The sequence below is a fragment of the uncultured Vibrio sp. genome (assembly GCF_947488985.1).
In the GTDB taxonomy this organism is placed as follows: Bacteria; Pseudomonadota; Gammaproteobacteria; order Enterobacterales; family Vibrionaceae; genus Vibrio.
In genome coordinates this window covers 1-57,671 of sequence record NZ_CANLBV010000020.1, presented here as the reverse complement: position 1 = coordinate 57,671, position 57,671 = coordinate 1, and the positions used below count along the sequence as shown (strand labels likewise).

The following is a 57,671-nucleotide window of genomic DNA, read 5'->3' as shown; positions in this document are numbered from 1 at the left end:
ACAATCAAGAGTTGGAAAAATGCCAATCGCGTTCCTAAGGTGGAAGTAGCGACCGCCGAAGAGCCAGCACTTGATCGCGTTAGCCAATTAGAAAAACAAATCCTTGCACTTACCGCTCGCGTCGCCACGCTAGAAGCCAAGTTAACTGAGTAATAAGCTATTGGACCAATAAGCTAACAGGTCAATAAGGCTACAGAAGCAATTAAGTTGACCGCTAAACAAGCTAACAGAGAAATAGAACACTATGAAGATATGGGTTGATGCGGACGCTTGTCCCAAGGTTATCCGAGAAACCATCGTACGTGCCGCTGAGCGAACCGGGGTTGAATGCACCTTTGTGGCAAACCACCTAGTGCCCGTTCCTAAGCGCAACAACATCCATTCTATTCAAGTCCCGAGCGGGTTTGATATTGCTGATGATGAAATTGTAAAGCGAACAGAGAAAGGCGATCTAGTGATTACCTCTGACATCCCATTGGCTGACGAAGTGATCACTAAAGGTGCACTGGCTCTTAGCTCTCGTGGTGAGCTTTACACTAAAGAGACCATCAAAGCACGCCTCAACATCCGTGACTTTATGGATACCATGCGTTCAAGCGGTATTCAAACCGGTGGACCAAGCTCACTGTCTCAAACCGATCGCCGAGAGTTCGCTAACCACCTCGATCGACTTTTAGCCAAACGCTAAGTCGAAAAAATAGCGAGACTGCATTCCCAGTTTGCTTATCGATTAAACGAAAAACTGCAATTGAACTGACCCCCAATAGTTGGACACCAATTATTGGGGGTCTTTTTGTGTCCAAGTACAGTCGAGCATTGAAGTGCTCTATTGCTAAACAATATCGACAAGGCGAGAGTTCATCCGAAGAGCTTTCTCGTCTTCATCCATACCATCACGTCAAATATGTTACTGGGCACAAGTGTTTGACATTCATGGGTTTCAGGCATAGAAAATATCAGAAAACTCTTGCAGACTGGGGGTTAACTCAAAGTATGTCGTGAAAGGAAACTGCTTAGATAATGCAGTAGCAGAGAGCTTCTTTGCCTTGCTGAAAACAGGAATGTACCATAATCAGTACTTTGAAGATGCGGATGACTTAATCGCACATATTGACGAATACATCGAGCCCGACCATACAAAACGCATCAAGGTGAAACAAAAAGGCCTGACTCCGATGGAATATCGAAATCAGGCCTTACAAGCTGCTTAACAGAAATGTCCAACTTTATGGGGTCACTTCAAATGCAGTTTTTATATCTATAAACAACAGCTTAAGCTTATTACTCTATAGCAGTTTGTTCTATAAATATTGGCTCTATAGCGATTATTTATAACTAAGGCGTGTAGTACGTTGCTGCACCTGGACCTACTGGTAGGCCAAATACGAATACCCAAACGTAGAACAATAAACTCCAACCAACCAAGAATACGATTGAGTATGGAAGCATAGTTGCAATCAGAGTACCGATACCTAAGTTCTTCATGTAACGCGTTGCTACAGCAAGGATAAGACCGAAGTAGCTCATCATTGGAGTAATGATGTTGGTTGTTGAGTCACCGATACGGTAAGCCGCTTGAATCGTTTCTGGTGCGTAGCCTACTAGCATTAGCATTGGAACGAAGATAGGTGCTGTTACTGCCCACTGAGCAGAAGCCGAGCCGATCATCAGGTTAATGACGCCACACATTAGGATGAATGCGAAGAACAACATTGGACCCGTTAGGCCGATATCCTGTAGGAACGTAGCACCTGCAACTGCGAATACTTGACCGAAGTTAGTCCAGCTGAAGAAAGCAACAAACTGAGCTGCAAAGAACACAAGAACGATGTACATGCCCATAGAAGACATAGACTTAGACATTGCATCAATAACGTCACGGTCAGTTTTTATTGTGCCGGTAACTTTACCGTAAACAAAACCTGGAACGGCGAAGAATACAAAGATAAAGGCTACGATACTTTTTAGGAACGGTGAGCCGGCAATAGTACCCGTTGCTGAGCGCAAAACACCATCTTCAGGAACAATCGTCCACGCAAGAAGTGCTGAAACAACCAGTACTGCGATACCTGCAAGCTTAAGGCCCTTCTTCTCAATGTCAGTAAGCTTACCCATTGAGTCATTAGATAAGTCTTCAGACGCTTCTTCGTCATTGTACTTACCTAGTTTTGGTTCAACAATCTTCTCAGTTACAAATGCACCTGCAATTGAGATAAAGAAAGTAGAAACAAACATGAAGTACCAATTTGATTCAGGGCCAACACTGTACGTAGGATCAAGCATTTGCGCAGCTGTTTCTGTAATACCAGAAAGCAGTGGATCAACCGTACCGATTAGAAGGTTTGCAGAGTAACCACCTGATACACCAGCAAAAGCTGCCGCTAGACCTGCTAAAGGGTGACGACCTAAAGAGTGGAACAGCATCGCGGCAAGAGGGATAAGTACCACATAACCAAGCTCAGATGCTGTATTAGAGATGATACCAGCAAAGACTACAGTTACCGTAACCAAGCGCTTAGATGCGCCCATTACTAGGCCACGCATTGCCGCAGACAGTAGACCTGAATGCTCAGCAATCGCTACACCTAGCAATGCAACAAGCACGGTACCAAGCGGAGCAAAGCCAACAAAGTTTTTAACGAGATTCGTTACGATAAGCTGTAAGCCTTCAGCATTAAGCAAGCTTACAACGTAGATCATGCCATCAGCGGAACGACCTGGCGATCCTTCTGGACGAGGATCCATAACTGATACTTCGAAATATCCAGCGATACCTGAAGTAACTATGATTGCAGCGCAGAAGATTGCGAACAAAGTGATTGGGTGGGGTAATAGGTTCCCCAAATACTCAACACCATCGAGAAAGCGGGTAAAAATAGGTTTCTTTGGTGCGTTATTTTTTATTGAAGCTGATGAACTCATCAGTTCCCTCCTTGTAGTTATTCCTGTGCAATTGTGACAAAAATGTTCACATCGCCAGCGCAGAGTACGCGACAAAACTATCAATTAGAAATTCAAAATGTTACAAAGTGTGTCCGCTTCGACACTTATTAACTTAAAAAGAACAAAACACAGCAAATAACACCACATATGAAATAAATGATAAAATTATAATTCAACATCACACATTCACCAACAACATAGACTTAAGGGTAAGCTACTGATTTAATGCACCATACAGAACAACATCTCCTATAATAAAATATAACTCGGAGATCAGCTTGCTTAGAGAAGTGACAAAATAAGACAAATAAATGAAGGCCAGCAGCGATCCGTTTTATTTACACTCAATTTACACAAATTGACTGTTTATTGGTGAACAGTGCTCGCAAGTGATTTGATAACAGTCCTCTTTATATAGACGACGCAGCTTTATATACATGCCGCAGCAGCCTCTGTATCAATCAGAAAAAAAAATGAATTTGTGGTACTTTCGCCTTAAACCAAAATTGAGATGAGCAATCATGTACTCGATAACTCCAGTAGGCCTTATTGAATCGCCTTATAAAGAGAAGTTCGCTGTGCCAAGGCAGCCTAGGTTGGTACCGACATCCACCTCAAGAATCAGGCTGGTGGGCACAGCAAACTGCCTAGAGTCCGTCCGCAATATCGAACAGTTTAGTCATGTGTGGTTGTTGTTCCTGTTCGACAAGAACCTTGCAGCAGGCTGGAAGCCAACCGTAAGACCGCCTCGCCTTGGCGGCAATGAGCGGATTGGTGTATTCGCGTCTCGAGCCACCTTCAGACCGAATGGGATTGGCATGTCTGCGGTTGAACTTAAAGGGGTCTCCCAAGAGAAGGGACAAACTTGGCTGGATCTCGGCAGCGTCGACTTAGTCGATGGCACACCGATCATCGACATCAAGCCTTATATCCCCTACTCAGATTCGATTCCCGATGCATTGGGAGGGTTTGCTGCCGATGAACCTGAAGTGCTCGACGTTAACTTTTCGCAGCAAGCGCAAAGTCAGCTCGCAAGCCATCCACAAGCGCGCCATATCATTCAGGTGATCAAAGAAGTATTAGGCCAAGATCCTCGCCCTGCCTATAAAAAAGGTAAGCCAGACAGTAAGGAGTATGCGGTAAATTTGTTCGATCTTAACGTGAAATTCGTGGTTGAAACGCTTTTCATCAATGTAACTGACATTGAACGCTTTTGAGATCCCAAATAGGCTGATATTATATGCGGCTATCAGATTTGCTGTGGTCACGAACGACAGCAAGTTTTCTTTTATCAATGATGAAACGGATACCATAGAATGCGTACCAGTAACTACCTTCTTTCTACTCTGAAAGAGACTCCAAACGACGCAGAAGTTATCAGCCACCAGCTGATGCTACGTGCAGGTATGATCCGTAAGCTAGCTTCAGGTTTATATACTTGGCTACCTACTGGTCTACGTGTACTGCGTAAAGTCGAAAATATCGTTCGCCAAGAGATCGATAATGCAGGTGCCGTTGAAATCTTGATGCCCGTAGTTCAACCGTTTGAGCTTTGGGAAGAGACTGGCCGCAGCGAAAAGATGGGCCCTGAGCTACTTCGTTTCACAGACCGTCACTCTCGTCCATTCGTTCTTAGCCCAACAGCGGAAGAAGTAGTGACGAGCCTAGTGCGTAACGAGATTAGCTCTTACAAACAGCTACCTCTAAACCTGTATCAAATCCAGACTAAATTCCGTGATGAGCGCCGCCCTCGTTTTGGCGTAATGCGTGCACGTGAATTCTCTATGATGGATGCATACAGCTTTGATATCGACAAAGAAGGCTTAGAAAAGTCTTACCAAGCGATGCACGATGCTTACTGTAAAGCATTCGACCGCATGGGCCTTGAATACCGTCCAGTATTAGCAGACTCTGGCGCAATCGGCGGCAGCGGCTCTCAAGAGTTCCACGTTCTCGCTGAAAGCGGCGAAGACCTAATCGCATTCTCTTCTGAATCTGATTACGCAGCAAACATCGAGAAAGCAGAAGCACTCGCTCCTACTGAAGAAGTTGCAGCGCCAACTCAAGAGATGGAACTGGTTGATACGCCAAACGCAAAAACAATTGCTGAGCTTGTAGAACAACACGGCCTAGCAATCGAGAAGACCGTTAAGACTCTATTCGTTAAAGCATCTGATGAAGTAGAAGCTGATATCATTGCTCTAATCATCCGTGGTGACCACGAGCTTAACGAAGTGAAAGCAGAAAACCTTCCACAGGTTGCTTCTCCACTAGAGATGGCTTCTGAAGAAGAAATCCGTGCACTTGTTGGTGCAGGTCCTGGTTCACTTGGCCCTGTTGGCCTAGAACTACCATTCATCGTTGACCGCTCTGTTGCTGTAATGAACGACTTCGGCGCTGGTGCAAACGTAGACGGCAAGCACTACTTTGGCATCAACTGGGGTCGTGACGTAGAGCTTGCTCAAGTTGAAGACCTACGTAACGTAGTTGAAGGTGACCTTAGCCCATGTGGTCAAGGTACTATCCAACTTAAGCGTGGCATCGAAGTTGGTCACATCTTCCAACTAGGTAATACTTACTCTAAAGCAATGAACTGTAACGTGCTTGGTCCTGATGGTAAGAGCGTAATCCTAGAAATGGGTTGTTACGGTATCGGTGTTTCACGTGTTGTTGCATCAGCTATCGAGCAAAATCACGATAAATTCGGTATCACTTGGCCAGACGCACTAGCGCCGTTCCAAGTTGCTATCGTACCAATGAACATGCACAAATCTGAGCGCGTTAAAGAAGCAGCTGAGAAGCTATATGCTGAATTAACCGCTATGGGTATCGAAGTACTATTTGATGATCGTAAAGAGCGCCCTGGTGTTATGTTTAAAGATATCGAGCTAGTGGGTATTCCTCACACTATCGTTATCGGTGATCGCAGCATGGACGAAGGTAACTTCGAATACAAAAACCGTCGTACTGGTGATAAAGAAGCTATCGCAATGGACACGGTTATCGAGCACCTTAAGGCTCAACTAGCTAATGTAGCTAAATAACTGAGTAACTGAGTAACTGAGTAACTGAGTAAGCCTATATTGACTCAATTTGTTACTTTATCTCATCTTAAAGATTAAAAGGCAGACATTCGCCTGTCTCTTATACACAAATCCCTAAGCCATGGCTTAGGTTTTTTTTTGAACTAATTTTAGTTTTCATGATCTGATCATCTAGACATAAAATATCCCCCCGTAGCACTGACCAGCTTGAATATAGTGCTGAACGGCATCGAATAAAATGAGATATTGAGCAAGGACAAACTAACCCTGATTCCACTTTGTTTTTACCTGTCGCTATCTGTATATTGAGATAAGTTATCATTTGGTTAGGTATAAAGATGAAAGTATACGATTGTTGTGATTTGGTACGTGAACTGTATTCTCAAATTGGCAGTGGCGATCAAGGCTATATCCCAAAAGCGATCACCTGTGCGGTTAAAACATTGAACGACCTTGCGGCTGATGAATCTCTTGCTAAAGAAACCCGCGAGCGTGCAGCATTTGCGGCGGCAAACCTACTGATCTCAGATTTCGAGGACTAATATGAATCTCGCGAACTTTGAAAAGATGGATCCGATCATGCTGATGAGTATCGTCAACATGAAGCTACGTGACGACTTCGGCGGGGATCTAGATCGTTTGGTTAATTTCTACGAGATCGACAAAGCGGCTTTAATGGCTAAACTCGCTTCTGCCGGTTTTGAGTATCTTGCCGAAGCTAAACAGTTTCGATAATGATTAAATACCGAGTTTGATACCCAAGGCCAACCCAGTGTTGGCCTTTTTTATGGCTGCAATCTAAGCAAAGCTACTCTCTAGCTATATACATTACCGGTCTGCGCTATACTTTTAGATCTTAGAATCAAATAATGCGGCTTGAATTAGAATGCGCTGATGTATAAGCTGAAGCCACAAAAAACACACAACACATTGCCTGACCTAATAAAAGTGAAAGGATTAACCATGAAAAAACTCGGATTTTTGGCTGTACTTACAGCCATACTCACTGCAGGTTGCACGACAAATTCTCAACAGGATCACTTTCGCGAAGCATCTTTTGAACTATGCAATACCGAAGTCGATGTTTACTCCGTCAGTCATGATGAAAGAATACGTATTGTCTGCTCTGATGGGTCTAAATTTGCCTTAGACAGCGAAGATACGCTAGAAATTATGCGTGATATCAATATCGACTACTGTGATGGTGAGGGCTTAGGTAAGTTTAATGAGAGCCGTAAATACTACTCGTTTAAGTGTAAATCCGGCACCCTGCTCAGTATCAAAAAATAGAATCAATATACACAAAACAACAAAGGGTTGATGTGCAAATATCAGCCCTTTTCGTACCCCGCCTTTCTGTATTCTCAGACAGCCCAACTCTCATACCTACAGATGTAAAAAAGGCCCCAAAAGGGACCTTTAAACTCTTTTCCAAGTAGATGAGCGAAGTTCAAAGAACTCCCACGGAGTTTGCGCTAGCAAATGAGTATGTGCGACACGAAAATTCGTTCACTCTACACTGAAAAAATTAAGCGTAAACCGGTAGACGCTTACAGATATTTAGTACTTTTGCTTTCGTCGCTTCGATAACAGACTCATCGCCTATGTTATCTAGGATGTCACACATCCAACCTGCTAGCTCTTTCGCGTCTGCTTCTGAGAAACCGCGACGAGTAATAGAAGGAGAACCAATACGAATACCAGAAGTCACGAACGGGCTGCGTGGATCGTTGGGTACTGAGTTCTTGTTCACAGTGATGTTCGCTGCACCGAGTGCTGCATCGGCTTCTTTACCTGTGATGTCTTTGTCGATTAGGTCAACGAGGAACAGGTGGTTCTCTGTTGAACCTGAAACGATGTTGTAGCCGCGTGCTAAGAATTCAGCCACCATTGCTTTTGCGTTAGCAACGACGCGAGCTTGGTATTCTTTGAACTCTGGCTCTAGAGCTTCTTTGAACGCTACTGCTTTACCAGCGATAACGTGCATTAGAGGACCACCTTGGCCGCCTGGGAACACTGCTGAGTTTAGCTTCTTGTACAGGTCTTCGCCTTCGTTAGACAAGATAAGACCACCACGAGGACCCGCAAGCGTTTTGTGCGTTGTTGTTGTTACCACGTGAGCGTGTGGCACTGGGTTCGGGTAAACGCCTGCAGCAATAAGACCCGCAACGTGAGCCATATCAACGAAGAAGTAAGCACCGACTTTGTCAGCGATTTCACGCATGCGCTTCCAATCACACACTTGAGAGTAAGCAGAGAAACCACCGATGATCATCTTAGGTTTGTGCTCGATAGCAAGTGCTTCCATCTCGTCGTAATCGATTTGACCGGCTTCATCGATACCGTAAGGAATGATGTTGTAAAGCTTACCAGAGAAGTTTACTGGAGAACCGTGAGTTAAGTGACCACCGTGCGCTAGGCTCATGCCTAAAACGGTATCGCCAGCATTCAGTAACGCCATGTAGACAGCGTTGTTTGCTTGAGAACCTGAGTGAGGTTGTACGTTTGCGTATTGAGCGCCAAACAGCTCACATGCACGTTCGATTGCTAACGTTTCAACTTTATCTACGTACTCACAGCCACCGTAGTAACGCTTACCAGGGTAGCCTTCAGCGTATTTGTTCGTAAGTTGAGAGCCTTGCGCTTCCATTACACGTGGGCTTGTGTAGTTTTCTGAAGCGATAAGTTCGATATGCTCTTCCTGACGAAGAGTTTCTTCTTGGATAGCTGCGAATAGATCCGCATCGTAATCAGCAATGTTCATGTCACGCTTTAGCATCTGTATCTCCTGACTCAGATTGTACTGAAAGTTTCAAAAAAACCACACAACGACCGAAAGCAAACGTTTCCGTCACCGCTTTGATGTGACGTATTCTACATAAATTGATCTAGGTCATAAAGCGCTATTTGCACTTTTATCATGCGGTTTTTTCATAATCACAAATAAGGTTTATCATGGTTATTGAGCTTATCCAACCAAAGATAATACTTACTGTCAATTTTACGCTTTACACCCTGTAAAACGCAGATTACATAGGTTTACCTTAATTTCGTTCCTCTAGCTACCGAAAAGTAAGGTTTTTCTCTACTATGCAAGCCTTTATTGGCTAGGTAATTATTAAAACGATGGAAAAACACTCACGGAAAGAGGATTGGATTGCAATCCTTACTGGCACGTTTTTAGTGGCGTTAGGCGTGTTCTTTTTACAGTCAGCGAATCTGCTAACTGGAGGTACGACTGGTTTAGCCCTGCTTTTAAATCAATTTTTGCCAGTAACCTTTGGTACTTTATACTTTATCGCTAATTGCCCCTTCTATTTATTGGCCTGGAAACGATTTGGGCGTAGCTTTGCCATTAGCAGTGCGATTTCTGGCGCTTTGGTGTCTGTGTTTGCCGATAACTTACACTTAGTGATTTCATTAGAAGTACATAATGAAATGTACAGTGCTGTGGCAGGAGGGTTATTGATGGGCTTAGGTATGCTCATTCTGTTCCGTCATCGCTCAAGCTTGGGTGGCTTCAACGTATTATGCTTGTTCATTCAAGATCGTTACGGTATCTCAGTAGGAAGAACCCAGATGGGTATCGATGCTTGTATTCTGTTTGCCTCCTTCTTCTTTGTATCACCTTGGATAATTGCCGTTTCGGTATTGGGCACTGCGGTATTGAACATCGTATTGGCAATGAACCATAAGCCAACTCGCTACTCAGTCAAGTACGCCTCTTAATATCAGCGAACGCATGGTGGACGTTAACGCTCCCTCAAAGGAGATGAGAACGAACATACTCTATTGAGAAATGACGGGGCTCCATAAGATACGTGCGCTGCTTGCAAGGGGAAAGGAGATAAGTGCAAAAGGATAAGAAAAGTGAGGGCGGCTCCCTCACTTAGCGACTTGTAAGCCTAATGGTCAACCAAGGCTTACTTGCGACAGTTTTTATAGATAACACGCCCAAGCTCAAGGCGTGCATTGTCACCTTTAGCATACAAAATCACACGGTTGATCAGTTCAGATGTGCCATCATCTAAAATGTACTTAATACCCGACCCCGCAGGGATCTGAGTCAAACGATACTCATGCTTAGGTAAACGTAGCACCGCCTTCTCATTCTCAAGATAAGCAACATCAAAGGAAGTATCAGACTCACATTGATAGGTCACAAATCCTTCATCTGAGATGGCATTATCCGGCGCTGCTGATTTTGAGCACCCAACTAACGCCAATGTACATAAAGATGCCATAAACATAGCTTTCATACTGCGTCCCTCGCCTTTACATAGTGAGCGGTGTCTATCTACTTTTATCTATGTCTATTATAGCCATCCATGCAAATAAGTACGCCCTAGATTATTCGCCTTTCAAGAATGCTGGTACATCTTTAATGCTATCAAGTACCACGCTCGCCAGTGCCTCACCTTTATCCGTAACTGGCTTGCCTGTTCTGACTAAGACTTTCGTGCCGATACCTGCCGCTTCTGCTGCCATCATGTCTTCCGCTTTATCACCAATCATCACAGAGTTAGCCATATCAATCTTCAGAAAGTCACGCGCAGAAATAAACATGCCAGGCTTAGGTTTACGACATTCACAATCTTGCTTGTAGTCACCAATACCATGTTCAGCATGGTGAGGACAGTAGTAGATACCATCAAGCTCTACGCCACTGTCAACAAAGTTCCAATCCATCCACTGCGTTAGAGAGAGAAAACGATCTTCACTAAACATACCACGAGCAATACCAGATTGGTTGGTGACGAGCACCAATAAGTAGCCCATATCTTTAAACGCTTTTGCCGCTTCAAACACACCATCGATGTATTCAAAGTCATGCTCATCATGGACGTAGCCATGATCAACGTTAATCACACCATCACGATCTAAAAAAACAGCAGGTTTAGACAAAATTTTATTCTCTATCAACTCTCTATTAATCATTAATTATTACACGCTTTATTTGCTTCATCACTATCTATTTGGTGCTGCGTTAATTCACGATTTATTCTGAGCAACCTATAGATTCGACGTTTAGACGTCTAGACGTAAAAATATCTATTGACTTAGATCATAGAACACCATAGCATCGTCTGTAAATCGAGCGAGCTATCGATATATTATTCTGTTCTACCTGCACGAGTTTCTCTATGATTAAAGTGAATCAAGTCAACAAGGTTTTTTATCAAGGCACTAAAGAAATCAATGCCTTAATTGATATCAACCTCCACATCCCTCAAGGCCAAATCTTTGGCGTCATCGGTTCTTCAGGTGCGGGTAAAAGTACCCTGATTCGTTGTGTGAATATGTTGGAAGCCCCAACCACTGGTGAAGTGATTGTTGACGGTATTGACCTCACCAAATTGAGCAAATCAGAGCTAAGTGAAGCTCGCCGTAACATCGGCATGATTTTTCAGCACTTCAATCTGTTGTCTTCTCGTACGGTATTTAACAACGTCGCACTGCCTTTAGAGCTTGCTGGTCAAGATAAAGCGCAAATAGAAAAGAAAGTGAGTGAGTTACTGAAACTGGTCGGTCTTGCAGATAAGCGGGATACCTACCCTGCAAACTTGAGCGGCGGTCAGAAGCAGCGTGTCGCAATTGCTCGCGCGCTAGCGTCAGATCCAAAAGTCCTGCTTTGTGATGAAGCGACCAGTGCCCTAGATCCGGCAACCACTCAATCAATCCTTGAGCTACTGCGTGAAATCAACCGCAAGCTGAATATTACTATCTTGTTGATCACGCACGAGATGGATGTGGTTAAAAGCATCTGCCATGAAGTTGCGATCATCGGCGGCGGCGAACTGGTAGAGAAAGGCACGGTGGGAGAGATCTTTGCCCACCCTAAAACAGAGCTTGCACATCAGTTCATTCGTTCAACGCTCGACCTTTCTATCCCTGAAGATTACCAAGCGCGTTTGCAAGAAACTCGCGTATACGGCAGCTACCCATTGGTGCGTCTTGAGTTTACCGGAGCAACGGTTGATGCTCCGCTGATGACGCAAATTGCTCGCAAGTTCAATATCGATGTCAGTATCTTAAGCTCTGACCTCGATTACGCAGGCGGTGTAAAATTCGGCATGATGGTGGCTGAGATATTCGGCAATGAATCCGATGATACTGCGGCGATTCAATTCCTACGTGACAACAATGTAAAAGTAGAGGTACTTGGCTATGTCCTTTAGTTTCAATGAGATCGCTGACTGGATCAGCCTTAACGGAAACCTTCTATTAGGCGCTACTGGCGAAACGCTTTACATGGTTGCGGTTGCCGGCATTGTTGGTTTTGCCGTCGGTATCCCATTAGGCGTGATTTTACACACCACCAAGAAAGGTGGGCTACTAGAAAACACTCAACTCAACAAGATTCTTGGTGCGGTTGTCAATGTCGGTCGTTCTGTGCCTTTCTTGGTATTGATGGTCGCAATCATCCCACTGACTAAGATGCTGATCGGGACCTTCATTGGTACGACCGCCGCGATTGTTCCACTGACCATCGGTGCGATCCCATTTGTTGCTCGACTGATTGAAAGCGCACTGCTTGAAGTGCCATCAGGTTTGGTCGAAGCCGCTCAATCTATGGGCGCAACACCTACTCAGATCATCAACAAGGTTCTGCTTCCTGAAGCCATGCCAACGATCATTAACTCCGTCACTATCACGCTAGTGACTCTGGTGAGCTACTCAGCCATGGCTGGAACCGTTGGTGGTGGTGGCTTAGGTGATGTGGCGATTCGCTACGGATTCCACCGCTACGATGTGACCATCATGGCCGTGACGGTAGTAATGCTGATTGTACTAGTACAAATTATTCAATCAATCGGTGATTCATTAGTGCGCCGTGTTGACCACAGATAAAGACTCACACATAAAGATTAGAGTCATCTGAAGCAAATTAAATAGATTTATTAAAAGGAGATTATTATGAAATTTAGCCTTAAAGGTTTACTTACTATCGCAGCTGCTGCTTCAGCGCTGGTTCTAGCCGGTTGTGGTGATAAAGAAGTCGATACTTCTAAAGTAAAAGTGGGCGTGATAGCTGGTGCTGAAGCACAAGTTGCAGAAGTTGCTGCTAAAGTCGCAAAAGAGCAGTACGGTTTGGATGTTGAACTGGTGACTTTTACCGATTACGTAACACCAAACGCAGCCCTAGATGATGGCTCTATCGATATCAACGCATTCCAACATGCACCGTATCTAGATCAACAAGTGGCTGACCGTGGCTACAAGCTAACTATCGCTGGTAACTCATTTATTTACCCAATTGCTGGCTACTCAAAAGAAATCAAGTCGATTGACGAGCTGCAAGATGGCGCGCGTATTGCGGTACCAAACGATCCAACTAACCTAGGTCGTTCGCTATTGCTTCTTGAGCAGCAAGGCCTGATTGAGCTTCGTGAAGGCGCAGGTCTGCTAGCGACGGTACGTGACATCGTGAGTAATCCAAAGAGTCTCACGATTGTTGAACTTGATGCAGCTCAACTACCACGCTCGCTTGATGATGTTGCTCTGTCTGTTATCAACACAACATACGCAAGCTCTATCAACCTAACTCCACAAAAAGATGGTGTATTCGTTGAAGATAAAGACTCTCCATATGTAAACCTTATTGTTTCTCGTGAAGATAACCTAAACGCAGAAAACGTACAGAACTTCGTTAAAGCTTACCAAACTGAAGAAGTGTACAACGCAGCTTATGAGATCTTCCAAGGTGGCTTAGTGAAAGGTTGGTAACTTCCCCTATTTGCACCCTATTGATACGCTAGTAACGAAATTAATGCGCAAATAACGAAAAAGCCGATATATGTCCATATCGGCTTTTTTATTGTCTTCGACCCGCTGAGCACTCGGATACGACTACTTGAGGTGATCCCAAGAGATGTTTGACACCAAGCGGCAGTCATCACACTTGAAATAGAAAATATCGTGGATTGGTGCATCAAGCAGCCATTCTCCCCCACATTGCGGGCATTTACGCTCTTTTTCATCTTTCAGGCTGATCCCACCAACACGGTATAGGTAGTAGTAGGTTGGCACCTTAGTCAGATATTCAATACGCCCTCTTAGACCCCAACCGCGTTTAAACAGCACACTCTTAGTATCACTGATCTCGGTTAGCGTTGCGTGTTCAGCGCGACACCCTCCCCCCATTTGTACTTCATCACAGGCTTGCCATTCTGTCTGCCATTTCAATACCGCTTTATGGTCGCCATTGAATGTCGGTGGATTACGATACAAAGGGATTGGTAGCAAGCTATCGCCACTGCGCAGCGGCGAACAGGTATGCACGAATGTGGTGTATAACACCTGCCAGCTTGGCGTTTCATCTTCTGCCACTTCTTCTGAGTTCAGATCTCTACCTAGCAAACGCATTTTAGGCGCAAGTAAACTCGCGTTAGATAAGCGATCAAAACACACTTTCACAAAGTCTGAGTGATTGCGCGGATGCAAACTGTCTTGCTCCGGGCACACAACGCGAACGAAGAACTCGCCTTCGCCCATCACGATTGGAAACTCACGACCTAACACTTGTCCGTTATAGCGCAGTGCGTCCATTAAGCCATTCACCGCCTTGTCGACAGCGCTGACCGTTGTATTATCAAAACACTCAAATTGCAGTTCTAGTACGTACATCTATTTATACCGCTGGTTGTAACTTTTCTAAGAACTCGGCCAATGTCTCAGCCAAGACATCACGATTTTTGGTGCCTAGGCGCTCCAAAATTACGTTACCCGTTAGGTTACAGATAGAGATAACATCCAACTCGGCATCGGTCGCGGCGATGAAAACCGTAGGCTTTAGCTTCAAACGGCGCTGAGTCACTAGGTGACCTAAGATGTTTTCTTGTAGGCATTCGAAGTCTTCATCACTCCAAATCTGTAACAGAGTCAGTTCATTACCGTCAAAGGTCGCATTCATATCGGCGCTGTATTGTGCGCCGTAGAAGATTTTAATGTCTTCATGCAGTGTCAGCTCAATACCGGTTTCAACATTGCTGAAATCCGCGTGCTGCTCACGTGGATAGTGTTTCCATAACACGGCATCACCGCTCTTTTCTTCTACACATGGCGATACGATGCCCACCAACTCCTCGTTGCGAGGTAAGCTTTGGTGGTGCTGTTGCCATGCGTCAACGTATCGCTGACTGAAAGAACCGAGTGCGTCTTGAGCACGTTGAGTCATGAAAATCTCCTAAACACAAAATAATAAATAGAATCCGAGCCCTTTCCGCACCGATTAAGCGATGACTTAATGACAGGATAATAGGGATTCAGTAAAATCGACCCTATTCTAATCGAATTTGAAACGAAAGTATGAGCAAATATTCTGACGCAAAAGAGCTAGCGGGTTTAACCCTTGGCCAAAAAACTGAGTACTCTAACCAATACGATGCAAGTTTATTGCAACCAGTACCTCGCAGCCTTAATCGTGATGATCTGGCACTAAATGGTGAGTTGCCTTTTGTTGGCCATGATATTTGGACCATGTACGAGCTTTCGTGGCTAAACACCAATGGCCTGCCACAAGTCGCTGTCGGTGAAGTTTTCATCCCAGCAACCAGCCCCAATTTAATCGAATCAAAATCTTTTAAGCTGTATCTGAACAGCTACAACCAGACTCAATTTGAAAACTGGGATCAAGTCACTGAGCGCCTGACCCAAGATTTGTCGGCATGTGCAGGCGAAACTGTGATGGTGAATGTAAACTCAGTCACCGACTACACTAACCAGCCTATCGTGACGATGGAAGGTGACTGTATCGACAACCAAAACATCCAAATCACTAGCTACGACTTTGAAGCATCACTGCTTGAAGGCGCAGCGGGCGAGCTCGAAGTTGAAGAAACTCTGCATAGCCACCTATTGAAATCGAACTGTTTGATCACTAACCAACCCGATTGGGGCAGCGTTGAGATCGCATATTCAGGTAAGCAGATAGACCGTGAAGCACTGCTACGCTATTTAGTGTCTTTCCGTGAGCACAACGAATTCCACGAACAATGTGTTGAGCGCATCTTCACTGACATCATGAAATACTGTGCGCCATCGAAGCTAACCGTGTTCGCTCGTTACACGCGTCGTGGTGGTCTGGATATCAACCCATATCGTTCAACAGAGCAAGATAGACCAAGTCACAATAAACGTATGGCGCGTCAATAATCAGGCACGATCCACCCACAATTATTTGAACCTACCTCATCTTTAAAGGGACATTAAAATGCGTTGGTTATACGTTGTCAGCCTATTTATTTTCAGCTTAAGCACCTCGGTCAATGCGTCGGTGTACTCATCGGCGCTACTTAACGAAGCCAATAATGTAGTTGAGATTGAGCCGGGACAAGCAAAAAAAATGGCAAACAGCTACCTAGCGCTGCGTGTCCTTTCAGATCAAAGCGATAAAACACCTTCAGCAATTTCTCGCGAAGAATCAGAGTCATTAATCCGAACACCCAATAGCAGCATTGATGCCTATAAGATCTTAGCCAGAGCGGAATACCGACTTGGCGATACTCTTGCGGCACTTCAGTACCTAGACCAAGCCTCTGAGTTAGCTGAAACTTATAATCTTGAGTATCTCAAGATCGACCTCAAAATCCTCAAAGTTCGATTACTTTGGCTAAGCGACGGGCAGTCATCAGCAGCCAAAACAGAGCTCAGCAGCATCGAAGAGAATTTAGAGTCGATAGATAAGACCTTACGCCTAGCAGAAGGCATCACCTATCGCCTTGTCATGTTAAAAGCAGAAATTGCCTCTTATGAGAATAATATTGATGAGGCCGAGCTGTACTATCAAGAAGCAAAGCGCTATCTAGAACAACGCAACTCTGAAAAAGTCACTATCGACTACCATATTGCTGTCGGTGAGTTCTATCTAACCCATCAGGAATACAACCATGCACTATCCGAGTTATTGTACGCTTATTGGAAATCAGTAGAAGGCAACTTGAGCTCACGACTGGCCAAGGTCAACCGTTTGATCGCGAGACTATTCCTAGAGCGACAAATATTAGATAAGGCCCTAGAGCATCTATCGCAAGCTGCCGATTTTTACGATAACTTTGAAAGCTCTCCTATCTTAGCGAGAGTGCTAAAAAAGATGGGGGATATCTATTATACCCAAGGGAAATACAACCTTGCTCTGGTGTATTTTTTCAACGTCCTCGATCATGAAAGCACCGACCGAGATATACACCAAGTCATTGATATCCGTCTAAGTTTATCAGCGACTTACTTACGCCTGTATAACTATCCACTGGCAGAACAATACCTAACACGCGCACTTAAGTTACTGAAAAAAAATAACATACCAAATCTTCAAGCGCGCGCTGAGCTGTTATCAGCTGGCCTAGCGTATCAAATGCAAGAAGGCGAACATGTGATTGAGCATGCGACACGAGCCCTAGAGATATCTCGTCAAGTCGATGATATACATTTGTCTCAGCTTTCATACCAATTACTTTCGTTCGGCTATGAACAAACCGGCCGCCCTCAGCAAGCTTTATCTAACCTCAAAAAATACAACAATTTAGTATCTTTGGAGCAGCAAAATCTCAACTTAATTGGCCAAGATGCATTCCGCCAACAGAAAGAATTTGCCGAGCAAACGTTGCACTATTCTGGTCAAGAGCAGGAGCTTGAGAAGTATAAATTGGAACATCGTAAATTCCAGAACATCGCGTTTTCGTTGTTCTTGTTCAGCGTTATATTGTTCTTCTTTGTGCTGCGCCGAGGTTACCTGATCCAAACCTTAGACAAAAAAGTCGATTCACTGAGTACCGACCTCTTTACGCACTCACGCTCAAAGCTTCCGAACTTGAGAATGCTCAATGCTAAACTCTCAAATTCTTTAGAGCAAACTAGCCAAACCTTCGAACAGTGGCAACTGGGGGAGTTAATTCACGAACCGCTCAACGACCGTTTACGCTTCGTGATGATTGATTTGCCGTTCCTACGCAACATGTACACCCAAAATGGTTACAAGGCTGGTTTAGAACTCGAAAGTGCCTTTGGTGAGTTCCTAAAATCAAAGCTTGAAGGACCGGCTCGTATATACCATTTTTCGGATGCGAATCTACTGTATATCGAACCCAATTCCGACCGAAATGCGTCACCTGAGGTCATGTTCAGAAAGATTCAATCTTGGATAGAGAGCTTCGAGACGCAACGCAATATCAACCGAACCATCCGTATGGGTATCGCAGACTACCCGTTCCTGCCGCGCGCTTATACGGCGATTAACGACCAAGAGTTGCTGGATGTGCTGTTGATGTCGACCAATCTTGCACGTGAAATCAGCATTAAAGAGCGCACCAGCCAATGGGTGTACTTAAAGGCTATCGACAATGCACCCGCAGCGAGTCTTGCGGCTGATAATATAAGAGAAGCATGTAAACATGCGATTAATCAAGGGTTAATAAAAGTACAATCTTCATATCAGAATGAGGACAATATCAAAAAAATGCTAAAAGATGGCTAGTTTAAGGGCGATTAACACTGGCAGTTGGTGACCTTATTTTCAGTTTTGTTATTATCGCTGTAATGACATTTCATCTCGATAATCGTAGTCGAACTACGCGGCGCTAATCTAATATCTATGGCCACTCTCGAAAAAGACATTCAAGCGCAGCTTCATCAACTAAAACTTCAGTTGGAACAAAGCCGCTTGACTCAGAGGGACACTTCGTTCAAGTTCATCAGAGAACAAAAAGTTCTAAAACGTATCGTGACGTCTTTAAGTGATGCCTGCGTTGGAACGAACAGCCATTTAGATAACAATCTGATCGCCCTTAAGGAAGAGCTAGAAAAACAGAAAGACATTAGCTCAATGATCCCCCAACTGGCTGTTTTAGAAAGGATGCTCAAGCAGAAAACATTGGCTATGGATAAACAGAATGAACATCTAGACGATAGCATTAAGCACAGCGGAGAAACGCTACAGCGCATCACTGGGCTTCCGGCGCAGTTAAAGCGCGATCTGAGAAACTTACTCAGTTTCTCAGAGTGTAATGGCAGCCAAAAAGTCGACCATGCGATGAAGTTGCTCAGTATTTATGAGCGAGCCATCAAGATCATGGCCAACAACTCGCGCACCCATTTTTCCGACATGGCTCAATCTCCTGAGCAAGAACTCCTTTCCGAGCTATCAACAGAATTACAACACCTGATCACCGAACTCGACTTCGAAGGTGAGTCTGGCGATCTACTGATCGATATTCGAGCAAAATTACTGCTGGGCACATCCTCGCAAAATCTACTTGAGTTGGCGCTGCACATCCTGAAACTGGTTATTGAAGGCACCAATTTAGAGCGTAAAAAGTCGGAACACTTTATTGTTCAGCTCAATGCCTCGTTATCTGCGAGTATAAAGACCGCAGACCAAAACGCCGATCAAAGCCAAAGCTACTTTGAACACCGCCAAGGGCTTAACTCTGAGCTCAGTAGCTTGGTAGTCAAGAGCCAAGAGTCGATCGATAAAGCGAAAGACATTGATACGCTTAAACGCTCGATTAACCCGCTGCTCAGTGAGATTGCTTCTCTATCTGAAAGGCTCAATCATGCTGAGCAAAAAGAGCAAGCTCTGATAGAGCGAATGAGTTACGGCAAGACTCAATTAGATTCACTTTATGAAGTGACCCAAGACTACCGTAAGCGCCTTGAAGATCAGGCTCAGCGGATGCTGCTCGACCCATTGACTAAGGTCTACAATCGTACCGCTTTCACTGATCGCCTGGAGCTTGAGTATCGCCGCTGGATCCGTGCCCAACACTCACTGCGAGTTGTACTGCTCGACATCGACAATTTCAAAGCGATTAACGATAGCTTTGGTTATACCGCCGGGGATAAAGCACTCAAAATCATCGCAAGAACCATTACCAAAGAAGCCGGTACCACCGATACCGTGGCACGCTTTTCTGGTGAAGAGTTTATTTTACTGCTGCCCGAGCAAACCGATGAATATTGTCATCAGGTGATTCAAAACATCCAGACTCAAGTGAGTCGCTTGCCCTTTAAATTCCGTGATCAACAAATTACGATCACCTTGTGTGCTGCCAGTACTCAGTTTAAAGAGTCAGATACACCAGAAGAAGTGTTAGAACGACTCAATAAAACACTCAACAAAGCAAAGCAACGCGGTAGTAACCAACGGGTTTGGCACTAAGTCACTTCTAGAATTAGTTTATTATATTTTTTTCGAACACTTATCACATACCATTTCCCTCAAGGTTTGCTAAGCTAATAGTTCACATTCGCTTAACAAGTATATGGTTAACTCTCTCGCCTTTAACCAAACTCTTTCAACGTTTGCTTGCCACTCTCGAGCCTGAGGGTCAACTTAACGTCCCCCTGCTCTTTTCAACAAGGAGGCACTATGATCACTCATATCAGCCCAGCCGGTAGCATGGATTTACTCTCTCAACTTGAAGTTGAGCGCCTTAAGAAAACCGCATCTAGTGATCTTTACCAACTGTACCGTAACTGCACACTCGCGGTGCTCAACTCGGGTAGTCACACCGACAACTCCAAAGAGTTGCTCGACAAATATCAGTCGTTTGATGTCGAAGTGGTGCGCCGTGAGCGCGGTATCAAGCTCGAACTGAGCAATCCACCAGAGCATGCCTTTGTAGATGGTGAAATCATTAAAGGTATCCAAGAACACCTATTTTCAGTGCTGCGTGACATTGTCTACGTCAATATGCACCTTGCAGACAACCAAAAACTGAATCTCACCAATGCCACCCACATTACCAACCTCGTGTTTGGTATTTTAAGAAATGCAGGCGCACTAACACCGGGCATCGAGCCTAACCTGATCGTATGCTGGGGGGGACACTCAATTAATGCCAACGAATACCAATACACTCGCGAAGTGGGTAATGAGCTTGGTCTACGTGAACTGAACATCTGTACAGGATGTGGACCGGGAGCAATGGAAGGGCCAATGAAAGGGGCAGCCATTGGTCACGCTAAGCAGCGCTATACCGATCATCGTTACTTGGGACTTACCGAGCCTTCAATCATTGCTGCAGAGCCACCCAACCCGATCGTGAACGAACTGGTAATCATGCCTGATATCGAAAAGCGCCTTGAAGCATTTGTTCGTATGGCACATGGCATTATCATCTTCCCTGGAGGCCCCGGTACGGCTGAAGAACTACTGTATATATTAGGGATCATGATGCACCCGAATAACGCCGACCAACCAATGCCGATTGTGTTAACCGGCTCAAAAGAGAGTGAGGATTATTTCCGATCTATCGATAAATTCATCGGTGAGACCTTAGGGGAAGAGGCTCAAAAGCACTATGAGATCGTGATTGATGATCCAGCACGCGCTGCGAAAATTATGAAGCAAGCGATGCCTGATGTGCGCTCTCACCGTAAAGAGATTGGCGATGCATACAGTTACAACTGGTCACTGCATATTGAGCCAGAGTTCCAACTGCCCTTCGACCCGACCCATGAATCTATGGCGGCGCTCGACCTACATATGGATCAAAAAACCGAAAGTCTCGCGGCTAATTTACGGAAAGCGTTTTCAGGCATTGTTGCAGGCAATGTCAAAGCTGAAGGGATTCTGGAGATAGAGCAACACGGCCCATTCCTAATTGATGGCGACACAGCCCTCATGAGCAAAATGGATCAACTGCTGAATGACTTTGTTGAGCAACATCGCATGAAACTACCAGGCAGTACGGACTACGTGCCTTGCTATAAAATTATGCCTCGCAGCGAATAACAACAAGTCATGACGTTTACGTCACCAACGTTTCAACTCACCAAGTGATACGTTACTATAAGGGGCTAGCTGCCCCTTATTTATTGCCTATTTAGTGGAAACTTATGTCTATCCATCTTGTTATTATCGATGCCTTGAATCTCATCCGACGCGTACACTCTGCTCAGCCGGACCCAACCGATATTGCAAGAACCATCACCACTACTGCTCGAACTCTTAATCGCATCTTAAAAGAATCAAAGCCAACCCATATCATTGCGGTGTTTGATCATCATTTACAAGATCGAGGCTGGCGCGCTGAAGTCCTTCCTGCCTACAAGCAAAACCGCAAGCCAATGCCCGAACCATTAATGAAAGGCCTTGATGCGATCCAACAAGCTTGGTGGGAGTTAGGCATTGATTCACTGCTGTCTGATGGTGATGAAGCGGATGATCTAGTGGCAACACTGGCAAAGAAAGTGGCTGACCACGGAGAAACCGTCACCATCATCTCGACAGATAAGGGCTATTGCCAACTGTTGTCACCAACGCTACAAATCCGTGACTACTTTCAGCACCGTTGGCTAGATAAACCTTTTATCGAAGCCGAATTTGGCGTAAAGCCTGAGCAGCTTGCTGATTATTGGGGCTTAACGGGCGTCAGCTCTAGCCAAGTGCCAGGCATTCCGGGAGTCGGACCTAAAGCTGCCAAAGAAATATTGACCACTTACCCAAATATTGAGGCCGCATTCCAAGCAGAAGACCTGCCGAAAAAGTATCGTAAGAAATTCGATGAACATATTGAGTCTGCCCGCCTATGCAAGCAAGTCTCAGCACTCAAAACAGACATTGATTTGGGCTTTAACCTGCAAGATATTCGCTACGAGTCTCAGTCTTAATTAACGTCATCAACCTCATTTATTTGTATTTATTTGTCTAAACCGCATTGACCCGTCTAAATAGCACTAACCTTCGTTATACGCCAAAGACAAAAAATGCTCCTTATAGGAGCATTTTCTTTATCACTGCCACTAACGTAAATGCTAGTAAGACGAGGGATTAGTACGGCGAGATATTCGATAGCGACTGAATATGAACCGTGATCTCTTCGCGGTCATGGTACAAGTGCTTAGCCTGCATCTTGAACTTCACTTTGTTATCAATCAGAAACTGTTTTAGATTCTCGATATCTTGCAGTACTTCATCGTAACGGCCTTTCATTGGCAGTTTAAGGTTGAATAGCGCTTCTTTCGCCCAACCTTTGATGATCCACTCACCCATCAGGTGTGCAACACGAGCTGGTTTCTCGACCATGTCACAAATAATCCAAGTCACGTTCTTACGGTCGGGTTCAAACTTAAAGCCATCCACCATGTGGTGCTTGATTTGACCCGTTTCCATTAGGCTGTCTGCCATCATGCCGTTGTCCACACAGTGAACGAACATCGAGCGCTTAACCAATTGGTAAGTCCAACCACCTGGACATGCACCTAAATCAACGCCCCACATACCCGGAGCCAGACGCTCATCCCACTCATCACGAGGGATAAAAACGTGGAAGGCTTCTTCTAGTTTCAATGTAGAACGGCTTGGTGCATCTGATGGGAATTTCAGACGAGGGATACCCATAAAGAACTGCGAGTTATTGGTTGGGTAAGAGTAACCAACAAAACAGTGACCCGGAGCGATGAAGCATAAATGAAGTACAGGCTTCTTCGCGTTATCTTTCGCTGTCATCAAGCCTTTACCGCGCATCGCTTGACGCATTGGTACGGTAAATTTACGGCAGAACTTCAAAAGCTCTTTTGCTTCGTTAGTATCTGGCGTTTCGATACGGATATCACCACAACGGGGGAAACCTTCTTTCTCAGAAAGCGCCTCAAGAATTGGAGAAATACGGTCGTCGGTTGGCAGATCTTTGATTTCAACGGCAACAGCCAGCATTTGACGAGCAAAGATCAGTGATTGGAAATCGATCTCTTTAATCAACTTGTCCGCTTCGCCAGCTTGGTAACATTCAAACAATACAAAGCCAGTATTGTTCTTTAGGCGAGGAAAACCAAACACTTCCAGTTGTGTTGCCTTGTCTTGAATTTCGCCAGCACATTCTTTTTCAAAACCAGAGCGACAATAAAGTAGTACGTGTTTCACTGAGTTACCTCTTTTATATTCAAAGCAGCGAAGGAGAAAACTCCCCAACCAATGATAAATAGTAGACCACCAAACGGAGTGATAGGGCCAAACCATTTTATTCCTGTCAGTGCCAAGCCATACAGGCTGCCACTAAAACAAAGGATGCCGATGATAAAGCAAATTGCCGCAATGAAAAAATATTTTTGTGATTTAGCGCCAAGTTTCATCTGTAGCAGTACGCCGCAGGCCAATATCACCAAGGTGTGGGTAAACTGATACTGAACACCTGTCTCAAACACGCCTAGCAAATATTCAGGCAAAATAGTTTTCAAGCCATGAGCAGCAAAGGCGCCAAGCATCACCGCAATCGCGCCTGAGATGCCGGCAAATGTGAGTAAATACTTACTTCTCATTGAGCACCTCTTTGATAAACGCCGACAGTTTCTCAACGATTAACGCAATATTCTGCTGCTCTGTGTAACCGGAGCTCTTTCGAGGCTTAAAGCTGTGGTCGCCGTCGGGGATAAACTCAACATGGATAGAATCAGACAGGTCGAAATCAGCAAACTCTTCACGCTTACCAAAGGTATCGCGTTCACCTTGTAAAATAAGACACGGCTTTTGCAGCTCAGCCAGATGCTCGCCTTTATATTTTTCAGGCTTGCCCGGAGGGTGGAAAGGAAAGCCTAAACACGCCATGGCTGCCACCTTATCAACTTCAGACAAATGGCTCGCCATACGCCCTCCCATCGACTTACCACCAATCACAAGCTTGTCGGCATCAACCTGCTCAATAACCTCTTGGTAAGCGTCAAGCAGCTTAGGGGCTCTGTCAGGCGGGCGACGCTTACCGTCTTCAGCTCGCTTGATCATGTAAGGGAAATTAAAGCGGATAACGCGTACCCCTTTCAATGCTAACCCAGTCGCCACCGATTGCATGAACTCATGATCCATACCTGCGCCAGCACCATGGGCAAAGATAAAGGTAATGGGATTGTTTTCCCCATCAATGATGACATTATTCATCAAGCAGATCCTCTTGCTCGCTTTGTGCTTTAGCCAGCATCCAGTCACGGAAAGTCGCGATACGCCCCATGTCGGCTTGTTTTTCATGGCACACCACATAGAAGGCATTCTTGCTGACTAACACCTCATCAAACGGCGCTATCAAGCGACCAGCCTCTATTTCTGGTCGAGCCAATACGTTATTACCCAGTGCGATACCTTGACCGTGCGCAGCGGCTTGCAACACCATGGTCGAATGGCTAAAAATCGGGCCATGGTTAACGTTAACCCCATCGATATCATTTTGTTTGGCGAACTGTTTCCAATCTTTGCGAGAGGTATCATGTAATAACGTATGGCATGCTAAATCACTTAGAGATTCTAATGGTTTATCCCCAAGCAACACAGAAGGAGAGCAGAGAGGGATCAGGTATTCTTGATAAAGTTTATCAGCCCTTAAGCCCGACCAATTACCTCGGCCATAATAGATGGCGACGTCTACGTCATCGGTCAGTGATCCTTCATCCATATCAACCGCCTTGATACGTACATCGATATCTGGCTCTTGTTGATTGAAATCAGCAAGCCTTGGTACTAACCACTGAATCGCAAAGCTTGGTGGCAAACTGATGGTCAACGCGCCCTTCTCGCTGCGCTCCAGCACTTTGTCCGTCGCCTCCGAAAGGGATGTGAAGATATCTTTAATATCTAAGAAGTAGCTTTGGCCTTCTTCAGTCAGTAATAAAGAGCGGTTTCTACGGCGAAACAGCTTCAAAGCTAAAAACTCTTCCAGTGCTTTTATCTGATGGCTCACCGCAGCTTGAGTAACAAACAACTCTTCCGCAGCACGGGTAAAGCTCAAATGTCGAGCTGCGGCTTCAAACACTCTTAACGAGTTTAATGGGGGTAATCGACGAGACATAGTTACTCTCTAAATAAGCATTAGTTTTTTTTGTCCGAAACATTATAATTTGTCGATTGCCTAGCGGCTAGATAAATTCTATATTTCGTTCCGCAGTAGTTATCCTGAACGGCTTGGCTCTCTCTAGAATCAATTGGTATAGTTTCTGCGATGTTGTGTTTGCAAACTCGTACTTTTCGAGTTGGGTAGAGTTCTACCAAATGTTTTGTTGCGGTTCGATACTGAAACGAAACATCTACTTCCTGTAGTTATTTTGACCTGTCTGTCAAATTTGTTTGCACCGCCTTATTGGGCGGTGTTTTTTTATGCCCAAAGAAAAACAGCCGCCGCTTTATCAATAGCTAGGCTAATTGATCTCCATTATTTTTCAGCCGCTATCGCCCTCTTACACAAGATCTAAAATCATCACTGCAACGGTATCTATAAGCAATAAAAAACCGCTTACTTTTCAGTAAACGGTTTTGCTAAATCTTCAACGATGGAGCTTCACACCACTATGGGCGGTAAACCTTAACGTTGTGGAAACCTTGCTCTTGCAGGTAAAGCGCTTGTAAGCGGCTCATGACACCACGGTCACAGTACAGCAAGTACTCTTTTGTTTGGTCTAGGTCACCAAACTGAGTCGAAAGCTTGAAGAATGGGATATGTTTAATTTCAACACCCTCTATCTCTAGCGGGCTTTCGTCTTCTTCATCTGGGCTGCGGATATCAAGAACGATAGCGTGCTCAGCAACAGCTTGAACTTGTTCAACTTCTGGTGCTTGCTCTTGGCTCTCTTTCTCAATGTCACGGATATCCATAACACGAGCGTTCTCAATCACTTGATCCAGCACTTCAAAGTTAAACTTCGCTTCTTCTGCTTCCAGTTTGCCTTTCTTCGCTTTTACTGTTGGCTTTTTAGAGATAACACCACAGTACTCAGGCATGACTTTAGCGAAGTCTTCCGTACCGATGATACGAGAAAGATCAATGATGTCTTCTTTGTCCCAGTTGATAAGTGGACGAAGAATCAAAGTATCTGTCACGTTATCAATATGGCGCAGGTTAGTTAGCGTTTGGCTAGAAACCTGACCCAGTGCTTCACCCGTTACTAGCGCTTCAATACCGAAACGCTCTGCAACCATACCACCAGCACGCATGAACATACGCTTTAGAACCACGCCCATTTGGCCGTCTTCTACATTCTCAAGGATTTCAGCAACCACGGGTTCAAAGTCTACAGAAATGAACTTCACCTTTGCCGATGAGCCGTATTTATTCCATAGGTAGTGAGCCACTTGCTTAACGCCAATCTCGTGCGCAGGACCACCAAGATTGAAGAAACAGTAGTGAACCTTAGAACCACGCTTGATGTGTAGGTAGCTTGAAACGCCAGAGTCAAAGCCGCCAGAGATCAAGCTGAGTAGGTCTTCTTGAGTACCAAGAGGGAAGCCACCTAGGCCTTTATGGCGAGCAAGAACTTGGTTAAGTTTGTCATTCGCCACTTCAACCTTAACGGTTACATCAGGGTTCTTAAGTCGAACTTTAGCTGACTCAACCGCTTGGTTTAGACCGCCGCCTACGTAGCGTTCAAGTTCAATAGACGTAAAGTCATGCTTACCACGACGCTTAGCACGAACAGAGAAAGTCTTACCTTCAATGTCAGCACGGCTACGTTCTAGTACTTGCTCGTAAATATCATGCAAGTCTTTGAATTCAGACTGCTGCACTTCTAGGGAGTGGTGAATACCAGGCGTATGAGTCAGAGCCTCTAACACTTCTGCGTGGTACTGATCACTCTCAGACGTCACTTCGATATGATCGCGACGGTTGAATACCGCAACACTTTCACAGCGACGTTGGATAACGTTACGAATGTTGCACTCTAGAATCCTTGTGAAGCGCTTACGCACCGATTCACTTTTTACAAAAATTTCCGGATGGGGCTTAACAATAAATTTCATAGTACTTTCACAACATTAATGTTCAAATTTTGAAAACGCTCTTCGCCAAGCAAATTAGAAAATTCACACAGCACTTTAAGCAAGAATAGATCATATCTAAATCTAAGGGCGCGAATTATACATGAGAAAGTGAAACAAGGAAAAGAGTGCTTGCTTTAACACCCTCATTAAACCGCTTGTCATTAAAAGTTGCAGGTTTCGCAACGACATAAATTCCGCAGAGAGCATGTTTAAAGAGCCGCAAACAAAAAGCCCAACCTCATCATAAGGTTGAGCTTTTTACGCTATCGATGTGCCAATGAATGGGGCGCTACATACTCATGTGTTATCTCTTGATGCAACTTGCCAGTTCTCAGCCTGCTATTGACCAATAACTGGCACTTCATCACTGTACATAGGTTGGCCCTGCATAATGCTAATTTCGACACGGCGATTGAGGCTACGTTGCCATTCAGTATCATTCGGCTCTACAGGCTCTGTGTCAGCCATACCACGTACTCTTAAACGTTGATGAGAGAATCCGCGCACCTTTTCCATCTCTTGAGCAACAGATACCGCTCGCTGTGATGACAAGTCCCAATTAGAGCGGTAAAGCTCTGAATCAAGGCGTTGATTATCGGTGTGCCCTGAGATTCGAACAATGCCCGGCACATCTTTGACTAACTCGGCGACCTGCCGTACCAATGGGCGGAACTTAGGCTGTAAGAAAGCAGAACCGGATGGGAATGCACCCTTCTCACGAATTCGAATCACAATCTGTTGGCCAAGATTTTCCACCTCAATAGCGCCTTGATCGATCTCTCGCTCCAGTGCCTTTTTTATACTCTCCATCAAGGTTTCCATCTCTTGCGATTGAGCTTCGGCTTGCTGTTGCTGTTGGTCTGACTCGGAGTTTTGATTATCGTGAGTCGACACCTCTGGCGACTTACCGCCCGTCATCTTACCTTGGTCACGCATCGTGCCGCTCGCTCGCTCAGATTCACCTTCATGAAACTCCAGTGTTTGCTGAGTAATATCAATAGTCTGCTGCATGATCACATCAATCGGTGTCGGCTCAGGACGACCCGGACGAAACTCTTGGGCAATGATGCTTGTCCCTTTCGGGATATCTTTTACTTCTAAGCGGTTTTGTACACCAAACGCAAATTTCATTGAACCCGCGATCTGTTTAAACTTCAATACGTCCATCTCAGAAAACGAGAGCAGCAATACAAAGAAACACATCAGCAGTGACATCAAATCAGCAAATGTTCCCATCCATTGTGGTAAACCCGGAGGGGGACATTTACATGGATTGTCTTCATCCATCGTTATTCCCCTTAAGCAGTTTCACCATCAATCGAACGCTTACCTTCGTTTAGGTAGCTCTTCAGGTAGCCGTCAATCACTCGTGGGTTTTGACCATCTTGAATGGCAAGCACACCATCCATCACCAAACGACGATTCAGCGTCTCTTGATCACGACGCAGTGCAAGTTTGTCTGCAATTGGGAAGAACACCATATTCGAAAGGATTGCGCCGTACAGGGTCGTCAAAAGTGCCACTGCCATAGCAGGGCCAATCGCTTTTGGATCATCCATGTTCGAAAGCATCGCAACCAAACCGACCAAGGTACCGATCATCCCCATTGCGGGAGAAACATCACCAAAGGCGGAGAACACTTTTGCCCCCTGCTCATGGCGTTCGGTGGTCAGTGCGATGTCTTTTTGCAATGCGGCACGCACCACATCACCATCGTGGCCATCCACCAATAGGTCGATACCCTTTTGCATAAAGCTGTTGCTAATTTCCATCTCTTCAAGTGCTAGGAAGCCACCTTTACGCGCTGCATCTGCCATCTCTACCACTTTAGCGATAAGGTCTTCAGGCTCATCGGCTTTGAACATAAAGGCTTTGCCGGCGATTTTCGCAGCGCCAAAGAACTGCCCCATGGTGAACTTCATCAGAACCACAAAGGTTGAACCACCAACTACGATCAAAATAGATGTCGTGTCATAAAACATCCCGAGGCTTCCACCTAGGATCATGGCCATGATTACAAAGGCAAATCCACCAATCAAACCTATTAGGGTTGCTAAATCCACTGAGCACTCCTCATGCTTTTTGTAGTCCTACGTCGACGATAACCTTCTTATCGGCAAGACGATAAGATCTTTTAGTAAATTCTTGGATTAAGTATCACACTTTTGGTTTTACAATCTCAACTATTCGCCGCTTTACCCTTATCAGTCCATCATAAACTCGATGGAGGTAGGGTTATTCGATGAAAATGACTTCAAGCTCCTTAAAAGCGCACTTTCTAGTAAAATTTCTTGGTTACATTTGACCATATCAGTAGCCTAGGGTAACGTTCGTTCATCTTTCCAAACGCAGATTTATTATGGCTACTAAGAAACCTGAAAATATGAGCTTTGAAGCAGCAATCGAAGAGCTTGATGGCTTGGTTGATCAACTTGAGAATGGTGATCTAGCCTTAGATGATGCGCTGAAAAAGTTCGAACGAGGCATCTCCCTCGCTCGTGCTGGTCAAAGCAAACTAAACGATGCTGAACAACGTGTTAGCATTCTACTGCACAATGATGAAAATGCAGAACTGAGTGACTTTAACCCACAACCAGAATAACGAATTGTATGAGATCCCCTATGATCGAGACTTTATTGTCTTATCAAGCACGTAATAACGAGCAACTGAACCTTTGGCTTGATCAGCTGCCACACCAAAATCAGAACCTGATCAACGCGATGCGTTATGGGTTGCTGTTAGGCGGCAAACGCGCACGCCCATTTCTTGTCTACATTACCGGGGAAATGCTTGGCTGCAGCGCAAAAGAGCTCGATACTCCGGCCTCTGCAATCGAATGTATTCATGCCTATTCTCTTATCCACGACGACCTTCCAGCAATGGATGATGACGAACTGCGTCGTGGTCATCAGACTTGCCACATAAAATTCGATGAAGCAACGGCTATTTTAACGGGCGATGCGCTACAAACTCTCGCGTTTACTATACTTGCGGAAGGCTCATTAAGTAGCGATGGCGAAAGCAACCGTGTGCGAATGATTCAACGCCTAGCCGAAGCCTCAGGGGCACAAGGTATGTGCATTGGTCAAGCGCTTGATATTGAAGCTGAAAATCGCTCTATCACGCTAGAAGAATTAGAGGAAGTACACCGCAATAAAACCGGTGCGCTAATGAAATGTGCGATTCGTTTAGGTGCTCTTTCTGCTGGCGAAAAAGCGTTTGAAGTGATGCCTCAATTAGACAAGTACGCCGATGCCATTGGATTAGCATTCCAGGTGCAAGATGATATTTTAGATATCACTAGCGATACTGAAACGTTGGGTAAACCACAGGGTTCTGACCAAGAATTAAACAAAAGCACCTACCCTTCTTTGTTAGGTTTAGAGGGCGCTCAACAAAAAGCGCACGCTCTACTACAGGAAGCGCTTCAAGCTTTGGCGGCGATCCCATACAATACCCAGTCACTCGAAGAGTTCGCCCGATACATCATCGAGCGCAAGAACTAAGACAATAAGCGCGCATTACCTATGACTCTTGATATATCAAAGTACCCAACTCTTGTTTTGGCTGATAAGCCAGAGGATTTGCGTCTTCTTCCCAAAGAGACGCTAACACAGCTTTGTGATGAATTACGCACCTATCTTCTTAACTCAGTGAGCCAGTCAAGTGGTCACTTAGCGTCAGGCTTAGGTACGGTAGAGCTAACAGTAGCTCTTCACTACGTGTACAACACGCCTTTTGACCAATTGGTTTGGGATGTTGGGCACCAAGCATACCCGCACAAGATTCTTACTGGTCGTCGCGACCGCTTGTCGACTATCCGTCAAAAAGACGGACTGCACCCATTCCCATGGCGTGAAGAGAGCGAATACGACACGCTTTCTGTTGGTCACTCTTCAACTTCGATCAGTGCTGCCCTCGGCATGGCAATCAGTGCTAAGAAAGAAGGCAAAAATCGTAAAGTCGTGAGTGTGATTGGTGATGGCGCAATTACTGCTGGTATGGCTTTCGAAGCTATGAACCACGCGGGCGATATTCACAATGACATGTTGGTTATCCTTAACGATAACGAGATGTCGATCTCTGAAAACGTAGGTGCTCTGAACAACCACCTAGCTCAAGTTCTTTCTGGCAGTCTTTACACGTCTATTCGTGAGGGCGGCAAGAAAGTGCTATCTGGCGTTCCGCCGATTAAAGAGCTCGTTCGCCGTACAGAAGAACACCTAAAAGGCATGGTTGTCCCTGGCACCATGTTTGAAGAGTTAGGCTTTAATTACATTGGTCCAGTTGACGGGCACGATGTGAATGAGCTGATTAAAACGCTGAAGAATATGAGAGACCTTAAAGGTCCTCAATTCCTGCATATCATGACTAAGAAAGGCAAAGGCTACGAGCCCGCTGAGAAAGATCCAATCGGTTACCACGGCGTACCGAAATTCGATCCAGCACACTCAAGTCTGCCTAAGAGCACCAGCTCTAAACCAAGTTTCTCTAAGATTTTTGGCGACTTCCTGTGTGATATGGCCGCGCAAGATCCTAAACTTATGGCGATAACGCCAGCAATGCGAGAAGGCTCTGGCATGGTGCGTTTCTCGAAAGAGTACCCAGAACAATACTTCGACGTAGCGATTGCTGAGCAGCATGCTGTGACGCTAGCAACGGGTATGGCGATTGCGGGTGATAAGCCGATTGTCGCTATCTACTCGACGTTCCTACAACGTGGCTACGATCAACTGATCCACGATGTGGCTATCATGGACTTGCCAGTTATGTTCGCTATTGACCGTGCAGGCCTTGTTGGGGCTGACGGTCAAACACACCAAGGTGCGTTCGACTTAAGCTTTATGCGTTGTATTCCAAACATGGTGATCATGGCGCCAAGCGACGAGAACGAATGTCGCCAAATGCTATACACAGGCCACCAGCATACAGGTCCAAGTGCCGTTCGTTACCCTCGCGGTAATGGTATGGGCACTGAAATTCAAAATGAATTTACTGCGCTTGAGATTGGTAAAGGTCGTATCGTTCGCGAAAGCGAAAAAGCAAAAGAGGGCTCGAAAGTCGCTATCCTAAGCTTCGGCACTTTCCTTGAGAGTGCACTTCAAGCCTCTGACTCCATTGATGCAACAGTTGTAGATATGCGCTTTGTGAAACCGCTCGATGAAGCTCTGATCAAACAACTTGCTGCTGACCACGATGTTCTGGTGACTATCGAAGAGAATGCGATTGCAGGTGGTGCAGGCGCAGGTGTGATTGAATTCTTGATGCAAGAGAAACTGCTGATGCCAGTATTGAACCTTGGCCTACCAGACAAGTTCATTGCTCAAGGTACGCAAGGCGAACTGCATGAAGAGCTTGGTTTGGACGCGAAAGGCATTGAGAAGTCTATCTCTGACTATCTTGCAAAGTAGCCTTAATACGTAAGCTCGTAAGCTCGTAAGCTCCGCAAACAAAAAAAGGTTGGCCCTAGGGTCAACCTTTTTAGTATCTGCTAATTAGTTTGGTGTATCGCCAACTAAACCTTAATCTTTCAGTTAGTTCACACTAACCAACCAGCGAAATGTGCCACGGCATACAACGAAATAGCCGCCATAATACCCGCCACAATATCGTCAATCATGATACCTAAGCCGCCGTGAATTCGTGCATCTAACCAACCAATCGGCCAGGGTTTTACCATGTCAAAGAAGCGGAAAAGTACAAAACCAGTCAGAAGCCATTTCCAGTCATCGGCAGGAATATTCAGCATAGGCACTAAGCTCATGGTGATCCAAAAGCCCGCAAACTCATCCCAAACGATAGAACCGTGATCATGCACACCCATATCATCAGACGTTATTTGGCAGATCTTAATACCAATAATGCAGCTTACCACCACCACGGCAACGTAAGCAGGAAACGGTAACTGAACCAACAATAGGTACAACGGAATTGACGCAAGCGTGCCCATTGTGCCGGGAATAATAGGCGATAAGCCACTGCCAAACCCCGTGGCTAACAAGTGCCAAGGGTTTTTAAGAGAAATAAGAGAGAGAGGGTTTGTCATCCGTTTACCTTAAAGTGATCATAACCAGTTAAGTCCCAATTTAGTGGCTTACCGTTATTATGTAATTCAAAGAATTCTACAGGTCTTATTTGACCAATGCAGGTAACTTTTGTTCCAGTATGTGACAAAGTACTTTCCAATGACCCTTTATTTTCTTCCGGCACAGTAAAGCACAGTTCGTACTCTTCACCACTGGTCAGTGCATACTGCTGAGCAGCGGTGATATTTGGTGCAAATTGGCGTAACTCTTGAGAGATTGGCAAGGTACTCACATCAATGCTTGCCCCGACCTGAGAGCGCTTAAGAATATGCTTTAAATCGGCAATCACGCCATCTGAGATATCTATCGCCGATGAAGCAAGGTTGACTAACGCCTGACCCGCCAAAACACGTGGCGTACTCAGGTAGTGCCTCTCTTCAAGCTCAAGCGCATAAGGTTTTGCTCTGTTCTGCTGTGGGTCGAGCAACACCTCGAGGCCAGCTTTACTGTCCCCTAGATTGCCCGTTACGTATATCCAGTCACCCACTTTAGCACCATCTCTGCGCAATGCACGTCCTTCAGGCACAAAACCTTGTACAGTCAGCGTTAAACTTAGCGGACCTTGGGTTGTGTCCCCCCCAATTAACTGAATGCCAAAGTAGTCAGCAAGCTTGAAAAAAGAATCACAAAATGGAGCCAGCCATGTCTCATCCACTTCAGGCATGGTTAAAGCAAATGAAACCCAAGCCGGAGTAGCTCCCATCGCAGCAAGATCACTAATGTTGGATGCTAAAGCCTTATGTGCCACCCATGCCGGGTTTGCCCCTGCTAAGAAGTGGGTGCCTGCAACTAAGGTATCCGTGCTGATCGCGATCTCAACATTACTGGGCGCTTTAACTAAAGCGCAATCATCGCCAGCGGCCAGATGTACGTCTTTACGTTGTGGTTGTCGATTTACAAAATATTTTTCAATCAGGTTAAATTCGCCAGACATCACATGCCCTATCTTTAGTCTTCATACAAATCGCCGTAATTATACCAAGCACAGTAAGTAAGTGATCAAAATTAGCGTAGAGAAAAGGCTTGAGAACAAGGCAGCTCTTTTCGACAAGAAGTTTCGATAAGTAGTTATTCTACAATCAAAAATTGTAGCGCAGTTATCGAGCGTTTTAGCAAGCTAGGGTGACCAATTATTTACTACAATTGGTATTATTGATATTACAGAAATTGAGTTACAAAAAAGGCCAGCATAAAAGCTGACCTTTAGATTCAATATACGAACGTCTTATTTCTTACGAACGTGTGGCGCTGCTTTATCAAGCACACCATTCACAAACTTATGGCTGTCTTCTGCTGCGAATACTTTCGCCAGCTCGATAGCTTCGTTGATAACCACTTTGTATGGTACATCTTCGCGACGAGTCATCTCGTACATAGCTAAACGTAGAAGCGCGAGTTCCATCAGATCCAGATCTTGCATAGGGCGAGATACGAATGGACGAAGCTTGCTATCAAGTTCCATGTGGCTAAGAGCAACACCAGTCAGTAGGTCGCGGAAATATGCAACGTCTGTTTCTGGCATAGCAAGTGCAGGCTCTGCAGCATGATGCTCTTCTTCATCATACTTACCACCAGATAAGAACTGTTCTTCAACGGTAGCAATATTTTCTTTAGTAATTTGCCAAGAATAAATTGCTTGTAGAGCAAATTGACGTGCGTTACGACGTGCGGCTGGTTTCACACTGGCCCCCATTAGGAATCGATTTCAGAAAGAACGTTGATCATCTCAAGTGCGCTAAGTGCAGCTTCTGCACCTTTATTACCAGCCTTGGTTCCTGCGCGTTCAATAGCTTGATCGATCGTATCAACAGTAAGGACACCAAACGCAACTGGAAGAGAATATTCCAGAGACACTTGTGCCAAACCTTTATTACATTCACTACAAACATAGTCAAAGTGAGGAGTACCGCCACGGATCACTGTACCAAGAGATACAATCGCATCGAACTTACCTGTTTTTGCAACGCGCTGCGCGACAAGTGGAAGTTCTACTGCTCCAGGGCAACGAACAACAGTGATGTTGTCTTCGCTTACTTGTCCATGACGCTTTAAAGTATCGATTGCACCAGAAAGTAAACTTTCGTTAATAAAACTGTTGAAACGAGCAATAACGATAGCAATTTTTGCATTTGGCGCTGGGAAGCCACCCTCGATCACTTTCATAAGCCTTCCTTTAACTATTTTCATCAAGTGAGAATCGCCGGATTCTAGCATAAAACTGTGAGCAATATCTAATGGTAATTTAGAAGAACAGACACCGGCAATGTAAAGATGATAATGCAGCGCTGATCCCAAGCATATAGGAACAGTGAGTAACCAAGTTTATGTATTGAACACGTTTTGAGTCGAACTTGGCTACTTTGCTCTTTTGCCAAGATTTATCACCAAAAGAGCCACTGAAATCATCGGTAAATTATGTCGCTACAAACGGAGAAACGTCTGCTCGCTGACACAGGATTTATTCGCAAACGTACTCAACAACGTTAAGACCAAAACCACCCAATGCGTGGTAACGCTTAGTGCTTGAAGAAAGCAGACGCATATCGTGCACACCGAGATCTTGTAGGATCTGAGAACCGACACCCACACGACGCGAGGTACCCTGCTTCTTCGCCATAGTTGGCTGTTCGTTCTTGTCTTGCGCTTCGAATGTCTTCACTTTGTGAATCAATAAATCTGAAGACTCTTCGTTGCCCAGAATAACCAGTACACCACCTTCATCGCCAATGCGCTTCATCGCTTTATCTAGCGACCAGCTACGCTCAGTACCACGGTCTGAATGAAGCAGATCAGTGAACGTGTCATGCAGGTGAACACGTACCAAAGGAGCACCTTCAGATAGGTCGCCTCTTTGCATCGCGTAGTGGATCTGGTTGTCAATGGTGTCACGGTAGGTCACAAGCTCAAAGTCACCAAATTCCGTAGGTAAGTGACATTGCGCCACACGCTCAATCGTCGTTTCTGTGTTGTTACGGTATTCAATTAAGTCCGCAATGGTGCCTAGCTTGATATCGTGCTTTTCTGCAAACACTTCAAGGTCAGGACGACGAGCCATGGTGCCGTCATCATTTAAGATCTCAACGATAACCGAAGCTGGCTCACAACCCGCTAGACGTGCTAAATCACAACCCGCTTCCGTATGACCCGCGCGAGTCAGAACACCGCCATCTTGTGCTGTCAGCGGGAAAATATGACCAGGTTGAACAAGATCAGCCGCTTTCGCATCTTTCGCCACTGCCGCTTGAACCGTCACAGCGCGATCTGATGCAGAGATACCCGTAGTGACCCCCTCTGCCGCTTCAATCGAAACCGTAAAGTTCGTGGTGTACTGTGCATTGTTGTCTTGAACCATAGGCGCTAGCCCCATACGGCTTGAACGCTCTTTGGTTAGCGTCAGACAGATTAAGCCACGGCCATACATCGCCATGAAGTTAATCGCTTCTGGCGTCACATGTTCTGCTGCCATGATCAGATCGCCTTCATTCTCGCGATCTTCATCATCCATCAGGATAACCATTTTTCCTAGGCGAATGTCTTCAATAATTTCTTGAGGAGTACTAATTGGCATTGTTCTATATCCTTTGAAATGGTTCTGCTTCCAAGAACCGACACTGTTTAAACCTGATAATATTGCTTCGCTTTACAAAGTCTCGCTTAACGCACTTTGTATCAACGGTTAGGCAAAACCATTCTGCTGTAAGAATTCCATCGTTAATCGAGATTCAGGCTCAGACTCTTGTTGCTGACCTTGCAGTAAACGCTCCATGTAGCGTGCTAACACATCGACTTCTAGATTCACTTTACGACCGACATTGAATTGGTCAATGGTGGTTTCTGACGAAGTGTGAGGAACGATCGTCAGCTTAAATGCATTCTTACGTAAATCGTTCACGGTAAGACTAATACCATCCACCGTCACCGAACCTTTTTGAGCTACATACTTTGAGATTTCAGCCGGCATTTCTACCCAGAATTCAATCGCACGGCCAACTTGGTTACGCTCAACAATCTCGCCCACGCCATCCACGTGACCTGATACGATGTGACCACCGAAACGCGTGGTTGGTAACATTGCTTTCTCAAGGTTAACTTTATCGCCTGCTTGGTAATCGACAAAACCCGTTTTTTTCAGGGTTTCAAGCGAAAGGTCTGCACTGTAGCTGTGATCGTTAAATTCCACGACCGTCAAACAAACACCATTGGTAGCGATACTATCGCCTAACTGAACGTCAGCCATATCAAGCTTACCCACGTTAACCGTTACGGTGATGTCTTCTCCGCGGGGAGTGATTGCACTCAATGTACCTACGGCTTCTACAATTCCTGTAAACATTTTAAAACTCTTTTTGTTGTCAACGACATGTATGTAGTGAGCGGATTTATTCCCACTATAGTTTCGTTATTATCGGTTTCGAAATACGGGTTTCGCTACGATGCGAATATCCACACCAACCTGCCGAACATCTTTAATTTCTAGGTCAATCACATCAGACATTGAGGTGAGCCCTAATGCGCCCATCAAACCTCGTCCGTCACTGCCCATAAGTTTAGGAGCTAAATAGAGGATTAGCTCATCCACCAGCTGCGCTTCAATCAAGCTTTGTGCCAACGTGGCACCCGCTTCGACCCAAATATGGTCAATATGATTCGCAGGTAGCTGACGCATCAAATCGTGTAAGTCCAGCTGACCTGCATCCGTTGTTCCGACTGTAATATCGGCAGAGGCTTCAGCGACTCTCAATACCGATGTTGGTGTCTGGTATAACTTGAGCTCAGGGCGAAGTTGATTTTGGCGATCAAGAATTACGCGAATCGGCTGACGTAGCTCGTCTTCAGCGTAATGAGATTGAGCGCTGCTTGGTAATTCAGCCCAACGAACATTCAGCGATGCGTTGTCTTCAATCACCGTTTGGCTAGTTGATAGCACCGCACCGGATTTTGCTCGATAATTCTGAACATCACGACGTGCTTCTGGCGATGTTATCCACTGGCTCTGGCCATTTGCTAGCGCCGTTTGCCCATCAAGGCTGGCTGCCATCTTAAGCTGAACAAAAGGCATGCCTGTTTGCATACGCTTGATAAATGCAGGATTCAAATCGAGAGCATCTTGCTCAAGCAAACCGATTTCAACCTCAATACCCGCGTCGCGTAGCATGTTGATGCCACGCCCTGCGACTTTAGGGTTTGGGTCCTGCATGGCGCAAATCACTTTCGAAACTTGAGCCTTAATCAAACCTTCAGCACAAGGCGGCGTTCGCCCGTAATGAGAGCAAGGCTCTAGCGTGACGTAAGCCGTCGCACCTTTTGCCTTATCACCGGCCATTCGCATGGCATGCACTTCAGCATGAGGTTCACCGGCTTTGGCATGAAAACCTTCACCAACGATCTGGCCATCGGTTTGTACGATGACACAGCCCACATTCGGGTTCGGTGCTGTGGTGTAAATGCCGTGCTTAGCTAAGTGAATAGCGCGCGACATCATTTGATAATCTAGAGGAGTAAAGTTTGACATGATTGAGGGTTAATCCTCTAATCTAGCGATTTCTTCGCCAAACTCTCGGATGTCTTCAAAGCTGCGATAAACCGATGCGAAACGGATGTACGCTACTTTATCCAATTCTTTCAATTGGCCCATCACAAGATTACCGATCATCTCGCTTGGTACTTCACGCTCACCAGTTGCACGGAGTTGTGACTTAATCGTACTGATCGCAAGTTCAATTGCATCAGCACTCACTGGGCGTTTTTCTAGGGCGCGCTGAACACCACCGACCATTTTATCTTCATTGAATGGTTCGCGGTTTCCATTTGACTTAATTACTTTAGGCATCACAAGTTCCGCCGATTCGAACGTAGTAAAACGTTCACTACATGCAAGGCATTGACGACGACGACGAACCTGATGGCCATCGGCGACCAGTCTTGAATCGATTACTTTCGTGTCGTTCTCTGAACAAAAAGGACAATGCATATCACCTCCAAATAATTAGTATTAGTGTAACGGAATTGCCAAACGTAAGGAAAGAAAAAGGGCCAATTCAGGCCCTTTTGTGTGGTGATTCATTGATTATTGCTACTCGAAAGCCATTTCAAAAATGAGCCAAGGAGTTAAATTAACCGCGAGCATTAACCACGAACTAAATAGTTCGCTTTACCCACCCATTTATAACTTGTCAGCTCTTCTAAGCCCATAGGGCCGCGAGCGTGCAGCTTCTGAGTAGAAACCGCCACTTCGGCACCTAAACCAAACTGTGCACCATCAGTAAAGCGAGTAGATGCATTCACGTAAACCGCTGCAGAACCGACCGAGTTAATAAAGCGCTCAGAGCTGTCTAAGCTGTTGGTCATGATCGCATCTGAGTGGCTCGCATTATGTACGCGCATATGGTCAATCGCTTCTGCAACGTCAGCAACCACTTTCACGCCTAGCGTGTAGCTTAGCCATTCGGTGTCAAAGTCACCTTCAACTGCATCACGTTGGTCTTCAAAACCAGTAAGCAATGATTTTGCACTCGCGTCCGCAACCAAGGTTACCTTGCCTGCTAAACGCTGCTTCAACTTAGTGAAGAAAGCATCAGCCACCGCTTCATGCACCAACAAAGTATCTAACGAGTTACACGCTGATGGGCGCTGAACTTTTGAGTTTTCAACCACATCTACCGACTTTTCAAGGTTCGCACTTTCATCAACGAAGATATGGCTGATGCCAAAGCCGCCAATGATCACCGGGATGGTGCTGTTCTCTTTACACATTTTGTGCAAGCCAGCACCACCACGAGGAATAATCATATCCACGTAGTCATCCAGTTTCAGTAGTTGAGAAACTAATTCACGATCAGGCTTCTCGATGTACTGAACAGAAGCCGCAGGAAGTTCCGCTTTTTCTAGTGCAGACTGGATTACTTTAACCAGTTCCATGTTCGAGAAGAACGTCTCTTTACCACCACGTAGGATGCTTGCGTTACCTGTTTTCAAGCACAGCGCTGCAATATCTATGGTTACGTTCGGACGTGCTTCATAGATGACACCAACCACACCAAGTGGTACGCGACGGCGAGACAGTGACATACCGTTTTCCAGTACTTTGCTGTCAATCTCGCTGCCGACGGGATCATTCAGGCTAATCACGTTACGTACATCGTTAGCAATACCCGCCAAACGCTCTTCATTGAGCAATAGACGGTCAAGTAGTGCATCCGTTAGACCCGCTGCACGGCCCAGTTCAATATCTTTCGCGTTCGCTTCTAGAATATCCGCCGCGTTAGCTTCTAGCTCATCTGCGATGATCGCCAATGCTTGGTTTTTTTGCGCCGTTGATGCGGTCGCGAGGTGGAAAGCAGCGTCTTTTGCTGCAATACCCATGTTAGTTAAATCCACGTTTAACTCTCCCTAAATTCTGTCTGTCTTTGGATGTAACAAGGCGATTCGCACGAGCTACTCTTGAATCACAACTAGGTCATCTCGGTGAATCACCTCAGCCCCATAATCGTAACCAAGAATCTCACCAATATCTTTACTGTGCTTGCCCGCTATTTTGACTAGGTCTTGACTTGAGTAACTGGAGATACCACGCGCAATGACCTTACCTTTCGTGTCCATCACTTGGGTTGCAGCACCACGAGAAAACTCTCCGCGAACTCGAATGACCCCTTTTGCTAATAAGCTGCTGCCTTTGGTGTTCACAGCACTCACCGCACCATCGTCAACCACGATGTCACCAGCAGACGCTGGGCCTGCGAGAATCCAACGCTTACGGTTTTCTAGCGCTTCCTCTAAAGGCAAGAAGCGAGTGCCTTGCGGGTTATCACTCAATGAGTCAAATACCACATTCTCAGCACTGCCTGCTGCAATAATCACTTCAATACCTGCTCGACGCGCAATATCTGCCGCCTGCAGTTTCGTTGCCATACCGCCCGTACCTAATGCAGTACCGCTGCCGCCTGCGATCTTACGCAGTGTGTCATCAATGGTTTTCACTTCTTTGATGAGTTCGGCATTTGGATCTTTACGAGGATCGGCGGTAAATAGACCTTTTTGGTCTGTGAGCAACAAAAGCTTATCTGCACCGCACAAAATACCCACCAGCGCCGACAAGTTATCGTTGTCACCCACTTTAATTTCGTTAGTCGCTACGGCGTCGTTTTCGTTAACGACAGGAATAATATTGTGTTCAATCAACGCATTGATTGTGTTTCTGGCATTAAGAAAACGCTCACGATCATCAAGATCGGCACGCGTTAGTAGCATCTGACCAATCTTAAGGCCATAAATAGCAAACAAAGACTCCCAAGCTTGAATCAACTGACTTTGCCCAACTGCCGCCAGCAACTGCTTGCTCGCCATTGAGTTGGGAAGTGCGGGGTAACCAAGGTGCTCACGCCCTGCTGCAATTGCACCAGACGAAACCATAACCACAGAGTGGCCTTGTTTTTTTAATTCAGCACATTGACGAACCAGCTCAACCATGTGAGCGCGGTCTAATGCCAATGTTCCACCAGTTAAGACACTGGTACCCAGTTTAACAACCACAGTTTTACGCTGTGCTGTTGTCCCGCTTTGATGATTTGTTGTCATGAAGTCTTTTACGGATAAACAAATAAGAGGTGATGTTTTAGCAATCAACTGGGGAATTCACAAGCAGAAAAGGTGCGAAATCGCACCTTTTTACTTTATATCGCACCTTTTTACCTGATAAAGAAGAGTCGTCTTTAAAATCAGACGAATTCGACAGACTCTTCGTCCAGTTGGACGCTGATTTCAAACTTACTTTGCAGTTCATCAACCAGTTTTTTATGAAAGGCTTCTTGAGTGCGAGACACTTCCGCGACCGCCTTTTTAGGTAGTGGTAAACAATCCCAGTTACCATCCATGTTGTATTTACCGATATTGTATTTCGCTGAATAGCCCTCTTCCGACTTATTCAACTCAAGCCACCACCCCCAAAACTCGCGCTCTTCTGGTGACTTTTTATCGTTTACGCACACCGACAAGCAATCAAAAAGATAGTGGCCCTCTTCAGATTGCGGCTCTCTCAAATAAGGGCCAATTGCTTTTAAAACGTTCAACAAACGATAATGAGTAGGTTGTTGTGTCACTTTTGACATATTGAATCTCCATTTTCAATGTTAAGAATGACGTTACTCAGATTTAAAGTAGAAGACTTAAAACAGCCTCCCACCCTATTAATCACCACTGAGTATTAGTTACTTAGGTTGCATACCTTTCCATACTCAACTAATTTCAGAGAGATGTCATCTAAATAATTCATCCTCAAGCCACTTTATCGCGAATTCGAGGGATTGCTCATAGCCTTGTGTAATGGATTTCGATTTGATTTCTCTCGCTCTACCATAATCACTGTAAATCGCGACCAGTTTGTTATCCGTCGGAGGTGACACTGGGTCTCCCTCCAAAGCCAATGCTAATATCGGTACTCTGGTCTTACTGTTTGACAACAGCCCTTGAACCTTGAGTGACCATGCCATCAGCTGACCGGAAAGACTGTTGATATCAACCGCACCTTTGCCAAGACGTGAAGCCAGCACGTCTAAATGCATCTTAGGCATCTGCTTTAACTTATCAGGATGAACAAAGATATCGTGGATCGGTGCTCCTAAAGCAATACACGCCTTGATCTTATGTTGCTCAAGGAAAGATAACCTCACCATGGCATTACCACCAAAACGGAAGCCAAATAATCCAACCTTATGGTGATCGACCCACGGAATCTTAGGCAACTCATTGAGCACCGCTTGGTGAAGGCAAGACGAATCTTCCGTTAGAGGCCAATGTGCGCTGTGTCCTATTGACGGCATATCAACCGTTAACATGGCAATGTTCTTTGGTGCCAAATAATCCCTGAATAAACACCACATATCGGTTTGCAAGCTATCGAGGCCTGCACTAACGATCACAACCGGTTGTGGCTTATCTGTTTTCGCTAGGTGTAAGTTGGCTTTGATCTTCTTATTTTTGTACGGCACCTCAATCTGTTTAACGATCAGCTTGGTGTGTTTAATCGCTTCAGAATACGCCGCATTTGCCAGTACTTGCGCCTGCGCGGCTAGGTTATCGTTTTTAAGATGCGGGTAACCGGCAATACTGAAACACAGAGAGGCCGAGAACAGCTCTTCAGCGACGTCTTCTCCGCTCTTACTATTAGAACGATTTTGGTGCTGCATACCCAGCTTGGTCCACTCATATGCCCAGTTACCACTGTGATAGCCCATCACGGTATCCAACCACTCATCGGTGGTGCGAGAATGGCTTGATGACGCAATTCGCGCCAAAACCGCCTCTTGCTCAATAGGATTCACGCCTTGCCACACCCACTGAAGACGCCTTAAGTTTCGGTACCATGATAAGTTTTGCTGTTCACGCTTTTCATCGAGTAACGTTTCAGAGCTTGGCATATAACGCGTTAACATCGACGTCTCTTTGGCCTGTTTATGCTTTACAAACAAGGTTTCCGACAGGTTCGAGCTCGTTTCTTCTGATTCAGACATGAGGGTACTTAATAGGAAATGGATATCGTTAATAATATAAAAAAAAATGACCCTATAAAGGGTCATTTTTCAAAAAACTTAGCTTACGCTTATTTTACCTTGCGATTTACTGGCTCAACGTAGCTTAGCGTCGTATCCCAAGGTTGCTCAATCCATGTGTCCTGAGCGATATCAACAACGTACTCGTCAAGTAGATCAGCACCAGATGGTTTTGCACATACTGCGATAAGTTTCGCTTTAGGGTACATTTCGCGAAGCTTACGCGCTGTGTCACCACTATCGACAAGGTCTTCAACAATCAGGAAGCCTTCACCATCACCTTCAGGTGCTTTAACTACTGTCATATCACGTTGGTGATCGTGGTCGTAGCTAGAGATACAAATCGTATCTACGTGACGGATACCTAGCTCACGAGCCAAGATTGCACCAGGAACCAAACCACCACGGCTTACAGCCCAGATGCCTTTCCACTGCTCTGCTGGCATTTGCAGTTCTGCAAGTTGACGGCAGTAAGTTTGCATGTTGTCCCAAGTGATAATGAATTTGTTGCTCATAGTATAAAACCTAATAATTTTTCATGTTATTAGAGACTATGCTAGGCATAGCCTCTTCTGCGCTCAACCAAAAATCTAGACGATTAAGCAAAAATGTATTTCAGAATAAAGATAGCTGACATTATCCACACAGCAGGTGAAACGTCACGACCTTTACCACTTAGCAGCTTAATAGCCGCATAAGCGATGAAACCGAGAGAAATACCCTCAGCAATAGAGTACGTCAGCGGCATCAGCAGACATGTTACCACGACTGGTGCTGCTTCCGTAAGATCACGCCAATCAATGCCAACTAGGCCAGACATCATTAGAATTGCTACATAGAACAATGCACCTGATGTTGCGTAGGCTGGAATCATACCTGCTAGTGGCGAGAAGAAAAGCGCTAACAGGAATAAGATACCCACAACGACGGCCGTTAGACCCGTGCGACCACCTTCCGCGACACCCGCAACACTCTCAACGTATGAAGTTGTATTTGATGTACCCAGTAGCGCACCAATAGACGTTGCCGTTGAGTCAGCAAGCAGTGCTTTGTTAAGACGCGGCAGTTTGCCGTCTTCTTTAATAAGGTTGGCTTTCGTTGCAACGCCTACCAAAGTACCCGCAGTATCGAACAAATCGACGAATAAGAAGGCGAAGACCACTGAAATCATACCGATTTCAAATACCGCTGAGAAATCAAGCTGCATGAATGTCGGAGCTAGGCTTGGTGGCGTCGACATGATGCCGCCGTATTGAACATCACCAATCGCAATGCCAATCGCGGTGATAGCAAGAATCGCAATCATCACTGCGCCTTTCACGCCACGGTGAACAAGGGCAATCGTCAGGAAGAAACCCAACGCGCCAAGCATTGGCGCAATCGCAGTAATATCACCCAGTGACACTTTAGTCGCAGGGTTAGAAACAACGATGCCTGCATTGCTCAGTGCAATAAATGCTAGGAAAAGACCGATACCTGCAGAGATACCAACACGTAGAGACATAGGGATCGAGTTAATGATCCATTCACGGACTTTAAAAATGCTTAAGAAAATGAAGATAATGCCCGAGACGAATACCGCAGCCAAAGCCACTTGCCATGTATAGCCCATACCCATCACAACTGCGTAGGTAAAGAACGCATTCAAACCCATACCTGGAGCTTGAGCAATTGGGTAGTTCGCAACAAAACCCATAATGAAACAGCCAAGAGCAGCCGCTAAACAGGTTGCTACAAATACAGCGCCATGGTCCATACCTGCATCAGCTAAAATCATTGGGTTTACAAAAATGATGTAAGCCATGGTTAGGAAGGTGGTTAAGCCAGCGATGATTTCAGTGCGCACATTGGTGCCATTTTCACTGAGTTTGAATAGCTTTTCGAACATTATCGAATCCTATAAGTGTCAAAAGTAAACGTTTGCGTAATCGATTGGCTGTGGATTATAAAGTTATCAAATAACAAATTCCAGATAGAATTAAGACTCTAAATGATATTTTCTTCAATGACATATGAAATATCGCTAACTACAACAATAAAAACAAAATAAAATACCATTAAAAACAATATCTTAAATTAAAAACATTGAACTAAACTCTTTGGTTGTTTTTTCAACTATCTGTTATTTCCATTGAGAATTCAGCGCTATTTCTTCAGATAAAACCCAGTAATAATAGCCTGCCTTTCAACAGAATCGGTAATGACGTTCAAACTGAGATTGTAATATTCAAAAAACAACCGAGATAAATGGCAGAAATTGGCAGGAAAGCTGAGCGAGAAATAGAGGATAAAGTAGCTAGCAAAAAAAACGCCACTCAAAAATGAGTGGCGGTAGAATCTGTCGACCAAAAGGTCGTAAAAAAATTCCAATTATAGGGGGTGAACAAAATGTTCAAGTCACAAGCTTACGGTATTAGTAACCAAAGCTCGTAGGGTATGCAAAGTTACTAGTATAGACAGAGCTATTAATCCAGAACATTGCAGATGGTAAACCTTTCATAACTATCACCTTAATCAATCAATAATACGAATTTGATTTCTCGGTTCCTTGGAGGCGATAAACGGACTCATCCTTTGAGCATTTACTCTTCATCTCAGAAGTTGGTTATTAATATACACCAAAGAAAAAATATTACAAGATATTATTGCGCGGAGTCACGCTTATCGGCAAATCTGGTTAATAAGACAACCAATTACGTAATTAAATTACAAAATAGAGAGACAAACGTTCGCTATCACATCTAATTAACACTTAGATAACGATTAATAAGCAAACGAACCCTACCACTTGCAAAAATTGAAACAATTGAGCTTTATAAGCACTACTCGTCAAATTGCTCTAGTGGTATGCTGTCACGATAAAATAGCCCCATATTTCAGTTTTTTGTGCTAAGTTTCTACCTAACAAAGATCTAAATATATGGTCACCAAATAAAAAAGGAGTCATCCATGTCTGAATTCCGCTCTGAGATTAGTAATTTATCTCCAGCCCCTATCTGGCAGTTCTTTGAGAAAATTTGCTCAATCCCACACCCATCAAAGCATGAAGAAGCGCTTGCTCAATACATCATTGCTTGGGCAACGGAGCAAGGCCTAGATGTGCGTTGTGACCCAACGGGCAACGTATTCATTAAAAAGCCAGCAACACCGGGTATGGAAAACAAAAAAGGTGTGGTGCTGCAAGCTCACATCGACATGGTGCCGCAAAAGAACGAAGACACAGCGCACGACTTTACCAAAGATCCAATCCAACCTTATATCGACGGTGAGTGGGTAACAGCAAAAGGTACAACGCTTGGCGCTGATAACGGCATTGGTATGGCATCTTGCCTAGCGGTTCTTGCATCAAACGAAATCAAGCACGGCCCTATCGAAGTTCTCCTTACGGTCGATGAAGAAGCAGGCATGACGGGAGCTTTTGGTCTTGAAGCGGGTTGGCTAGAAGGTGACATTCTTCTGAACACCGATTCAGAGCAGGAAGGCGAAGTTTACATGGGTTGTGCTGGCGGTAGCGACGGTACCATGACATTTGAGATCGCACGTCAAGCGATTCCAGCAGATTTTGTAACACGCAAGCTCACACTAAAAGGCCTAAAAGGCGGTCACTCTGGTTGTGACATCCATACTGGTCGTGCAAACGCAAACAAACTGCTTGCTCGCTTCCTAGCGGGTCACGCAAAAGAGTTAGACCTTCGCATTGTCGAATTCACAGGCGGCAGTCTTCGTAACGCGATTCCTCGTGAAGGCTTTGTAACGGTCGCGGTACCTGCTGCAAACGAAGAAAAACTAGCGTCACTATACAACGACTACACAGAGCTACTTTCTACAGAGCTTGGTAAAGTAGAAGACAGCATTGTAACTTTCAACGAACAAGCTTCTGTAGAAATGGGCATGCTAGAATTAGCAGACCAAGCTCGTTTTATCGCGGCACTGAATGCATGTCCAAATGGCGTGATTCGTATGAGTGACGAGATAGAAGGCGTAGTCGAAACTTCGCTAAACGTTGGTGTTATCACAACACAAGAGAACTCAATCACGGTGCTTTGCCTGATCCGCTCTCTTATCGACTCAGGTCGCAGCCAAGTAGAAAACATGCTTCGCTCTGTTGCAGAGTTAGCCGTTGCTAATATTGAATTTGGTGGTGCTTACCCAGGTTGGAAACCAGACGCCGATTCAGAAATCATGCATATCTTCCGAGATATGTACCAAGGCATCTACGGCCATAAGCCAAACATCATGGTTATCCATGCAGGCCTTGAGTGTGGTCTATTTAAAGAACCTTACCCGAACATGGATATGGTTTCTTTTGGTCCAACCATCAAATTCCCGCACTCTCCAGATGAGAAAGTGAAGATTGATACGGTTGAACTATTCTGGAACCAAATGGTTGCACTGCTTGAAGTGATCCCAGAAAAGGCATAATTCGATTAGCGGTCGATATAACTACCGCTTGCCGATACAAAATAAAACAGGTACTCATTAAGGTACCTGTTTTTGTTTGTATATAAGGTTAAGCGTGGGCTGCTGCGTAAGCAGAAAGTTCATCGATAGAGGTCTCTGCCACCACTTCACCGTCAATAAAGTACGTCACAACATCACCGTCACGAACACCAACCAGCGTGGCCGTTTCACCCGTTTGGTAAGTGATTTCCATCTGTACAGTGTTCTCATCAACTTGGAACATATCACCGCGTTCGATAATGCGGTTTTGAGTGAGAGGCCCTACAGGCGCTTCAGTCAGAGATTCATCAAGCTTATGGTTGATATCAAAGTACGTGTCAGCATCGGTATCAAAAATATGCGGAGCACCCGTTAGTGGATTGCTACCCGTCCAGAACTCCAGCGAATTAAATACCACATAATCCACAGCAATCGTGATGCCGTACGCAGGTGCTAAAAGCATATTCAAGCCACCACGAGCATAACGGTTGTCAACGGCCTTAATATTCGCCTCCATGAGCTTACCCGTCACTGCGTTGCTACCAACACAGCCAGATAGCGCCGCAGAAACTACTGTCAACGCTACGATGTTTTTCATTGTTTTTTTCATTTAGATCTCAATTTCGTTTATTCACCCTCAAAAAAAGGCGCTGGATGATAGCAACCATTGGCCTAAGGAGCATCAAAATAAAATTATAAATCGTCAAAAAAACGACAATTCACAGCCCATAAGCGATAGAAAATAGAACGAAATCAATAAAAAAGCCCCAATAAACTTTTAACTAGAAAGAGAAAAGTTATATTGGGGCTTTTATTATAGGTCCCTTATCTTAAAATTAAGGGACCTATAAGTTAATCGTGCACTGAATTACTCAGCGTCTTCTTGCTCTTCTGAACGAGCTTTAGCGCGCGCTTCACGTGCTTGCTCAGCTTTAAGCTCTTTCGTGTGACGCAATTCGTCACGCTCTTTACGCTGCTCTGATTTACGCTCGTTACGTTCAGCTTGGTTTGCGATGAAAGATGCTAACTCTTTCTCTGCCCACTCTTGTGCTAGAGCTTCAGTTTCGAAACCAGACTCACGCTTAGATACCGTTGTGCTACGAGACGTTACTTGACGAGTAATCTCTGCGCACCAACCATTGCGTTTTTCTGTAAGGCGGATATCAAATTTTTTGTTCTTAGACATGTTCTATTTTTTCCTAAGGGAGATCATTAAGGGATCGGTCAACTTTGATAACTCCATCTAAGTGAGCATCTTTAACACCATCCCTTGGTAAGCGCGGTATTAGAGCACAAATCCATAAATATTGCTGCAAATATTTGCAGCGGATCACACTCTAATACTGCAAAACGTTTGCGCTTGATTTCAATGGGTTCATCAGCCTAGGTTCACCATCAACTTGAGCTCTATTTTATCGAACACAATCAAATGAACTATGCTCAAACAGAGAGAAAAGAAAGAGATAGCCAGCTTAGTCACTTAGTCACTTAGTCACTTAGTCACTTAGTCACTTAGTCAAGCATACAACCTCTACTGCCTCACCTACTCCGCCGATAATTAAAATAGCTAAGGAGTTGCTATGGATAGTTTCATCACACATTTACCTAAGGTCGAGCTGCACGTACACATAGAAGGCACATTAGAACCAGAACTGATGTTCGATCTCGCCAAGCGCAATAACGTGTCGATTCCCTTTGAAACCCCTAACCAAGTGCGAGACGCGTACCAATTCCACAACCTTCAGTCCTTTCTCGGCATCTATTACCAAGGTGCAAACGTGCTGATTCATGAACAGGATTTCTACGACCTGACGTGGGCTTACCTAGTAAAATGCGAGCAAGATAACGTGGTTCATACCGAAATATTCTTTGACCCTCAAACCCACACTGAGCGTGGTATAGCCTTTGAAACTATCGTTAGTGGAATTACCCAAGCTTTAGAACAAGCGGAGCAAGAGCTTGGCATCAGCAGCCAGCTGATCCTGTGCTTTCTACGCCACCTTGATGAAGAGAGCGCTTTTGAAACACTCAAGCAAGCCCTGCCCTATAAAGATAAGATCATTGCTGTCGGACTCGATTCATCAGAGCAAGACCACCCGCCAGAGAAGTTCAAGCATGTCTTTCAAGAGGCGATCAACCACGGATTCTTAACCGTCGCCCACGCTGGCGAAGAAGGCCCAGCGCAAAATATTATCGATGCATTGAGCTTGCTAAGTATCGCCCGAATTGATCATGGTGTTCGCTGTGTTGAAGATGACAACCTGATGGAACAGCTAATCGCCAAACGTATACCGCTGACGGTCTGCCCGCTATCGAATATTAAGCTCAAGGTATTTGATACCATGCAACAGCACAACATCGTCGAGTTACTGAGAAAAGGGCTGTGCGTCACCATCAATTCCGATGATCCGGCTTACTTCGGCGGCTATATGAATGATAACTTCCTCGCCGTTGCCAATGCTCACCCAGTGACAAAAAGCGAATTAGCACAATTCAGTGTTAATGCTATCGAAGCCAGTTTCATCTCGCCTCATGCCAAACAAGATCTCATCACTCAGGTACGCCAATACCTTGCTGCGAATACTTAATGAGTTATCAAGATAAGAAAGGGAAGCTCTGAGCTTTCCCTTTCTGTATGAGGTGATAATCCATTGGCTTAGCCCGGATGGCCATCTACTCTTGGCGTTAACAGCAGCATCCCAAATTTCCAGATAAACAGCCCAAATGCTAACGTCCATAATCCCGCGCTGATGTTGACCATCTCAAATAAATACGCAGGGAAGAAAGTCACACCTAAACTACGAACCAGCGCGGCAATAAATATCGCTGAAAACGCTAGCGCCATGCTTGGTCCTTTGTAAATCGCACGACCAGTGTGTCCCATTGTCACTCGCGTAATCATCGCCAGAATCAAACCGCTCAAGCCACCAATCGCAAACAGGTGCAACATGTTATGACTCGCAAATGGGTTATCTAACAAACCACGTAACAACAAGCTTAAAGGGATACACAAGTAAGCCGCGTGCAGTGACCACACCAAAGGTTCAGACAAGGTTGTCCAAGGCTTCCAGCGGATAAATCGCACCAACTGAGTCACGCCAGCAAACACCATTAGCTCATTACCTACTTGAGCAAAGGTGAGTGGGAAAAAGCTCAAAACAAACAGCCCTACCAAAGGCAAGTTTGCCAACCATTCCAACCACACCAATGGCTGCGCTTTTTCAAAATCAAAACGACGCGCTGTGAAGAAAGGGATCACTCGCCCTCCCATCACTGAAAGTAGCAAGGTAAACCACCACAACATCGCCTGCCATACCGCAGACGATGGGAATGGAGGCATACCCTTAATGGTCGCGTAGCTAGCAAAGTTCGCCACGATAGCCAATATAAACAGCGGCACGAAGAACAGGTTCTTCCAACCTTTCGCTTGAACGACTCGAAAACCAATTTCGTAAGCGGCAAAGATCAAAAATAGCGCTTCAATCGAAGAGATCAGCCATAGCGGAGCAGGAGTCCAAAACAGAACGCGTGGGGCGAGCCACAAACCAACCAAGGCTGCTAATCGATAGTGTTTGGTTCCATTGATCCCCGTCCAAGTTTGTACCGCCGTTAACACAAAGCCGACCACAATCGCCATCGCAAAGCCGAATAACATCTCATGGACATGCCACCACAGTGCTGGCACGTTTAGTATTTCTGGCTGACCGTTTTGGAACATGATGACCCAAACCACAATCGCGATCACAGCATAGAGACTGCCTAAAAAGAAGAAAGGTCTAAAACCTAAGCGAAGATAAGCAGGAATCGCATCTTCGACACTTTTATCGGTGATATTTAACAAACTCGTTCCTTATTTCAGATAACAAGCCAAGCGTGGCTTCTAGGAATGGCTATAGAATAGTCCATTAATGGTGCAGTAATTTCTACTGTCATAGTTCATTCAACGTTGCACGAAACGCGCCAAATAAGGAAATCATTTAAAAACAGCACAGTACGAATATTCCAAGCCTCAGGTTGAGTCAATTAGACATCATAAAACAAGTCATATTGACACTTAAGTGTATGTACAGAAAACGGCTGACTTTTGGTTTAGCTGCACATATAGTAAGGCTAGACTTAACTGGAACCACTCTGACGAGGAATGCGATGTATATTTTTGGTTATGGCAGCTTGATCAACTCATCTTCACGTCAACTTACCGGTCAAACTGGACAAGCGATCCCTGCTATTGTCCATGGCCTAGTTCGTCACTGGAGCAAGATCGATGACAGCTATGTTTTATCACCTTTGATCGTCAATCTTGGTGAAGGTCAAGTGAATGGTGTTTTGCTTGAGGTGGATGATGTGGCATTGGCTGAATTTGATCGTCGTGAACGTGGATATCACCGAATCGAACTCAAAGCCTCTCAGATAGAAAGCCAAATCGAGTTCAAGCAGGATCAATCGATCTGGGTATACATCAAAGATGAAATTCAAGCGCCTTGTGAGAACAGCCCTATCGTTCAAACCTATGTCGATACGGTATTGGCAGGATGCCTAGAGGTGTCCGAAAGCTTTGCGGCGCACTTTGTTAAACACACGCAAGGCTGGCATCACCCATTAGAAAATGATCGTCACCAGCCAAAATACGGTAATCTTGCTGGGGTGTCGGATCACCACCACAGTGTGATTGATGGTTTGATACTGAGTGTACGCAGCGAGTGATTACACCGATTTCAAATCGCCCAGTGAAATTAAACGCCTTCTACTGCCAGTCATCAATACCTCGACATTGAGGTAACGGCTTTAGTATTTGGCCTACTATGATCTTTTTACTCTATTCGCTGGACTCCTCTAGCACAGCCAAGATTTTGTTCACATAAAACAAAGAGTGCTCTCGATATGAAACCTCTCTAAAAATTTCATGAGCCACACCTAAACATTGTGCCTAGAGCGCTTATTTGAATTTAGTTTCCCCTAACCTGTGATCCGAACATTAATTTGATAGTCGTTTACTCAATAACGACTAAACTATAGTGTCGCCTACCTTTTTTGAGAAAACCTAAATGCCGAATGCTGATTCCACCCTAAATAAACGCATGGGAATCGTTGCGCTCACCTGGCCAATTTTTGTCGAAGTTCTACTGAGAACTGCCCTTAACACCAGTGATGTATTCATGCTATCGGGGTACTCAGACAAAGCCGTGTCTGCGGTGGGTGTTATCTCTCAAATTTCCTTTTTTCTGATCATCGTCTCTACCATGGTCAGTAGCGGTACGGGGATTTTAATCGCGCAATATAACGGTTCATCTCGTACTCAAGAGAGCGCTCACGTAGGCGTTGCTAGCATCATACTGGCCATGATTACCGGTGTGTTACTCAGTATTATTGCGATACTTGCCGCTGAGCATTTTATCCCGCTCTATCAACTGGAACCTCAAGTTGAACAATACGCTCAAGAGTATCTGTTCATCAGTGGTGCCCTCACCTTCAACGTCACCATCGGCGTAGTACTAACCACCATTTTACGCAGCCATGGCTACTCAAAATCACCAATGGTGATCAACATGATTTCAGGTGTCATCAATGTCTTTGGTAACTACTGCGCCTTATATCAACCTTTTGGGCTGCCAGTCCTTGGTGTACAAGGGGTGGCAACCGCAACCGTGATTAGCCAAGTGATAGGAATGGTGATCTTGATTGTTGTCGTCAGAAATAAAGGGATTGATCTACCTCTCACACAGTTTCGATCGGTACCAAAATCCATCTATCAGAAAATCATTAAGATCGGTTCAATGAACGCGGGAGAAGTGCTCTCTTACAACATGGCGCAGATCACCATAATGTTCTTTGTGGTGCAGATGGGGACAGCTTCATTAGCAGCATTCACCTACGCACAAAACATCTCCCGACTCTCTTTCGCCTTTGCGTTGGCAATTGGTCAAGGCAGCCAGATCCAAACGGGTTATTACATTGGTAAGGGGTGGATTGATGAAATTACCAGCCGCGTGCAGCGCTATTTTGTGGTGGGCTTTATCGCCTCGACCACGATTACCTGCCTGGTTTATCTGTTCCGCTTTGAAATTATCGATCTGTTTACTCAAGATCCAGAGATCATAGCCCTCGCCATCGCACTGCTCACCGGCTCAATAGTTCTTGAAGCGGGACGAGTTTTTAACCTGATCTTCATCTCATGTTTGAAAGCGACAGGCGACATTAAGTTCCCCGTAAAAATGGGGATACTCAGCATGTGGGGGATTGGGGTTGCCATGAGCTATTTGCTTGGCGTGCACTGGGGCTATGGGGTATTCGGAGCTTGGATGGCAATCGCGATGGACGAGTGGTTTCGTGGCATCGTCATGGCGCATCGCTGGAGAGCTCAGAAGTGGACTCGATTCTCTTTCTAACTGATTGATAGCCTTAAATTTGCTTCACGCAAAAGAAAAAGCGCTAGGGGGATCTAGCGCTTTAAGACCAACCAAGTCCATTTAGTCTGGCAGAGCTTTTAGCTACATTAGTCAGGTGCAGCCATTTTTTCACTTAGGTAAATCAAAAATTCTATTCTTTACGGCTATTTCACACCGTAATTTAAGTATAGTCAGGTTCTAATAATAAACCGGATTTTTCTAAAAATAGTTAGTGGCGACGAACCATCGCTGCAAATTACTCCGTAATCACCATTGAGACAGCATGCGTAATCAGTTCTCTAAGTCGCTTATTTTTATCATCTAACTGCTTGGTCTTTCGATACACAAGCTGGATATCAAAATCCGGTACTTCAATCGGTGGCTTCACTGCCAGTAAGGTTTCTTCGCTATCAATGTCTTTACGGGCAACAAGTTTGGGAACAATACAGAGCAACGCTCGGCCTCGAATCAGTCGTTTTACCGTTAGAAAATTGCTGGAAGATATTGCGACTTTTCGGTTAAGGCCTAATTCCGCCAAGCGAGTATCGACACCTGTTTTCAAAGATCCATCTGGCGACACCAGTGCATGTTCAACCGCAACAAACCGCTCTAAAGACATCGGCGGCTCAATGGACAGAACCGACTGATCAAATAGACAAACATGTTGCTCTGTGTACACATGTTTTGTTCGGTATAGAGCTGGCACCTCACCAAAACTGCCTATCGTAATATCAAGCTTCGCGTCTTCAAAGACTTGCTGGTAGTTGGTTCGGTTGACGTTAAACAACGCCACTTGGGAATCCGGAGAAGAGTGCTTAATAAGATCAAACACTACGGGGGCAAACATCTGCTCCGCATAATCGGTAAGGCCAATCTTCCAAGTCCCGTTATAGGTCGCAGCATCAAACGGTTTAGACAGCAGTACCTCAGATTGAATGGTATTGAGTAAAGCCTCTACCGTACCCGATAATTCAACGGCTCGCTCGGTCGCTTGCATCTTACTACCGACCCGCTCAAACAAAGGGTCATCAAACAGCTTTCGAAGCCTTTGTAGGCTATGACTCATCGCAGATTGGCTGACATAGCAACGCTCAGCAGCCTTACTTACACTGTTGGTTTGATACAGAGCCTGCAGTGCAATCAATAAATTTAGGTCGATACCTTTCCAGTTAAAATCAGCCACTCATAAAACCCATATCATTCATACTTATAATTAAAACAATTAATTTGAATCATAATCCAACTCACCCTAAATTACGCTAAACATTTATCTGGGATCGAGCATGCTTTCAATTTTTAAAACTTTTTTCTGGCTTGGCTGGATTAGCTTTGGGGGACCAGCAGCACACATTGGCTACTTCCGTAAAACCTTTGTTGAGAAACTGAATTGGTTATCCGACGAAGAATACGGGCAGATTGTCGCCCTCAGTCAATTTCTGCCGGGGCCGGGGTCAAGTCAGGTTGGCTTTGCGGTTGGCTACAAGAAAGGAGGCTTAACCGGTGCTATTGCTGCATTTGTAGGCTTCACTTCCCCATCTGTCATTCTGATGCTGATATTAGCCTTAGTCAGCAACCAGCTATTGGAAGCACCACTTTTCAATTCAATCGTTCACGGGCTTAAGTTGTTAGCAGTAGTTGTTGTAGCTGATGCAACCTTTGGTATGTACAAGAACTTTTGCCAATCGAAGATAGCGACCGCCTTATGTGTGATTACCGCGATTGTTCTGCTACTGATTCCAGGCATCTGGCCTCAAGTTTTAGTACTTCTATTTGCAGCGATAGTTGGTAGTAAGTTCTTGACGTCTCAAGAGCTAAAAACGACGCCTTCAACAAAAAAAATATCGGTAACGCCACTCGTGATTTTTGTGGGGCTATTAGTAGGCCTACCTCTATTCAGTGCTTATTCTCAGGGTATTGAAGTGTTTGGCTTGTTCTACCAAGCAGGCAGTTTAGTGTTCGGTGGCGGACACGTGGTACTTCCGTTATTGCAAAATAGTATTGGTGAACAACTGTCACAAGATGCATTTCTAACAGGCTATGCCGCTGCCCAAGCCGTACCCGGCCCGATGTTTACACTCGCGACTTATCTAGGTTATGTGCTGATGCCTTCAGCTCCCATAGCAGGCGCATTGCTCGCTACAATTGCCGTATTCTTACCAGGATTCTTATTGCTACTCGGGGTACTGAAAAACTGGCAGGCTATCGCGAGTAAACCGTTGGTCGCAGGCGCTCTAACTGGTGTGAATGCGGCAGTTGTAGGTTTATTGCTGGCAGCCCTGTATCAACCAATCTTCATAAGCGCAGTGAGTAGTGGTTTAGACTTCGCTTTGATCATTGTTGGCGTGTGGCTATTGAAAACGATGAAGATGCCGATCGTAGGGTTAGTGGGCGTGTTCATGTTATTTGGCGCAATGACTAGGGCGTGTTGATCTTTGCTGTACATTTCGCGTTCAACAATACATCGGTAGCCACATCAACATGAATGCCAGCG

General features: G+C 45.1%; 56 protein-coding genes (1 of these 56 running past the window's edge). 25 read left to right on the top strand and 31 right to left on the bottom strand.

Features of this window, described 5'->3' with window-relative positions; genetic code table 11:
• The 3 genes from Q1A70_RS06965 to Q1A70_RS06955 all read left to right on the top strand — a co-directional run.
• Nucleotides 1–153: the 3' portion of a hypothetical protein gene (locus Q1A70_RS06965; RefSeq protein WP_299688391.1), read on the top strand. The gene continues 132 nt to the left of window position 1, outside the view; 153 of the gene's 285 nt are visible here — the last part of the coding sequence; its start codon lies off the left edge, out of view; it ends in the stop codon at nucleotides 151–153.
• Nucleotides 154–244: 91 nt separating this feature from the next.
• Entirely contained in the window at nucleotides 245–688 is a 444-nt protein-coding gene (locus Q1A70_RS06960) for a YaiI/YqxD family protein (protein WP_299688388.1), read from the top strand.
• Between the two features lie 310 nt (nucleotides 689–998).
• Nucleotides 999–1,211 carry an IS3 family transposase gene (locus tag Q1A70_RS06955; RefSeq protein ID WP_299688385.1) on the top strand — a complete coding sequence of 71 codons (213 nt, stop codon included), beginning with the start codon at nucleotides 999–1,001 and terminating at the stop codon, nucleotides 1,209–1,211.
• Nucleotides 1,212–1,335: 124 nt separating this feature from the next.
• On the opposite strand, the gene Q1A70_RS06950 is transcribed toward Q1A70_RS06955, so the two are convergent.
• Nucleotides 1,336–2,922: an AbgT family transporter gene (locus Q1A70_RS06950; RefSeq protein WP_299688382.1), complete on the bottom strand. Its 1,587-nt coding sequence runs from the start codon at nucleotides 2,920–2,922 to the stop codon at nucleotides 1,336–1,338.
• 542 nt (nucleotides 2,923–3,464) lie between these two features.
• Between Q1A70_RS06950 and tsaA the strand changes: the two genes are divergently transcribed.
• The 5 genes from tsaA to Q1A70_RS06925 all read left to right on the top strand — a co-directional run bounded on the left by tsaA (nucleotide 3,465) and on the right by Q1A70_RS06925 (nucleotide 7,277).
• Nucleotides 3,465–4,160, top strand: coding sequence for a tRNA (N6-threonylcarbamoyladenosine(37)-N6)-methyltransferase TrmO (tsaA, locus tag Q1A70_RS06945; protein ID WP_299688380.1), 696 nt, complete (start codon nucleotides 3,465–3,467; stop codon nucleotides 4,158–4,160).
• Between the two features lie 99 nt (nucleotides 4,161–4,259).
• Entirely contained in the window at nucleotides 4,260–5,987 is a 1,728-nt protein-coding gene (locus Q1A70_RS06940; protein WP_299688377.1) for a proline--tRNA ligase, read from the top strand.
• Nucleotides 5,988–6,325: 338 nt separating this feature from the next.
• A complete protein-coding gene (locus tag Q1A70_RS06935; RefSeq protein ID WP_299688374.1) occupies nucleotides 6,326–6,529 on the top strand; it encodes a YaeP family protein in 204 nt (67 codons plus the stop codon).
• A gap of 1 nt (nucleotide 6,530) precedes the next feature.
• On the top strand, nucleotides 6,531–6,722 hold the full coding sequence (locus Q1A70_RS06930) for a DUF4250 domain-containing protein (RefSeq protein WP_299688371.1): 192 nt from the start codon (nucleotides 6,531–6,533) through the stop codon (nucleotides 6,720–6,722).
• Between the two features lie 228 nt (nucleotides 6,723–6,950).
• Nucleotides 6,951–7,277 carry a hypothetical protein gene (locus Q1A70_RS06925; RefSeq protein ID WP_299688368.1) on the top strand — a complete coding sequence of 109 codons (327 nt, stop codon included), beginning with the start codon at nucleotides 6,951–6,953 and terminating at the stop codon, nucleotides 7,275–7,277.
• A 238-nt stretch (nucleotides 7,278–7,515) separates the two neighbouring features.
• Here the strand turns inward: Q1A70_RS06925 and glyA are convergent, their stop codons facing one another.
• Complete coding sequence (gene glyA, locus Q1A70_RS06920) at nucleotides 7,516–8,766, bottom strand: serine hydroxymethyltransferase (protein WP_299688365.1); 1,251 nt, start codon at nucleotides 8,764–8,766, stop codon at nucleotides 7,516–7,518.
• A 347-nt stretch (nucleotides 8,767–9,113) separates the two neighbouring features.
• Between glyA and Q1A70_RS06915 the strand changes: the two genes are divergently transcribed.
• Nucleotides 9,114–9,716, top strand: coding sequence for a YitT family protein (locus tag Q1A70_RS06915; RefSeq protein ID WP_299688362.1), 603 nt, complete (start codon nucleotides 9,114–9,116; stop codon nucleotides 9,714–9,716).
• A gap of 194 nt (nucleotides 9,717–9,910) precedes the next feature.
• On the opposite strand, the gene Q1A70_RS06910 is transcribed toward Q1A70_RS06915, so the two are convergent.
• Nucleotides 9,911–10,246, bottom strand: coding sequence for an MliC family protein (locus tag Q1A70_RS06910; RefSeq protein ID WP_299688360.1), 336 nt, complete (start codon nucleotides 10,244–10,246; stop codon nucleotides 9,911–9,913).
• 91 nt (nucleotides 10,247–10,337) lie between these two features.
• Nucleotides 10,338–10,925, bottom strand: coding sequence for a D-glycero-beta-D-manno-heptose 1,7-bisphosphate 7-phosphatase (gene gmhB, locus Q1A70_RS06905; RefSeq protein WP_299688357.1), 588 nt, complete (start codon nucleotides 10,923–10,925; stop codon nucleotides 10,338–10,340).
• A 206-nt stretch (nucleotides 10,926–11,131) separates the two neighbouring features.
• Here gmhB and metN point away from each other — a divergent pair, with 206 nt between their 5' ends.
• The 3 genes from metN to Q1A70_RS06890 all read left to right on the top strand — a co-directional run bounded on the left by metN (nucleotide 11,132) and on the right by Q1A70_RS06890 (nucleotide 13,715).
• On the top strand, nucleotides 11,132–12,166 hold the full coding sequence (gene metN / locus Q1A70_RS06900; protein ID WP_299688354.1) for a methionine ABC transporter ATP-binding protein MetN: 1,035 nt from the start codon (nucleotides 11,132–11,134) through the stop codon (nucleotides 12,164–12,166).
• Nucleotides 12,156–12,839, top strand: coding sequence for a methionine ABC transporter permease (locus Q1A70_RS06895; RefSeq protein WP_299688351.1), 684 nt, complete (start codon nucleotides 12,156–12,158; stop codon nucleotides 12,837–12,839). The genes metN and Q1A70_RS06895 overlap by 11 nt, the downstream gene beginning before the upstream one ends.
• A 66-nt stretch (nucleotides 12,840–12,905) precedes the next feature.
• Nucleotides 12,906–13,715: a MetQ/NlpA family lipoprotein gene (locus Q1A70_RS06890; RefSeq protein WP_299688348.1), complete on the top strand. Its 810-nt coding sequence runs from the start codon at nucleotides 12,906–12,908 to the stop codon at nucleotides 13,713–13,715.
• 123 nt (nucleotides 13,716–13,838) lie between these two features.
• On the opposite strand, the gene Q1A70_RS06885 is transcribed toward Q1A70_RS06890, so the two are convergent.
• Nucleotides 13,839–14,615 carry a Zn-ribbon-containing protein gene (locus tag Q1A70_RS06885; protein ID WP_299688346.1) on the bottom strand — a complete coding sequence of 259 codons (777 nt, stop codon included), beginning with the start codon at nucleotides 14,613–14,615 and terminating at the stop codon, nucleotides 13,839–13,841.
• 4 nt (nucleotides 14,616–14,619) lie between these two features.
• On the bottom strand, nucleotides 14,620–15,165 hold the full coding sequence (gene syd / locus Q1A70_RS06880) for a SecY-interacting protein (RefSeq protein WP_299688343.1): 546 nt from the start codon (nucleotides 15,163–15,165) through the stop codon (nucleotides 14,620–14,622).
• A gap of 131 nt (nucleotides 15,166–15,296) precedes the next feature.
• On the opposite strand from syd, the gene queF reads away from it, so the two are divergent.
• The 5 genes from queF to xni all read left to right on the top strand — a co-directional run bounded on the left by queF (nucleotide 15,297) and on the right by xni (nucleotide 22,598).
• Nucleotides 15,297–16,142 (top strand): NADPH-dependent 7-cyano-7-deazaguanine reductase QueF, encoded by an 846-nt coding sequence (gene queF, locus Q1A70_RS06875; protein WP_299688340.1) that lies wholly within the window; start codon nucleotides 15,297–15,299, stop codon nucleotides 16,140–16,142.
• A gap of 58 nt (nucleotides 16,143–16,200) precedes the next feature.
• On the top strand, nucleotides 16,201–18,459 hold the full coding sequence (locus tag Q1A70_RS06870) for a tetratricopeptide repeat protein (protein WP_299688337.1): 2,259 nt from the start codon (nucleotides 16,201–16,203) through the stop codon (nucleotides 18,457–18,459).
• Nucleotides 18,460–18,576: 117 nt separating this feature from the next.
• The gene (locus Q1A70_RS06865) at nucleotides 18,577–20,142 is read left to right on the top strand and encodes a GGDEF domain-containing protein (protein ID WP_299688334.1); all 1,566 of its coding nucleotides are present in this window, start codon (nucleotides 18,577–18,579) and stop codon (nucleotides 20,140–20,142) included.
• Between the two features lie 210 nt (nucleotides 20,143–20,352).
• On the top strand, nucleotides 20,353–21,720 hold the full coding sequence (gene ppnN / locus Q1A70_RS06860) for a nucleotide 5'-monophosphate nucleosidase PpnN (RefSeq protein WP_299688331.1): 1,368 nt from the start codon (nucleotides 20,353–20,355) through the stop codon (nucleotides 21,718–21,720).
• A gap of 104 nt (nucleotides 21,721–21,824) precedes the next feature.
• Nucleotides 21,825–22,598 carry a flap endonuclease Xni gene (gene xni, locus Q1A70_RS06855; RefSeq protein ID WP_299688328.1) on the top strand — a complete coding sequence of 258 codons (774 nt, stop codon included), beginning with the start codon at nucleotides 21,825–21,827 and terminating at the stop codon, nucleotides 22,596–22,598.
• A gap of 160 nt (nucleotides 22,599–22,758) precedes the next feature.
• Here the strand turns inward: xni and rlmM are convergent, their stop codons facing one another.
• From rlmM to pomA, 7 genes are all read right to left on the bottom strand, one after another.
• Nucleotides 22,759–23,850 (bottom strand): 23S rRNA (cytidine(2498)-2'-O)-methyltransferase RlmM, encoded by a 1,092-nt coding sequence (gene rlmM, locus Q1A70_RS06850; protein ID WP_041472883.1) that lies wholly within the window; start codon nucleotides 23,848–23,850, stop codon nucleotides 22,759–22,761.
• Nucleotides 23,847–24,245, bottom strand: a complete 399-nt coding sequence (locus tag Q1A70_RS06845) for a DUF423 domain-containing protein (protein ID WP_299688322.1) — start codon at nucleotides 24,243–24,245, stop codon at nucleotides 23,847–23,849. The genes rlmM and Q1A70_RS06845 overlap by 4 nt, the downstream gene beginning before the upstream one ends.
• Complete coding sequence (locus Q1A70_RS06840; protein WP_299688319.1) at nucleotides 24,235–24,858, bottom strand: alpha/beta fold hydrolase; 624 nt, start codon at nucleotides 24,856–24,858, stop codon at nucleotides 24,235–24,237. Before Q1A70_RS06840 ends, Q1A70_RS06845 begins: the two co-directional genes overlap by 11 nt.
• Nucleotides 24,851–25,759 (bottom strand): transcriptional regulator GcvA, encoded by a 909-nt coding sequence (locus Q1A70_RS06835; RefSeq protein WP_299688316.1) that lies wholly within the window; start codon nucleotides 25,757–25,759, stop codon nucleotides 24,851–24,853. Before Q1A70_RS06835 ends, Q1A70_RS06840 begins: the two co-directional genes overlap by 8 nt.
• Nucleotides 25,760–26,253: 494 nt before the next feature.
• On the bottom strand, nucleotides 26,254–27,702 hold the full coding sequence (gene thiI / locus Q1A70_RS06830) for a tRNA uracil 4-sulfurtransferase ThiI (RefSeq protein WP_299688313.1): 1,449 nt from the start codon (nucleotides 27,700–27,702) through the stop codon (nucleotides 26,254–26,256).
• Between the two features lie 360 nt (nucleotides 27,703–28,062).
• Nucleotides 28,063–29,010, bottom strand: coding sequence for a flagellar motor protein MotB (locus Q1A70_RS06825; protein WP_299688310.1), 948 nt, complete (start codon nucleotides 29,008–29,010; stop codon nucleotides 28,063–28,065).
• 11 nt (nucleotides 29,011–29,021) lie between these two features.
• Nucleotides 29,022–29,786 (bottom strand): flagellar motor protein PomA, encoded by a 765-nt coding sequence (pomA, locus tag Q1A70_RS06820; RefSeq protein WP_299688307.1) that lies wholly within the window; start codon nucleotides 29,784–29,786, stop codon nucleotides 29,022–29,024.
• A 296-nt stretch (nucleotides 29,787–30,082) separates the two neighbouring features.
• Between pomA and xseB the strand changes: the two genes are divergently transcribed.
• Genes xseB through dxs form a run of 3 tightly spaced genes read left to right on the top strand, consistent with a single transcriptional unit; the run spans nucleotide 30,083 to nucleotide 33,135 of the window.
• The gene (gene xseB / locus Q1A70_RS06815) at nucleotides 30,083–30,325 is read left to right on the top strand and encodes an exodeoxyribonuclease VII small subunit (RefSeq protein WP_086048875.1); all 243 of its coding nucleotides are present in this window, start codon (nucleotides 30,083–30,085) and stop codon (nucleotides 30,323–30,325) included.
• Nucleotides 30,326–30,345: 20 nt separating this feature from the next.
• The gene (gene ispA, locus Q1A70_RS06810) at nucleotides 30,346–31,230 is read left to right on the top strand and encodes a (2E,6E)-farnesyl diphosphate synthase (RefSeq protein WP_299688302.1); all 885 of its coding nucleotides are present in this window, start codon (nucleotides 30,346–30,348) and stop codon (nucleotides 31,228–31,230) included.
• Between the two features lie 21 nt (nucleotides 31,231–31,251).
• On the top strand, nucleotides 31,252–33,135 hold the full coding sequence (dxs, locus tag Q1A70_RS06805) for a 1-deoxy-D-xylulose-5-phosphate synthase (protein ID WP_299688299.1): 1,884 nt from the start codon (nucleotides 31,252–31,254) through the stop codon (nucleotides 33,133–33,135).
• Nucleotides 33,136–33,263: 128 nt separating this feature from the next.
• Here the strand turns inward: dxs and pgpA are convergent, their stop codons facing one another.
• The 14 genes from pgpA to Q1A70_RS06735 form a co-directional block, all read right to left on the bottom strand.
• Entirely contained in the window at nucleotides 33,264–33,770 is a 507-nt protein-coding gene (gene pgpA, locus Q1A70_RS06800; RefSeq protein WP_299688297.1) for a phosphatidylglycerophosphatase A, read from the bottom strand.
• Nucleotides 33,767–34,744: a thiamine-phosphate kinase gene (thiL, locus tag Q1A70_RS06795; protein ID WP_299688294.1), complete on the bottom strand. Its 978-nt coding sequence runs from the start codon at nucleotides 34,742–34,744 to the stop codon at nucleotides 33,767–33,769. Before thiL ends, pgpA begins: the two co-directional genes overlap by 4 nt.
• Nucleotides 34,745–35,035: 291 nt before the next feature.
• Entirely contained in the window at nucleotides 35,036–35,503 is a 468-nt protein-coding gene (gene nusB, locus Q1A70_RS06790; protein WP_004734399.1) for a transcription antitermination factor NusB, read from the bottom strand.
• Entirely contained in the window at nucleotides 35,503–35,973 is a 471-nt protein-coding gene (ribE, locus tag Q1A70_RS06785) for a 6,7-dimethyl-8-ribityllumazine synthase (RefSeq protein WP_004741508.1), read from the bottom strand. Before ribE ends, nusB begins: the two co-directional genes overlap by 1 nt.
• A 295-nt stretch (nucleotides 35,974–36,268) precedes the next feature.
• Nucleotides 36,269–37,378 carry a bifunctional 3,4-dihydroxy-2-butanone-4-phosphate synthase/GTP cyclohydrolase II gene (gene ribBA / locus Q1A70_RS06780; protein ID WP_299688289.1) on the bottom strand — a complete coding sequence of 370 codons (1,110 nt, stop codon included), beginning with the start codon at nucleotides 37,376–37,378 and terminating at the stop codon, nucleotides 36,269–36,271.
• 108 nt (nucleotides 37,379–37,486) lie between these two features.
• Entirely contained in the window at nucleotides 37,487–38,143 is a 657-nt protein-coding gene (locus tag Q1A70_RS06775) for a riboflavin synthase (protein WP_048612249.1), read from the bottom strand.
• 69 nt (nucleotides 38,144–38,212) lie between these two features.
• Nucleotides 38,213–39,292, bottom strand: coding sequence for a bifunctional diaminohydroxyphosphoribosylaminopyrimidine deaminase/5-amino-6-(5-phosphoribosylamino)uracil reductase RibD (gene ribD / locus Q1A70_RS06770; RefSeq protein WP_299688409.1), 1,080 nt, complete (start codon nucleotides 39,290–39,292; stop codon nucleotides 38,213–38,215).
• A 39-nt stretch (nucleotides 39,293–39,331) separates the two neighbouring features.
• Nucleotides 39,332–39,781, bottom strand: coding sequence for a transcriptional regulator NrdR (gene nrdR / locus Q1A70_RS06765; RefSeq protein ID WP_299688286.1), 450 nt, complete (start codon nucleotides 39,779–39,781; stop codon nucleotides 39,332–39,334).
• A gap of 155 nt (nucleotides 39,782–39,936) precedes the next feature.
• Nucleotides 39,937–41,187 carry a glutamate-5-semialdehyde dehydrogenase gene (locus Q1A70_RS06760; protein WP_299688283.1) on the bottom strand — a complete coding sequence of 417 codons (1,251 nt, stop codon included), beginning with the start codon at nucleotides 41,185–41,187 and terminating at the stop codon, nucleotides 39,937–39,939.
• 57 nt (nucleotides 41,188–41,244) lie between these two features.
• The gene (gene proB, locus Q1A70_RS06755; RefSeq protein WP_299688280.1) at nucleotides 41,245–42,384 is read right to left on the bottom strand and encodes a glutamate 5-kinase; all 1,140 of its coding nucleotides are present in this window, start codon (nucleotides 42,382–42,384) and stop codon (nucleotides 41,245–41,247) included.
• A gap of 140 nt (nucleotides 42,385–42,524) precedes the next feature.
• The gene (gene crl, locus Q1A70_RS06750; protein WP_299688277.1) at nucleotides 42,525–42,914 is read right to left on the bottom strand and encodes a sigma factor-binding protein Crl; all 390 of its coding nucleotides are present in this window, start codon (nucleotides 42,912–42,914) and stop codon (nucleotides 42,525–42,527) included.
• Nucleotides 42,915–43,061: 147 nt separating this feature from the next.
• On the bottom strand, nucleotides 43,062–44,315 hold the full coding sequence (gene frsA, locus Q1A70_RS06745; protein ID WP_299688274.1) for an esterase FrsA: 1,254 nt from the start codon (nucleotides 44,313–44,315) through the stop codon (nucleotides 43,062–43,064).
• Nucleotides 44,316–44,404: 89 nt separating this feature from the next.
• On the bottom strand, nucleotides 44,405–44,869 hold the full coding sequence (tet(34), locus tag Q1A70_RS06740; RefSeq protein WP_299688271.1) for an oxytetracycline resistance phosphoribosyltransferase domain-containing protein Tet(34): 465 nt from the start codon (nucleotides 44,867–44,869) through the stop codon (nucleotides 44,405–44,407).
• Between the two features lie 83 nt (nucleotides 44,870–44,952).
• A complete protein-coding gene (locus Q1A70_RS06735; protein ID WP_299688268.1) occupies nucleotides 44,953–46,242 on the bottom strand; it encodes an NCS2 family permease in 1,290 nt (429 codons plus the stop codon).
• Between the two features lie 1,061 nt (nucleotides 46,243–47,303).
• Here Q1A70_RS06735 and Q1A70_RS06730 point away from each other — a divergent pair.
• Entirely contained in the window at nucleotides 47,304–48,776 is a 1,473-nt protein-coding gene (locus tag Q1A70_RS06730; protein WP_299688265.1) for an aminoacyl-histidine dipeptidase, read from the top strand.
• Between the two features lie 88 nt (nucleotides 48,777–48,864).
• Here the strand turns inward: Q1A70_RS06730 and Q1A70_RS06725 are convergent, their stop codons facing one another.
• Together Q1A70_RS06725 and Q1A70_RS06720 are read right to left on the bottom strand one after the other, a co-directional pair.
• The gene (locus tag Q1A70_RS06725) at nucleotides 48,865–49,404 is read right to left on the bottom strand and encodes a DUF3332 domain-containing protein (RefSeq protein WP_299688262.1); all 540 of its coding nucleotides are present in this window, start codon (nucleotides 49,402–49,404) and stop codon (nucleotides 48,865–48,867) included.
• A gap of 258 nt (nucleotides 49,405–49,662) precedes the next feature.
• Nucleotides 49,663–49,980, bottom strand: a complete 318-nt coding sequence (locus Q1A70_RS06720; RefSeq protein ID WP_136996773.1) for a DUF3622 domain-containing protein — start codon at nucleotides 49,978–49,980, stop codon at nucleotides 49,663–49,665.
• 394 nt (nucleotides 49,981–50,374) lie between these two features.
• Between Q1A70_RS06720 and Q1A70_RS06715 the strand changes: the two genes are divergently transcribed.
• Nucleotides 50,375–51,382: an adenosine deaminase gene (locus Q1A70_RS06715; RefSeq protein WP_299688254.1), complete on the top strand. Its 1,008-nt coding sequence runs from the start codon at nucleotides 50,375–50,377 to the stop codon at nucleotides 51,380–51,382.
• 68 nt (nucleotides 51,383–51,450) lie between these two features.
• On the opposite strand, the gene Q1A70_RS06710 is transcribed toward Q1A70_RS06715, so the two are convergent.
• Nucleotides 51,451–52,635: an NnrS family protein gene (locus tag Q1A70_RS06710; RefSeq protein WP_299688251.1), complete on the bottom strand. Its 1,185-nt coding sequence runs from the start codon at nucleotides 52,633–52,635 to the stop codon at nucleotides 51,451–51,453.
• 305 nt (nucleotides 52,636–52,940) lie between these two features.
• Here Q1A70_RS06710 and Q1A70_RS06705 point away from each other — a divergent pair, with 305 nt between their 5' ends.
• Together Q1A70_RS06705 and Q1A70_RS06700 are read left to right on the top strand one after the other, a co-directional pair.
• Nucleotides 52,941–53,498 (top strand): gamma-glutamylcyclotransferase family protein, encoded by a 558-nt coding sequence (locus Q1A70_RS06705; protein ID WP_299688248.1) that lies wholly within the window; start codon nucleotides 52,941–52,943, stop codon nucleotides 53,496–53,498.
• A 341-nt stretch (nucleotides 53,499–53,839) separates the two neighbouring features.
• The gene (locus Q1A70_RS06700; RefSeq protein ID WP_299688245.1) at nucleotides 53,840–55,180 is read left to right on the top strand and encodes an MATE family efflux transporter; all 1,341 of its coding nucleotides are present in this window, start codon (nucleotides 53,840–53,842) and stop codon (nucleotides 55,178–55,180) included.
• A 256-nt stretch (nucleotides 55,181–55,436) separates the two neighbouring features.
• Here the strand turns inward: Q1A70_RS06700 and Q1A70_RS06695 are convergent, their stop codons facing one another.
• Complete coding sequence (locus Q1A70_RS06695) at nucleotides 55,437–56,363, bottom strand: LysR family transcriptional regulator (protein WP_299688242.1); 927 nt, start codon at nucleotides 56,361–56,363, stop codon at nucleotides 55,437–55,439.
• Nucleotides 56,364–56,463: 100 nt separating this feature from the next.
• Here Q1A70_RS06695 and chrA point away from each other — a divergent pair, with 100 nt between their 5' ends.
• A complete protein-coding gene (gene chrA / locus Q1A70_RS06690) occupies nucleotides 56,464–57,609 on the top strand; it encodes a chromate efflux transporter (RefSeq protein ID WP_299688239.1) in 1,146 nt (381 codons plus the stop codon).
• Nucleotides 57,610–57,671 lie beyond the last annotated feature (62 nt).

Excerpts from the sequence above, each read along its gene's own strand:
- Q1A70_RS06910 (WP_299688360.1), bottom strand. The coding sequence starts at position 10,246 with ATGAAAGCTATGTTTATGGCATCTTTATGTACATTGGCGTTAGTTGGG.
- pgpA (WP_299688297.1), bottom strand. The coding sequence starts at position 33,770 with ATGACAAACCCTCTCTCTCTTATTTCTCTTAAAAACCCTTGGCACTTG.
- metN (WP_299688354.1), top strand. The coding sequence starts at position 11,132 with ATGATTAAAGTGAATCAAGTCAACAAGGTTTTTTATCAAGGCACTAAA.
- gmhB (WP_299688357.1), bottom strand. The coding sequence starts at position 10,925 with ATGATTAATAGAGAGTTGATAGAGAATAAAATTTTGTCTAAACCTGCT.
- Q1A70_RS06845 (WP_299688322.1), bottom strand. The coding sequence starts at position 24,245 with ATGAGAAGTAAGTATTTACTCACATTTGCCGGCATCTCAGGCGCGATT.
- thiI (WP_299688313.1), bottom strand. The coding sequence starts at position 27,702 with ATGAAATTTATTGTTAAGCCCCATCCGGAAATTTTTGTAAAAAGTGAA.
- Q1A70_RS06885 (WP_299688346.1), bottom strand. The coding sequence starts at position 14,615 with ATGTACGTACTAGAACTGCAATTTGAGTGTTTTGATAATACAACGGTC.
- Q1A70_RS06960 (WP_299688388.1), top strand. The coding sequence starts at position 245 with ATGAAGATATGGGTTGATGCGGACGCTTGTCCCAAGGTTATCCGAGAA.
- frsA (WP_299688274.1), bottom strand. The coding sequence starts at position 44,315 with ATGTCTGAATCAGAAGAAACGAGCTCGAACCTGTCGGAAACCTTGTTT.
- Q1A70_RS06870 (WP_299688337.1), top strand. The coding sequence starts at position 16,201 with ATGCGTTGGTTATACGTTGTCAGCCTATTTATTTTCAGCTTAAGCACC.
- tsaA (WP_299688380.1), top strand. The coding sequence starts at position 3,465 with ATGTACTCGATAACTCCAGTAGGCCTTATTGAATCGCCTTATAAAGAG.
- Q1A70_RS06890 (WP_299688348.1), top strand. The coding sequence starts at position 12,906 with ATGAAATTTAGCCTTAAAGGTTTACTTACTATCGCAGCTGCTGCTTCA.
- Q1A70_RS06725 (WP_299688262.1), bottom strand. The coding sequence starts at position 49,404 with ATGAAAAAAACAATGAAAAACATCGTAGCGTTGACAGTAGTTTCTGCG.
- glyA (WP_299688365.1), bottom strand. The coding sequence starts at position 8,766 with ATGCTAAAGCGTGACATGAACATTGCTGATTACGATGCGGATCTATTC.
- Q1A70_RS06700 (WP_299688245.1), top strand. The coding sequence starts at position 53,840 with ATGCCGAATGCTGATTCCACCCTAAATAAACGCATGGGAATCGTTGCG.
- Q1A70_RS06895 (WP_299688351.1), top strand. The coding sequence starts at position 12,156 with ATGTCCTTTAGTTTCAATGAGATCGCTGACTGGATCAGCCTTAACGGA.
- Q1A70_RS06705 (WP_299688248.1), top strand. The coding sequence starts at position 52,941 with ATGTATATTTTTGGTTATGGCAGCTTGATCAACTCATCTTCACGTCAA.
- Q1A70_RS06720 (WP_136996773.1), bottom strand. The coding sequence starts at position 49,980 with ATGTCTAAGAACAAAAAATTTGATATCCGCCTTACAGAAAAACGCAAT.
- queF (WP_299688340.1), top strand. The coding sequence starts at position 15,297 with ATGAGCAAATATTCTGACGCAAAAGAGCTAGCGGGTTTAACCCTTGGC.
- ribD (WP_299688409.1), bottom strand. The coding sequence starts at position 39,292 with ATGATGTCGCGCGCTATTCACTTAGCTAAGCACGGCATTTACACCACA.
- Q1A70_RS06950 (WP_299688382.1), bottom strand. The coding sequence starts at position 2,922 with ATGAGTTCATCAGCTTCAATAAAAAATAACGCACCAAAGAAACCTATT.
- dxs (WP_299688299.1), top strand. The coding sequence starts at position 31,252 with ATGACTCTTGATATATCAAAGTACCCAACTCTTGTTTTGGCTGATAAG.
- Q1A70_RS06825 (WP_299688310.1), bottom strand. The coding sequence starts at position 29,010 with ATGGATGAAGACAATCCATGTAAATGTCCCCCTCCGGGTTTACCACAA.
- xseB (WP_086048875.1), top strand. The coding sequence starts at position 30,083 with ATGGCTACTAAGAAACCTGAAAATATGAGCTTTGAAGCAGCAATCGAA.
- Q1A70_RS06865 (WP_299688334.1), top strand. The coding sequence starts at position 18,577 with ATGGCCACTCTCGAAAAAGACATTCAAGCGCAGCTTCATCAACTAAAA.
- Q1A70_RS06930 (WP_299688371.1), top strand. The coding sequence starts at position 6,531 with ATGAATCTCGCGAACTTTGAAAAGATGGATCCGATCATGCTGATGAGT.
- Q1A70_RS06715 (WP_299688254.1), top strand. The coding sequence starts at position 50,375 with ATGGATAGTTTCATCACACATTTACCTAAGGTCGAGCTGCACGTACAC.
- syd (WP_299688343.1), bottom strand. The coding sequence starts at position 15,165 with ATGACTCAACGTGCTCAAGACGCACTCGGTTCTTTCAGTCAGCGATAC.
- thiL (WP_299688294.1), bottom strand. The coding sequence starts at position 34,744 with ATGTCTGGCGAATTTAACCTGATTGAAAAATATTTTGTAAATCGACAA.
- nusB (WP_004734399.1), bottom strand. The coding sequence starts at position 35,503 with ATGGGGGCCAGTGTGAAACCAGCCGCACGTCGTAACGCACGTCAATTT.
- xni (WP_299688328.1), top strand. The coding sequence starts at position 21,825 with ATGTCTATCCATCTTGTTATTATCGATGCCTTGAATCTCATCCGACGC.
- Q1A70_RS06940 (WP_299688377.1), top strand. The coding sequence starts at position 4,260 with ATGCGTACCAGTAACTACCTTCTTTCTACTCTGAAAGAGACTCCAAAC.
- crl (WP_299688277.1), bottom strand. The coding sequence starts at position 42,914 with ATGTCAAAAGTGACACAACAACCTACTCATTATCGTTTGTTGAACGTT.
- Q1A70_RS06735 (WP_299688268.1), bottom strand. The coding sequence starts at position 46,242 with ATGTTCGAAAAGCTATTCAAACTCAGTGAAAATGGCACCAATGTGCGC.
- ispA (WP_299688302.1), top strand. The coding sequence starts at position 30,346 with ATGATCGAGACTTTATTGTCTTATCAAGCACGTAATAACGAGCAACTG.
- Q1A70_RS06730 (WP_299688265.1), top strand. The coding sequence starts at position 47,304 with ATGTCTGAATTCCGCTCTGAGATTAGTAATTTATCTCCAGCCCCTATC.
- proB (WP_299688280.1), bottom strand. The coding sequence starts at position 42,384 with ATGACAACAAATCATCAAAGCGGGACAACAGCACAGCGTAAAACTGTG.
- Q1A70_RS06835 (WP_299688316.1), bottom strand. The coding sequence starts at position 25,759 with ATGTCTCGTCGATTACCCCCATTAAACTCGTTAAGAGTGTTTGAAGCC.
- nrdR (WP_299688286.1), bottom strand. The coding sequence starts at position 39,781 with ATGCATTGTCCTTTTTGTTCAGAGAACGACACGAAAGTAATCGATTCA.
- chrA (WP_299688239.1), top strand. The coding sequence starts at position 56,464 with ATGCTTTCAATTTTTAAAACTTTTTTCTGGCTTGGCTGGATTAGCTTT.
- ppnN (WP_299688331.1), top strand. The coding sequence starts at position 20,353 with ATGATCACTCATATCAGCCCAGCCGGTAGCATGGATTTACTCTCTCAA.
- Q1A70_RS06840 (WP_299688319.1), bottom strand. The coding sequence starts at position 24,858 with ATGAATAATGTCATCATTGATGGGGAAAACAATCCCATTACCTTTATC.
- Q1A70_RS06935 (WP_299688374.1), top strand. The coding sequence starts at position 6,326 with ATGAAAGTATACGATTGTTGTGATTTGGTACGTGAACTGTATTCTCAA.
- ribE (WP_004741508.1), bottom strand. The coding sequence starts at position 35,973 with ATGAAAGTGATCGAGGGTGGCTTCCCAGCGCCAAATGCAAAAATTGCT.
- Q1A70_RS06775 (WP_048612249.1), bottom strand. The coding sequence starts at position 38,143 with ATGTTTACAGGAATTGTAGAAGCCGTAGGTACATTGAGTGCAATCACT.
- ribBA (WP_299688289.1), bottom strand. The coding sequence starts at position 37,378 with ATGCCAATTAGTACTCCTCAAGAAATTATTGAAGACATTCGCCTAGGA.
- Q1A70_RS06915 (WP_299688362.1), top strand. The coding sequence starts at position 9,114 with ATGGAAAAACACTCACGGAAAGAGGATTGGATTGCAATCCTTACTGGC.
- Q1A70_RS06925 (WP_299688368.1), top strand. The coding sequence starts at position 6,951 with ATGAAAAAACTCGGATTTTTGGCTGTACTTACAGCCATACTCACTGCA.